Source organism: Acinetobacter parvus DSM 16617 = CIP 108168 (genome assembly GCF_000368025.1).
In the GTDB taxonomy this organism is placed as follows: domain Bacteria; phylum Pseudomonadota; class Gammaproteobacteria; order Pseudomonadales; family Moraxellaceae; genus Acinetobacter; species Acinetobacter parvus.
This window is the reverse complement of sequence record NZ_KB849212.1, coordinates 429,819-485,721: the sequence shown is the minus strand read 5'-3', so window position 1 is coordinate 485,721 and position 55,903 is coordinate 429,819. Positions and strand designations below refer to the sequence as shown.

The 55,903-nt window shown below is 40.0% G+C and carries 64 protein-coding genes; 45 read left to right on the top strand and 19 right to left on the bottom strand.

Annotated features, from left to right (window positions below):
* Positions 1–245: 245 nt before the first annotated feature.
* From F988_RS08880 to F988_RS08820, 13 genes are all read right to left on the bottom strand, one after another.
* A complete protein-coding gene (locus F988_RS08880) occupies positions 246–1,526 on the bottom strand; it encodes an aspartate kinase (RefSeq protein WP_004682601.1) in 1,281 nt (426 codons plus the stop codon).
* Positions 1,527–1,735: 209 nt separating this feature from the next.
* Entirely contained in the window at positions 1,736–1,951 is a 216-nt protein-coding gene (locus F988_RS08875) for a hypothetical protein (protein ID WP_004682600.1), read from the bottom strand.
* A gap of 69 nt (positions 1,952–2,020) precedes the next feature.
* Complete coding sequence (locus F988_RS08870) at positions 2,021–2,257, bottom strand: hypothetical protein (protein WP_004682599.1); 237 nt, start codon at positions 2,255–2,257, stop codon at positions 2,021–2,023.
* Positions 2,258–2,396: 139 nt separating this feature from the next.
* The gene (locus tag F988_RS08865; RefSeq protein WP_004682597.1) at positions 2,397–3,383 is read right to left on the bottom strand and encodes a hypothetical protein; all 987 of its coding nucleotides are present in this window, start codon (positions 3,381–3,383) and stop codon (positions 2,397–2,399) included.
* A 4-nt stretch (positions 3,384–3,387) separates the two neighbouring features.
* Complete coding sequence (locus F988_RS08860; protein ID WP_004682596.1) at positions 3,388–4,062, bottom strand: putative quorum-sensing-regulated virulence factor; 675 nt, start codon at positions 4,060–4,062, stop codon at positions 3,388–3,390.
* Positions 4,059–5,177 (bottom strand): ATP-binding protein, encoded by a 1,119-nt coding sequence (locus tag F988_RS08855; RefSeq protein WP_004682595.1) that lies wholly within the window; start codon positions 5,175–5,177, stop codon positions 4,059–4,061. The genes F988_RS08860 and F988_RS08855 overlap by 4 nt, the downstream gene beginning before the upstream one ends.
* Before the next feature lie 2 nt (positions 5,178–5,179).
* Positions 5,180–5,509, bottom strand: a complete 330-nt coding sequence (locus F988_RS08850) for a hypothetical protein (RefSeq protein WP_004682594.1) — start codon at positions 5,507–5,509, stop codon at positions 5,180–5,182.
* Between the two features lie 10 nt (positions 5,510–5,519).
* Positions 5,520–5,702 (bottom strand): DUF7706 family protein, encoded by a 183-nt coding sequence (locus F988_RS08845; protein WP_004682593.1) that lies wholly within the window; start codon positions 5,700–5,702, stop codon positions 5,520–5,522.
* 4 nt (positions 5,703–5,706) lie between these two features.
* Positions 5,707–6,162 (bottom strand): hypothetical protein, encoded by a 456-nt coding sequence (locus F988_RS08840; RefSeq protein WP_004682592.1) that lies wholly within the window; start codon positions 6,160–6,162, stop codon positions 5,707–5,709.
* Between the two features lie 194 nt (positions 6,163–6,356).
* The gene (locus F988_RS08835; protein WP_004682591.1) at positions 6,357–6,755 is read right to left on the bottom strand and encodes a hypothetical protein; all 399 of its coding nucleotides are present in this window, start codon (positions 6,753–6,755) and stop codon (positions 6,357–6,359) included.
* 11 nt (positions 6,756–6,766) lie between these two features.
* Positions 6,767–7,354, bottom strand: coding sequence for a Panacea domain-containing protein (locus F988_RS08830; protein ID WP_004682590.1), 588 nt, complete (start codon positions 7,352–7,354; stop codon positions 6,767–6,769).
* Between the two features lie 128 nt (positions 7,355–7,482).
* Positions 7,483–7,782 (bottom strand): hypothetical protein, encoded by a 300-nt coding sequence (locus tag F988_RS08825; RefSeq protein ID WP_004682589.1) that lies wholly within the window; start codon positions 7,780–7,782, stop codon positions 7,483–7,485.
* A gap of 43 nt (positions 7,783–7,825) precedes the next feature.
* Complete coding sequence (locus F988_RS08820; RefSeq protein WP_051061484.1) at positions 7,826–8,575, bottom strand: LexA family transcriptional regulator; 750 nt, start codon at positions 8,573–8,575, stop codon at positions 7,826–7,828.
* A gap of 111 nt (positions 8,576–8,686) precedes the next feature.
* Between F988_RS08820 and F988_RS08815 the strand changes: the two genes are divergently transcribed.
* From F988_RS08815 to F988_RS08620, 40 genes are all read left to right on the top strand, one after another.
* Positions 8,687–8,938, top strand: coding sequence for a Cro/CI family transcriptional regulator (locus F988_RS08815; RefSeq protein ID WP_004682587.1), 252 nt, complete (start codon positions 8,687–8,689; stop codon positions 8,936–8,938).
* A gap of 8 nt (positions 8,939–8,946) precedes the next feature.
* A complete protein-coding gene (locus F988_RS08810) occupies positions 8,947–9,327 on the top strand; it encodes a hypothetical protein (RefSeq protein WP_004682586.1) in 381 nt (126 codons plus the stop codon).
* A 44-nt stretch (positions 9,328–9,371) separates the two neighbouring features.
* On the top strand, positions 9,372–9,713 hold the full coding sequence (locus tag F988_RS08805; RefSeq protein WP_004682585.1) for a hypothetical protein: 342 nt from the start codon (positions 9,372–9,374) through the stop codon (positions 9,711–9,713).
* Entirely contained in the window at positions 9,710–10,006 is a 297-nt protein-coding gene (locus F988_RS08800; RefSeq protein ID WP_004682584.1) for a hypothetical protein, read from the top strand. Before F988_RS08805 ends, F988_RS08800 begins: the two co-directional genes overlap by 4 nt.
* Positions 10,003–11,298: a DNA cytosine methyltransferase gene (locus tag F988_RS08795; protein WP_004682583.1), complete on the top strand. Its 1,296-nt coding sequence runs from the start codon at positions 10,003–10,005 to the stop codon at positions 11,296–11,298. The genes F988_RS08800 and F988_RS08795 overlap by 4 nt, the downstream gene beginning before the upstream one ends.
* Positions 11,295–12,125, top strand: a complete 831-nt coding sequence (locus F988_RS08790; RefSeq protein WP_004682582.1) for a DNA adenine methylase — start codon at positions 11,295–11,297, stop codon at positions 12,123–12,125. Before F988_RS08795 ends, F988_RS08790 begins: the two co-directional genes overlap by 4 nt.
* Positions 12,122–13,078: a DUF1376 domain-containing protein gene (locus F988_RS08785; protein WP_004682581.1), complete on the top strand. Its 957-nt coding sequence runs from the start codon at positions 12,122–12,124 to the stop codon at positions 13,076–13,078. The genes F988_RS08790 and F988_RS08785 overlap by 4 nt, the downstream gene beginning before the upstream one ends.
* On the top strand, positions 13,075–13,821 hold the full coding sequence (locus tag F988_RS08780; protein ID WP_004682580.1) for an ATP-binding protein: 747 nt from the start codon (positions 13,075–13,077) through the stop codon (positions 13,819–13,821). The genes F988_RS08785 and F988_RS08780 overlap by 4 nt, the downstream gene beginning before the upstream one ends.
* 154 nt (positions 13,822–13,975) lie before the next feature.
* Entirely contained in the window at positions 13,976–14,185 is a 210-nt protein-coding gene (locus tag F988_RS08775) for a hypothetical protein (RefSeq protein WP_004682578.1), read from the top strand.
* Positions 14,182–14,595 carry a DUF1064 domain-containing protein gene (locus F988_RS08770; RefSeq protein WP_004682577.1) on the top strand — a complete coding sequence of 138 codons (414 nt, stop codon included), beginning with the start codon at positions 14,182–14,184 and terminating at the stop codon, positions 14,593–14,595. Before F988_RS08775 ends, F988_RS08770 begins: the two co-directional genes overlap by 4 nt.
* Positions 14,596–15,267, top strand: a complete 672-nt coding sequence (locus F988_RS08765; protein WP_004682576.1) for a hypothetical protein — start codon at positions 14,596–14,598, stop codon at positions 15,265–15,267. It begins immediately after the preceding gene.
* Between the two features lie 323 nt (positions 15,268–15,590).
* Positions 15,591–16,817, top strand: a complete 1,227-nt coding sequence (locus F988_RS08760) for an ATP-binding protein (RefSeq protein WP_004682575.1) — start codon at positions 15,591–15,593, stop codon at positions 16,815–16,817.
* Between the two features lie 51 nt (positions 16,818–16,868).
* Positions 16,869–17,513, top strand: coding sequence for a putative metallopeptidase (locus tag F988_RS08755; protein ID WP_010589254.1), 645 nt, complete (start codon positions 16,869–16,871; stop codon positions 17,511–17,513).
* A 46-nt stretch (positions 17,514–17,559) separates the two neighbouring features.
* Positions 17,560–18,042, top strand: coding sequence for a DUF2280 domain-containing protein (locus tag F988_RS08750; protein WP_004682573.1), 483 nt, complete (start codon positions 17,560–17,562; stop codon positions 18,040–18,042).
* Positions 18,020–19,546 (top strand): phage terminase large subunit, encoded by a 1,527-nt coding sequence (gene terL / locus F988_RS08745; protein WP_004682572.1) that lies wholly within the window; start codon positions 18,020–18,022, stop codon positions 19,544–19,546. Before F988_RS08750 ends, terL begins: the two co-directional genes overlap by 23 nt.
* Positions 19,547–19,554: 8 nt before the next feature.
* The gene (locus tag F988_RS08740) at positions 19,555–20,889 is read left to right on the top strand and encodes a DUF1073 domain-containing protein (RefSeq protein WP_004682571.1); all 1,335 of its coding nucleotides are present in this window, start codon (positions 19,555–19,557) and stop codon (positions 20,887–20,889) included.
* Entirely contained in the window at positions 20,834–21,646 is an 813-nt protein-coding gene (locus F988_RS08735) for a phage head morphogenesis protein (RefSeq protein ID WP_026040031.1), read from the top strand. The genes F988_RS08740 and F988_RS08735 overlap by 56 nt, the downstream gene beginning before the upstream one ends.
* 48 nt (positions 21,647–21,694) lie before the next feature.
* On the top strand, positions 21,695–21,886 hold the full coding sequence (locus F988_RS08730) for a hypothetical protein (RefSeq protein ID WP_004682569.1): 192 nt from the start codon (positions 21,695–21,697) through the stop codon (positions 21,884–21,886).
* A 51-nt stretch (positions 21,887–21,937) separates the two neighbouring features.
* On the top strand, positions 21,938–23,137 hold the full coding sequence (locus F988_RS08725) for a DUF2213 domain-containing protein (RefSeq protein ID WP_004682568.1): 1,200 nt from the start codon (positions 21,938–21,940) through the stop codon (positions 23,135–23,137).
* Positions 23,138–23,149: 12 nt separating this feature from the next.
* Entirely contained in the window at positions 23,150–23,620 is a 471-nt protein-coding gene (locus F988_RS08720; protein WP_004682567.1) for a structural cement protein Gp24, read from the top strand.
* Between the two features lie 6 nt (positions 23,621–23,626).
* The gene (locus F988_RS08715) at positions 23,627–24,601 is read left to right on the top strand and encodes a DUF2184 domain-containing protein (RefSeq protein ID WP_004682565.1); all 975 of its coding nucleotides are present in this window, start codon (positions 23,627–23,629) and stop codon (positions 24,599–24,601) included.
* Between the two features lie 13 nt (positions 24,602–24,614).
* On the top strand, positions 24,615–25,004 hold the full coding sequence (locus F988_RS08710; RefSeq protein ID WP_004682562.1) for a hypothetical protein: 390 nt from the start codon (positions 24,615–24,617) through the stop codon (positions 25,002–25,004).
* A 9-nt stretch (positions 25,005–25,013) separates the two neighbouring features.
* Complete coding sequence (locus F988_RS08705) at positions 25,014–25,397, top strand: DUF4054 domain-containing protein (protein WP_004682560.1); 384 nt, start codon at positions 25,014–25,016, stop codon at positions 25,395–25,397.
* 9 nt (positions 25,398–25,406) lie between these two features.
* The gene (locus tag F988_RS08700) at positions 25,407–25,592 is read left to right on the top strand and encodes a hypothetical protein (RefSeq protein ID WP_004682558.1); all 186 of its coding nucleotides are present in this window, start codon (positions 25,407–25,409) and stop codon (positions 25,590–25,592) included.
* 7 nt (positions 25,593–25,599) lie between these two features.
* On the top strand, positions 25,600–26,076 hold the full coding sequence (locus F988_RS08695) for a hypothetical protein (RefSeq protein ID WP_004682557.1): 477 nt from the start codon (positions 25,600–25,602) through the stop codon (positions 26,074–26,076).
* The gene (locus F988_RS08690; protein ID WP_004682555.1) at positions 26,069–26,509 is read left to right on the top strand and encodes a hypothetical protein; all 441 of its coding nucleotides are present in this window, start codon (positions 26,069–26,071) and stop codon (positions 26,507–26,509) included. Before F988_RS08695 ends, F988_RS08690 begins: the two co-directional genes overlap by 8 nt.
* A gap of 64 nt (positions 26,510–26,573) precedes the next feature.
* Positions 26,574–27,341, top strand: coding sequence for a hypothetical protein (locus F988_RS08685; RefSeq protein ID WP_004682554.1), 768 nt, complete (start codon positions 26,574–26,576; stop codon positions 27,339–27,341).
* A gap of 6 nt (positions 27,342–27,347) precedes the next feature.
* Positions 27,348–27,659 (top strand): hypothetical protein, encoded by a 312-nt coding sequence (locus F988_RS08680; protein WP_004682553.1) that lies wholly within the window; start codon positions 27,348–27,350, stop codon positions 27,657–27,659.
* Positions 27,660–27,688: 29 nt separating this feature from the next.
* Positions 27,689–27,913, top strand: a complete 225-nt coding sequence (locus F988_RS08675; protein WP_004682551.1) for a hypothetical protein — start codon at positions 27,689–27,691, stop codon at positions 27,911–27,913.
* A gap of 75 nt (positions 27,914–27,988) precedes the next feature.
* On the top strand, positions 27,989–28,657 hold the full coding sequence (locus F988_RS08670; protein ID WP_004682550.1) for a hypothetical protein: 669 nt from the start codon (positions 27,989–27,991) through the stop codon (positions 28,655–28,657).
* Entirely contained in the window at positions 28,647–29,213 is a 567-nt protein-coding gene (locus F988_RS08665) for a hypothetical protein (protein ID WP_004682549.1), read from the top strand. Before F988_RS08670 ends, F988_RS08665 begins: the two co-directional genes overlap by 11 nt.
* 64 nt (positions 29,214–29,277) lie before the next feature.
* Positions 29,278–33,246 (top strand): hypothetical protein, encoded by a 3,969-nt coding sequence (locus tag F988_RS08660; protein ID WP_004682546.1) that lies wholly within the window; start codon positions 29,278–29,280, stop codon positions 33,244–33,246.
* A gap of 9 nt (positions 33,247–33,255) precedes the next feature.
* A complete protein-coding gene (locus F988_RS08655; protein ID WP_004682545.1) occupies positions 33,256–33,909 on the top strand; it encodes a DUF2460 domain-containing protein in 654 nt (217 codons plus the stop codon).
* Positions 33,906–34,763, top strand: coding sequence for a DUF2163 domain-containing protein (locus F988_RS08650; RefSeq protein WP_004682544.1), 858 nt, complete (start codon positions 33,906–33,908; stop codon positions 34,761–34,763). The genes F988_RS08655 and F988_RS08650 overlap by 4 nt, the downstream gene beginning before the upstream one ends.
* Positions 34,764–34,822: 59 nt before the next feature.
* The gene (locus F988_RS08645; RefSeq protein ID WP_004682542.1) at positions 34,823–38,299 is read left to right on the top strand and encodes a hypothetical protein; all 3,477 of its coding nucleotides are present in this window, start codon (positions 34,823–34,825) and stop codon (positions 38,297–38,299) included.
* A gap of 45 nt (positions 38,300–38,344) precedes the next feature.
* Positions 38,345–38,764, top strand: a complete 420-nt coding sequence (locus F988_RS08640; protein WP_004682541.1) for an NlpC/P60 family protein — start codon at positions 38,345–38,347, stop codon at positions 38,762–38,764.
* Between the two features lies 1 nt (position 38,765).
* A complete protein-coding gene (locus F988_RS08635) occupies positions 38,766–41,255 on the top strand; it encodes a phage tail protein (RefSeq protein ID WP_004682538.1) in 2,490 nt (829 codons plus the stop codon).
* A 68-nt stretch (positions 41,256–41,323) separates the two neighbouring features.
* The gene (locus F988_RS08630) at positions 41,324–41,605 is read left to right on the top strand and encodes a phage holin family protein (protein ID WP_004682537.1); all 282 of its coding nucleotides are present in this window, start codon (positions 41,324–41,326) and stop codon (positions 41,603–41,605) included.
* Complete coding sequence (locus tag F988_RS08625; protein WP_004682536.1) at positions 41,595–41,807, top strand: hypothetical protein; 213 nt, start codon at positions 41,595–41,597, stop codon at positions 41,805–41,807. Before F988_RS08630 ends, F988_RS08625 begins: the two co-directional genes overlap by 11 nt.
* Before the next feature lie 59 nt (positions 41,808–41,866).
* Entirely contained in the window at positions 41,867–42,409 is a 543-nt protein-coding gene (locus F988_RS08620) for a glycoside hydrolase family 108 protein (RefSeq protein ID WP_004682532.1), read from the top strand.
* A 222-nt stretch (positions 42,410–42,631) separates the two neighbouring features.
* Here F988_RS08620 and F988_RS08615 read toward each other — a convergent pair whose 3' ends face one another.
* The 6 genes from F988_RS08615 to alaS form a co-directional block, all read right to left on the bottom strand.
* Positions 42,632–42,850: a hypothetical protein gene (locus F988_RS08615; protein ID WP_004682531.1), complete on the bottom strand. Its 219-nt coding sequence runs from the start codon at positions 42,848–42,850 to the stop codon at positions 42,632–42,634.
* 5 nt (positions 42,851–42,855) lie between these two features.
* Positions 42,856–44,151, bottom strand: coding sequence for a Y-family DNA polymerase (locus F988_RS08610; protein ID WP_004682529.1), 1,296 nt, complete (start codon positions 44,149–44,151; stop codon positions 42,856–42,858).
* A gap of 14 nt (positions 44,152–44,165) precedes the next feature.
* Positions 44,166–44,792, bottom strand: a complete 627-nt coding sequence (locus F988_RS08605; RefSeq protein ID WP_004682527.1) for a LexA family protein — start codon at positions 44,790–44,792, stop codon at positions 44,166–44,168.
* A gap of 128 nt (positions 44,793–44,920) precedes the next feature.
* Positions 44,921–45,565, bottom strand: coding sequence for an SOS response-associated peptidase (locus F988_RS08600; protein ID WP_004682525.1), 645 nt, complete (start codon positions 45,563–45,565; stop codon positions 44,921–44,923).
* A 98-nt stretch (positions 45,566–45,663) separates the two neighbouring features.
* Positions 45,664–46,866: a tyrosine-type recombinase/integrase gene (locus tag F988_RS08595; RefSeq protein WP_004682522.1), complete on the bottom strand. Its 1,203-nt coding sequence runs from the start codon at positions 46,864–46,866 to the stop codon at positions 45,664–45,666.
* Between the two features lie 287 nt (positions 46,867–47,153).
* Positions 47,154–49,844, bottom strand: coding sequence for an alanine--tRNA ligase (gene alaS, locus F988_RS08590; protein ID WP_171055692.1), 2,691 nt, complete (start codon positions 49,842–49,844; stop codon positions 47,154–47,156).
* 182 nt (positions 49,845–50,026) lie between these two features.
* Between alaS and F988_RS08585 the strand changes: the two genes are divergently transcribed.
* The 5 genes from F988_RS08585 (at position 50,027) to F988_RS08565 (ending at position 55,465) form a co-directional block, all read left to right on the top strand.
* The gene (locus F988_RS08585) at positions 50,027–51,064 is read left to right on the top strand and encodes a type I glyceraldehyde-3-phosphate dehydrogenase (protein ID WP_004682520.1); all 1,038 of its coding nucleotides are present in this window, start codon (positions 50,027–50,029) and stop codon (positions 51,062–51,064) included.
* 24 nt (positions 51,065–51,088) lie between these two features.
* Entirely contained in the window at positions 51,089–51,403 is a 315-nt protein-coding gene (locus F988_RS08580; RefSeq protein WP_004676969.1) for a hypothetical protein, read from the top strand.
* Between the two features lie 270 nt (positions 51,404–51,673).
* A complete protein-coding gene (locus F988_RS08575; protein ID WP_004682518.1) occupies positions 51,674–52,720 on the top strand; it encodes a carboxypeptidase-like regulatory domain-containing protein in 1,047 nt (348 codons plus the stop codon).
* A 197-nt stretch (positions 52,721–52,917) separates the two neighbouring features.
* Complete coding sequence (locus F988_RS08570; protein ID WP_004682516.1) at positions 52,918–54,084, top strand: ATP phosphoribosyltransferase regulatory subunit; 1,167 nt, start codon at positions 52,918–52,920, stop codon at positions 54,082–54,084.
* 61 nt (positions 54,085–54,145) lie between these two features.
* Entirely contained in the window at positions 54,146–55,465 is a 1,320-nt protein-coding gene (locus tag F988_RS08565; protein WP_004682514.1) for an adenylosuccinate synthase, read from the top strand.
* Positions 55,466–55,903: the final 438 nt, after the last annotated feature.

Genomic DNA, 55,903 nt, shown 5'->3' with positions numbered 1-55,903 from the left:
GTTGCTGTAGAAGCATGTTTAGTTCGTCTGATCACAGATACTTTATAAACTATTTTAATACTTTTTTGAATCCGTCAATGCGTAAGTCCTAGAAATAAGTAAAAACAATATTTTTTCGTAAGTTCTGTTGAGATGCTCTGAAAAACCTCATGGGTTAATATAACAGAGCCACTGTAGTAAAAACTATAGTGGCTCTTATTTTTTTACTATTTACTTGAAAGTAAATATGTTTAAGCAGCTATTAATTAAGCACGTGCACTGCTTTCGCCATGTTCACGGTCTAAACCAAAAACAGTATGTAAACAACGTACCGCAAGCTCTAAATAGTTTTCTTCAATAATCACTGAAATCTTGATTTCAGAAGTGGATATCATCAGGATATTGATGCCTTCTTCAGCCAGTGCAGTAAACATTTTGCTTGCCACACCTGCATGCGAGCGCATGCCTACACCCACAATGGACACTTTTACGATATCGTCGCGTGTTGCAACTTCACGTGCGCCAATGGCTGTAGCAGTTTCTTCCAGAATCTTTTTCGCTTTCGCAAGCTCGCCACGGTTCACTGTGAAAGTAAAATCAGTGGTGCCATCTTCTTCCACATTCTGGATAATCATATCCACTTCAATGTTTGCCGCACCGATTGGTGATAAAATTTTAGATGCAACACCTGGAACGTCAGGAACACCCAAAATTGTTAATTTTGCTTCGTCACGGTTAAATGCGATACCTGAGATAATTGGTTGTTCCATGTCGTCTTCTGCCTCAGTAGTAATAAGTGTGCCTACGTTTTGTTTAAATTCTTCATCAAATGCGCCATCATCATCATTATCAAAACTTGATAATACGCGTAATGGAACCTGATATTTACCTGCGAATTCAACAGAGCGAATTTGTAAGACCTTTGAACCCAAAGATGCCATTTCCAGCATTTCTTCAAATGAAATACGATCCACTTTTTTAGCTTTGGGTGCAACACGTGGGTCGGTGGTATATACACCATCTACATCAGTGTAGATCTGGCATTCATCTGCCTTTAATGCCGCAGCAAGTGCAACGCCAGAGGTATCAGAACCACCACGACCTAAGGTTGTGATATTGCCATCGGCATCAAAACCCTGAAAGCCTGCAACAACCAGAACACGGCCCGCATCAAGGTTAGCAGACATAACCTCAGTATCAATGGATTCAATACGGGCTTTGGTGAATGCGCTGTCAGTCTTGATACCGACCTGACGACCTGTATAGGATTTAGCTTCCACACCAATCGAGTTCAGCGCCATCGCTAACATGGAAATCGTAACCTGTTCACCCGTTGATACCATTTGATCAAGTTCACGTGGATCAGGTGTGCTGGTAATGGCTTTTGCAAGCGCAAGCAGGCGGTTGGTTTCACCACTCATTGCAGACACAACCACGACCACCTTGTGACCGTGATCATGCCAGCGCTTGACACGACGAGCAACATTTAAAATGCGCTCAGGAGTACCCATAGAGGTGCCGCCATATTTTTGAACGATTAATGCCATATTACCTAAACCCTTGAAATAATACAGGTAAAGTTTGTTCTTGCTTCCTGTTTTTTTCTTTATGTACACTCTTATGTACACAACTGAAAAGACTGAGTTTTTTGCAAGGTGCGATTGAGCGGACAAGTATATAGTAAGGTATATATGCTAACAATCATTGATTCTGCTTAAAAACCATTGAGTTTCGTGATTTTCAACATTCATACTATTTATATAGCTTTTTGCTCAACTTCCAAATTACTGCACTCTTGTTCCCATTTCATTACATCTTCAGTTAAGTAACGTTTCATTGTGCCGCCATCTGATTTTAAAGCTGGGGCAGGGAATGGAATACCCCAAGGGCTTTTTACTTCCCACCTATTTAAAGTGCGTTTAGTGATTTTAAAAATATCACATACACAATTAGAGGTTATATATTTATCCATTCACCCCTCCACATAATAAATATAGAACTGCTATAAATAGTAGAAATGAAAAACCATATAATCTTTCTTTCATGGCATCACCCCAACTGCTTTAACCATTTCGCGATACTGGTCTTTAAGTTGCTCAACTCGGTTTTCTAACCAACGTTTTTTCAATCGTGTGAACTCTTGTTCTGTACAATCACGATGCATGTTTTTAAATAATTTTGAATTTTCTTCAAATTGTTCATTAGCTCGTTTAGTAGCGGCTTCATAACTTAATTCAACTGGCATCAAAACAAACTTAACTTGATCTTGATTTGACATCACTTTCTCCAAGTCGCTTCTTTAAACTTCGCATTAACAATGAGATCATCAATCTCACCAATCCCAACATTTTCAAAAATGTGAGTCATCTTGCCCCCGAACACTTGAAGTGTTCGGGTAATGGTTGAATATTTAAATTTCATGGCAGGGCCTCATCATTGGCAGCGCTTTCTAGTTGTTCAAGTTCAAAGCGGCGTTTTTTTACATACCCCATCAAACGTGGCTGTATATCAGGATGACGTGTTGGGACATCAATCTCTAAAGCGTCAAGCGTTGTGAGATCAGATGCGTTTTGAATCTGAACCATTAATGATGGCGGTTCTTGTTGAACAGTAGCGACCTGGCTTTGCAATTCTTCAAGGCGTTTGTGCATAGCTCTCAGAAGAGGCGCACGCTGTTCTTCAGTCCACGTTCTTGTGTAACGATCGAGCGCATTAACTTCTGCTGGTGTTTTGCCATTGGTTGCCCGATTGAGCAGATCATCCCGAAGTTTTACAAATTCAAGTTGTTCATCCAAAGTGTCGCAGTAATCAGATGATTGAGTTTTTATATGCTCATCAACTTGTGGCAAAGATTGTTCACTGACTGGCCCAATAATGTCATCAATAGAGATGTCATCATTGACTGAATCTAATTGTGTAACCGCATCTGATGCAGATGGTTTTTGCTTACGAGAGCGTTTTTTCTGATTCTGCTCAATAATTTCAATGTTAGCTTCAAGCGGATTAAAACCTACAGCTTTGCAAAATGCTTCATATTGAAGCTTGGCATTTTCAGCATCTCGTTGAACAAAGCCACCCATTACACTTTCAATCATTCCGTCAACTTCACGGCTAAACTTTTGGTGGTAAACAACCCCGTGAGGCTGCATTACAAAGATATCTTGACCATCCTGAATCTCATCCATGGTCAATGGCTTGGTAAACCTGATTCCAGCCAACTCGATCATTTCGATCTGAATGCAAAACTCATAATTGGGCCAGACAAATACCATTGCAGGCATTTGATCAAGCGTGCTGAAATCTTTTTCAGCAGGCAAAGCACCATTGCCAGCAAATCGGCAAAGAACATTTTTACCTTGTTGGATTGCTGCAAAAGCTTCTTGTGCATTTAAAATATTGTTCATCTTCTTATCCTTTTAATGCTTTGCGTAAATAAGGATCTAAGTCATCCTGTTTAAGCAGCCAAACAACGTAATCAGCAGGGATGTCTTTGATTAAAGTGTGCTTATGTTTGCCGTATGGCATGCGGGTGGGGATACGTGCTTGCTCGGAAAATAGGTAAAGTGATTGCAAGTCTTTAACACCAAGAACTTTACATATTTGTTTTAAAAGCACAGCAGTAAGCAGCACATCCTGCTTTGCATTGTGGGCATTGCGAATTGATTCGCGTGCTTTAATTGAGCCGTTAGTGAATTTGTAAATCAGAGCAGAGAGATTATGTGCATCTTCTGGCCAGACCATTCGAGACAGAGCCAAGGTGCAAATCGCTTTTACATTTACTGATTTATCAGCCAACTTTATAGCTTGGATGTCATAATCAACATTGTGGCCAATGATGTATTGGATGCCCTCAGGCAACCGAAAAGTTTCGTAACTTGGTTTGCCAGCGATGTCAGATTCAAGTATGTGATGCACAGCCATAGCGCCGTAGCTGATAGGCTGAGGACAAGAAAAGTACTCATCAAAACAAGCATCTTTATTGACGACCAACTCACCGTTTTCGAAGAATACAGGAACATGGGCTATCTCGATTGGATAGCCATTCATGTCATGAGTTTCGGTATCTAAAATAATTGCGCTCATGCCTGAATTCCTTGTTTTGCCAAATTATCAATTTCTTGTTGAACCGCATTAAGCTGTGCGACTTCAACTTGCATAAGTGAGTCAATGCCGAAATGTTCACAGATGGTTTTTACATCAAGCCCGCGCTCATCAATGAAAGCCTGTAATTGGTCGCGCTGACCAACATCAATAAAATTAGGGGAGTTTTCTGGCTCAAACCAACGTTTAGTATCTGTGTTAAAAGCTAACCCGTGATTTAAGGCAACCTCTTTCATGTATTCCCACATTGATTTGTGGTATGGGTGTTCTCTATTAAGGCTTTCAAACAAAGTATTGAACTCACTTGCAAATTGAGACTCATCACAAGACTTAATCCATTGATCCCAGTCTTGTTGTAGTTGCATTGCTTGCTTTTGTTCTGGGGTAAGCGTGTTTAAATGATTTTTAGTCTGCTGAATTAATGATGCTAGAAAATTATTATTTTCTGTTTTAGTTAAATCAGGAACAATTACATTTCCAAGGTTGCCAGAATCCTTGGTATGGAATCCCTCACCAGCTCTAAATTTTAGAACTTTATTAGAATTACCGCGTGAGTCCGTCTCTTCAGCTAAATACGCCATTGCATCAGCAAGGCGATATATTTCTTGACGATTTTTACCTCCAAGATCTGGGCGAACCAAGGTTAAAGTGTCGTTCTTATCTTCCGTAGCATGAGCGATAAAAACTACATCTTTGCCATAGCCAATTAACTTATTAACAAACAAGCTAAACATGTTATTAGCTACACCTTGGACGTTTAATTTTAATGAGCCATCACTTTTGGTATTTTTGCTGTTATTTGCTAAATGCGTTTTGATTAGATCCAACACGCGACCAATAGTGTCAAAAACAACTGTGTTATATGGTGCTAGATCCTCTTCAGTGATATTTGAAATATCCAACCAAGTTTTAGCCACAACAACATCACCGCGACGATTTCCACCAGTTCGATATGCACCCTGGTCTGCATCAATAATTAGTGGCTTATCAGCAGTCATACCTAATGTTGTTTTGTACATGCCTGGATCGCCGTAGTAGTAAACTTTGATTGCATTTACTGGGATAACTTGAGTAGGTGTAATAATATTTAAAGCCATGATTACAACCCCTTATTAAATTTAGCGTTGTTGTAAGCCATACGCTGGTTCTTGCTATATGGTGTGCGCTGAAAGCAGTCTTTCGCATACATTGCTTCACGCTCTTTTTTACGTTGATCACCAACTTCTTGCTGTAGATTATGAAGAATCCATGGTTTAGCTTTCAAATAATCAGGCTCAACAGGTGTACCGCCGTTCTCGGTTTCGATACGAATATCAGTAAAGGTGTAGTTGGTTGAAAAGGTTTGAGGGCCTAAGCGAACGTGGTAGCGTCCAGCGTCATCACGGGTAATGAACTCGCGGAATGGGGTGGTGAAGCGTTTCTTTTCCATGATCAACCCCTTAACGTGGCGCATAGCCCTGGCGAGCCAGTGCGTCTTGAAGTTTTGAAATTGCATCACGCATGAGATATGCTTCATCATCGTTTACAGCATTTACACGGATTTCGTTCCAGCCAACACGCTTAACGAATTGAGCCAAAGCCATAGCTTGTGCTTCTGAAAGGTTTTCTAGTTCCAGTTTCATCAGATCACCCCCTTACCATATTGTTGCGTTCGATGTGAGCAGTGATTACAGAAATCATATTTCTGATGTCATCAGAGTTCGTGAAATCGTTATAGTTGCCACCGCTTGGGGTGAGTACACGGTCTACAGCCAGATTTGTAATGAATACGGCCTTTGTGTCGCTACCTAACGCGCCGTTGTAATCAGGAACCAACTCAAAATCGAAGCTGGTAAAAACGTGGTAACCATCAAGATTAACGATCGCTTCACCAGTAGTGTCAGATGTGATTTTTACTGACATCACGCCATACATTGAATGTGTATTGCCAAACGAGTAAACAGGTGCAGATTGGATAGGCTTTGTTACAAGCGCATAAGCACCAGTTAAGCCAACCAAGGTCGCTACTGAAAATACGCTACCGACAAGAAAAGACTTGCCTAGCGTATAACTGCGGTTGTGATTTAAAACGTTTTGTTCCATAATGAACCTCATGTAGTGGGAAGCCCTGTTTGATGTGAGAGTCGGCAGGGCTTTTTGCTGTTGGTGATTAAATATTAGGTAAACCTAATTAATTAGTCAATAGGTATTCCTAATTTATTTTAGGTTTACCTAATTTTATGTTTTAATAGGCAAAAGAAAACCCACACAGGGTGGGTTGAATAGAGTAAAATTCTTTATTTAAATAATTTTTTATATTTTCTAGGTGTAAATGAGGAATCTTGGATTCCTAAAATAATTCGATTAAGTAGGTCAACAGATACTTTCTCAGCAGGGCGATATACACCTGTATTTACACATTGGCAGACATGTTGATGATCCATGATTTGGATTCTTTCATAAAGAACATAACTTTGATGTTGGATAAATGAATGCTCTCCAGCTTCAATAATGCAAGCAGAATCAATTTTCTTTTCGGTAGTTACAGATGTAAAATTTACAGAAACAATGCAAAGTCTCTTGCCGTAGCCTTCTTTGGGGTAAGTATTAGGATCGAACAATACAACAAATAAGTGTTCCGTTGGCCCTGCCTGACAAAAAAATGCATCACCAGCTTCAGCTTTCCACTCTGACATTCAAAATCTTCCTAATGATTATTGATCATTTGAACTGACTGATTTATATATGCTTGTGATTCAAGCTGATCTATAATCTCCTTGGATAATTCTTGAGAAAATCCTAAGGCATTGAATAAATCATTATATTCAATAGGGTACATAGAAGAACCTGGATTACGCCATTCAGGGCAGTTATCATGAGTATAGTCGACTAGATCCCATTGATTTTTTCCACCAAACTCAAACCATATTTGTTTTAAAACAGTGATGTCATTATCACTTAACTCTAGAAGATCATCATCAGATTGAATTTCAATATTGGTTTTTAATGCAATATCATGGTTTGTACGATCGGAAATAAATTGATCCCAGTATGTTTTTTTCTGACTACCATGATTGATCCTATCCAATGTTAAAGATAGGACAGGGCCATTTTTCATAGATACGAGACTATCCCCAACGATTGGCGTGTGGAACATCTCAAAGGATTTTCGTTCCGATAAATACAGCAACTTCATCAACTTTAAGATGTTGATATTTTTATGCTGTGTCTGCAATAAAAAGAAAATTGCTGCTTCTGTCAATTTTTTTTCATTGAATAAAAAAATATTATCCATAGCAAAACAATCTCAAATTTTGAAAAATTTTTTTCATTTTAAGAAAATCCAAATTTAAAGTCTATTAATTTTCAGTAACGAAACACTTTTGGCGTTGGGTTCATAGTTTTAATTTCCCCCAAAATCATTTAAACACTGTATTTTTCTAAAAACTCATCAACCCAGCCTTGTGCTTGATCTAAATTGCTTATGTCTGCAAGTTTTAGATTTGTACTCTCAGCTTCATTAAAACCCTCAATAATGGCTTCAAAGATATTGGCCTCACTAATGACCTCACGCGCTATTTCTGCGGCATCATAGCTTTGCTTGGCCTTTTTAAGTGATGCTATTTGTTTATCAATACCATCACCAATCTTGCCCAGTGCTGCCTTAAATTCTTGTTTGTTAATAGATAAGGAAGTTTTTGTTTTATTCAGTGTAGCGATCATGATTTTATTCCTGTGAATGTCTATATAGGGTTTACGGTTTTTACTATGGTTTAACCAATGCAGACTCTAACCGACCAACAAAACTCAACTCATTAAGCTGCTCTTTTGTAATTACCTCATCTGGATACTTTTTCTTATCTGGATTGTCGCTTTGTAGGCGTACAGTTTTTTCATCACCATAACTGATGAAAACCCGTTTCATACGCAATAGATTATTATGTAGAAATACATAAACATCACCGCTAATCATTGCTTCAGTATCAATTGGGGAAATATCAACGAATAAAGGGCTATCGGGAGCCACAGTAGGCCACATACTATATTCAGCAGAGTAAATAACTCTTAAATTTTTAGGATTTGCCTTAATCCCAAGTAATTTCAATATGTTTGGATCAATATCCAGATAATCTGTAATATCTTCTAAAAAATTTGCAACACCATCCCCACAGGATGCTTTCACATTTTTATGCACTGGAATACGAACAGTGTTTTTCTTTTCATCTGATGGCGCAAATCTAATAGGGGAGATATAGACCTCATCTTTTTGGGGAGATGATATTTTTTCTTCAATAACAGGAGAGCCCGTCCCATTCGCCAGCCAAAGAGGATTTACATTTAGGTGTTTGGCAGCCCGCAATAAATTTTCACCCTCCATAGTCTTAGATTTTCCTGATAACCAATCACTGACCGATGGCGGCTTCACACCAACAGCACGCGCAAGATCAACCCCCTTAATTTTTTTCGATGGTAAAACTTCCATAGCATATCTAAGGCGTTCAGCAAGCGTATTCATAAAAACCATCCCCATACTGTTAGGTAATCCTAACATGAAATAAATTAGGTGTTCCTATTGATTTAAAATAAGGAATGCCTAATAATGATGTTAATAAATTAGGAGCACGTTATGAATGACGTACAACTTATAGAGGCTCTAGGTGGTGTAAGTGCAGTGGCAAGATTGCTTGATATTACTCCTGCATCAGTTAGCGGTTGGAACGCCATACCACCAGACCGAAAAATCAGACTTGCTGTAATTGCTGAAGATTTGGGTATTGCCACACGAAAAGAGCTATTCCCAGACAATTATCAAGATATCTGGCCCGAGCTTCGACCATATCGCAAACCCAAGAAGCAAACAAAAGCATTAACCGCTTAGGAGCAATGATGAGCAAAGTATCAACAGAATTAACTGCAAGCGCTAGAAATAGCATTTCACGCGTCATGCGCGTCCTTGCAACCATTAACAATGCACAGATTGCAGAGTCAATTGGACTTGATCCAACCACATTCTCAAGAATGAAAAATGACAAGAAAAGCAATGGTTTGAGTGACTTTGAAAATACTTGCGCCGCATTGGATGCAATGGGATTAAAAATTGTACCTAAGAAATACAAGTTAATTCATAAGGAGAAACTTGCTGCCTTATTGGCAATGGCCAAAGGATATATGGGGCGGCTTAATTCTGTAGATGACCTTTTTCAAGATGATATTGATGATTTTGGAATCGATATTGAGCTTGGATATAACGAAAAAGAAAAAGCCTGATGGACTAGATCAGGCTTAGGCATTCATAACTATAGGAAATGAACATGACAAATATATCAAAACCAGTGGCAGCGAACAACAGTGATTTTATTGTAGGTGACACGGTTGTTTTTATTGATGAATCTAAACCTGATCATTTGATGACTGTAACTCAAGTGCAGAAAAATGGCTTGTTACTCAATGGAAATAACAGTTTTTCACTTAATCATCTGATTCGTCATGCCACGGTTGCTGAGTTTATAAATCAACGCCGTTTGCCAGCATTAACCACTTTTGGTGATGATCAGCACATTGAAAACAACATTTCTCCAAAATGCAGAACGATTTCCAATGATGTGCAGATCCATTTGAGTAATGCATTAAAAGCTCAAAAGGAGGTTTCATGAACTCCAACTTTCAAAAACAACCAGAGTTTAAACAAACTCAACAAGTTCAATCATTTTATGAGTCTGCTTTACGTTTGCTTGGTCATTTGTTTGAGCAGAAAAAGCAAAACCTGCGCAGTAAGGGTTATGACGAAAACAATGCAGCGGTTACCAAAGCTGAGTTTACTGAAGCTATGGCTCGTCAATTTCGAATTACACAATGGTTGGCTCAACAGATTGTGACAAGTCTTATTAATGCTGATCGCGTCAACTCATTTGGTGGCTACGTCAAGCCAAAGGATGGTGAAGTATGAGATACGGTTCGGTTTGTTCTGGTATCGAAGCTGCCACTGTTGCTTGGCATGAACTCGGCTTTACACCTGCATGGTTTGCGGAAATTGAAGATGCGCCAAGTTTAATTTTAAACCATCACTATCCAGATGTGGTGAATCTTGGTGATATGACCTTAATTCGTGACAGGGTAAAAACTGGTGAAGTTGAAGCACCAGATATTTTGGTCGCAGGAACACCTTGTCAGGCTTATTCAGTCGCTGGTTTACGTCAATCACTTGATGATGAGCGTGGACAATTAACTTTGGAGTTTTTAAAACTAGCCGATGAAATCGATTCAGCAAGACTTATTCGCGGGCAAGAGCCCTGCATCGTTGTCTGGGAGAACGTGCCAGGTGTCCTCAATGTCAAAGACAACGCTTTCGGCTGCTTTCTGGGGGGATTGTCAGGTGCGGGGTGTGAACTCAAGCCGTCAGGGAAGCGATGGACAAACGCTGGTTGTGTGTTTGGACCATCTCGACAGGTCTATTGGAGAGTCCTTGATGCTCAACATTTCGGACTCGCCCAACGCCGTAAGCGCGTGTTTGTTGTCGCAAGTGCTAGAACAGAAAGTATCGGAGAAATACTTTTTGAGCGAAAAAGCCTGCACGGGGATTCTACGCAGAGCGGCCGCAAAGGGCAAAGTGTTACCACCAATTGTTCAATTCACCCTACAAGAGCAAGCCAGACTATTAGCGGCAAAACCTACACTCCACCCATTCTAGCATCCCACGGCGAAAAGAAATGGCTGGGTAATCAAGAGGCTTTTTGCGGTGATTACTACATTAAGCAAGCCATTGGTGTTGGTGGCATGACGGTAAACGCAGCCATTTCAAATGAATTGTATCCAACGCTCATGGCAAACAATGATCGAGGATATGTTGTTAAGACTTATGGTATTGGCTTTAAGGAAGAACAGGCACCAACGCTTACAACAATGGATCGGCATGGTGTCGTTTTATGTGGCACCAAAAATGATGCCTTGCGTGATCTGTCTGTAAATATAGCACCCACTTTGCGTTGTGGTGGTAAAGGTGGTGGACCTATCCAGCAAGCAATTTTTCAACACATACCGCCGTATATTTTCTATTTGGCACGTTACTTAACAGAAGTTGAGTGTGAACGTTTACAAGGTTTTCCAGATAATTACACCAATGTGCCTAAGGTTCCAGCAGGAAAACGCTACAAAACCATTGGCAATAGTATGGCTGTGAATGTTATGCGCTGGATTGGTGTCCGCCTCAAATTATATTTACAGGGGGCGACATTAATATGACAAGTTTTACACATCCCCTCATGCGGTATCACGGTGGAAAATTCCGAATTGCAGACTGGATTATTAGCCATTTCCCTCCTCATGAGACATATGTTGAACCATTTGGTGGTGGAGCATCTGTTCTTTTGTCAAAACAGCCAAGCCGTATGGAAGTTTATAACGATCTTGATAGTGATGTCGTAAATTTCTTTGAAGTTATACGTGATCCAAATCTTTCAATTGAATTAGCGAAACAAATTGAGCTCACGCCATATTCACGCACTGAGTTTTTAAATGCTCGAGCTGATACCACATGTAAGGTTGAGCAAGCTAGACGTTTGGCGATACGTGCACAAATGGGCTTTGGTAGTGCTGGTGCAACAAAAGGCAATACAGGCTTTCGACTTGATACTGCAAGAACTGGCAGCGACATTGTGACTATTTGGCAGCGCCAACCAGAATTAATACTTCAAGCTGCTGAAAGACTTAAAAAGGTTCTGATTGAGAATCGTGATGCAGTCAAGGTAATTCAGGATCATGACCGTAAAGATACTTTGTTTTTTGTGGACCCTCCATACGTTCTTGATACCCGAAACATAGGCGGAAAGGCATATCGCCACGAGATGACCAATGTAGATCATGAGCAGCTTGTATCAGTCCTAAAAGCTTGCAAGGGAAAAATCATTTTATGTGGATATGAACATCCAATTTATGAAGCACTAGATTGGAAAAAAGTTAAAAAGTCTGTTGCAGCATCAGGGCAATCTGGTTCTGTTTTGCGTGAAGAAGTGCTTTGGATAAATCCACAAGCTGAAAATCAACATGATTTATTCAGTGAGGTGTTATGAGTAATTTAAAGACTCCACTCACGCCAAAGGAATGTGACGTATCAAGTTTTCCATTTATGCCACTTGATATTGACCGTCTTTTGAATTCTGAAACATGGATTCTTGGCGAAGATTCAGAAAAAGTTGCAAGCATGACACTTTGGTTGAAATCGTGGTCACAAATTCCTGCGGCAAGTATTCCAAATAATGACAAGATGCTTGCTCACTTATCTGGCATGGGTAGCAAGTGGAAAAAGGTAAAAGAACACGCATTACGCGGCTGGGTAGATGGTGGTGATGGGCGTTTATATCATCCTGTAGTGGCCGAGAAAGCACTGGAAGCATGGCTTGAAAAGCTTGCCAGCGCTATCTCTGGCGCACAGGGCAATGCCAAGCGCTGGGAAATTCAGATAGATACTTCTGAGTTGCAGGCTCAACTATGCGATGCAGTTTATAGATTAAAAAGTATCGCCCCCCAATCCAAAGCCTTAACAAAGAAGATTGCCAAAATTGTCGAGTCCCGATCGGGGGGCGATGGCAACCCTAATCCTGTCGGGATCGCAACAGATAAGACACAGAATAGAATAGATAATATTAATACACACACACTAAGCGAAAACGAAAATTTTGCTCAGAGCGATTCTTGGAAACCTGAATTTGAAATCCTGTTGAACGTAATTCGACAAAGCATGGGTGTTCAAGCTGAGCAAGTTATCTCAATGGCAGATTACGAATTTCACTTGGGTAACTTCAACGCCCACTGGGAAAACAAAACAGATCTCACCGAAAACCAACGAACGAGAAAGTTTGCTCAGTGGTTGATTCTTGAGTTCAAAAAAATCAAACCATCTGGACAACAGAAACCATCAAGCAAAACAAATACCACGGTGAACAGAAATGTGAATGACGCGTGGGGCGAGCCACAGGATTACGCGCCTGCTGTCGATGATATTGATTTGGAGGGTATGCTGTGAACGCACTAGCAAAAGAACTCACTAAAAAAATCACAGAAACCGATCGGTTTTGTGAAAAACACAAAGAGCGGATGATCAATGTTGGTGGTCGAGATTTCTGCAAAACATGTGCTTTGAAATCAGTTGAGCAGGCGCAAATTGATCATCATCAAGCTGTGAATCGGATGGTTCGTGAAAAACACTTTGCGGGCGCAATGCTTCCAGATCGCCATCTTGAGAGTGGTTTTAAAAATTACATTGTTCAAAACCAAGGTCAGAAAATTGCTAAATCACAGTGTCAGTCTTTTGCTAAAGACTTCAACGGTGGTGTCAAACGAAATCTAATCATGGTTGGAAGAACTGGCACAGGTAAAACACATCTTGCATGTGCAGTTGCTAGAAACGTTTTAGATCAGCGTAGCTATGTTCGGTATGTCACCAGTGAAGATATGGCAAACGAGATTGCAAACGCTTGGACAAAAGCGGATGACAGCGAAGCAAGCGCTGTGTGGCGGTTTACTGATTACGATCTTTTAATCATTGATGAATATGGTTTGCATGACCAACATGAAAGTCGCTTACAGCTTGTCCACAAGGTTTTGTATTCACGCTATGACGCTAAAAAGCCAACAGTTTTAATTTCAAACTGGACTAAGGAGCAACTCAAGGACAATTTGGGCGATCGACTTTGGTCTCGCTTTCAGCACGATGGACTTACGATTGTTGAATGCAATTGGGCTGATGCGCGTGCAGGAGAAGGGTGATGAATCTAAAGATTGGCCATAAATACAAGTGGAAGCATGAACCACAAATATTGATCTATGTCGGTAAAAAGAATGGGTGGCACCAGTTCACATTAAATGGGTCGGTTTGGTGTGAGGTTTTGGATTCTGATCTTCATATGATGGAGCAAAGCCAATGAGTTTTTGTGTTGGAGACCTTGTTCGACCTGATGGGGATGCCTTTAAACAAGCAGGTTGGAATCCTCAAGGCGAGTTACGAATTTCTTTCATCAAGAAAGGTAAAAGAACTGGGATGTTAGTTGTTCAAGCTAAAGATGAGCGTGGATACAAGTACACAGGATTTGAAGATTGCTTCGTGAAAGTTACGGAGAACAAATCTAAATGACATCAATGAGCGTCGAACAGTACCGCCGTGAAATCTTAAAGCAGTTGGACAAGCCTAAGGCTGCTAAACGCAACAAATTCAATGCCAGCAAAGTTGAATGTGACGGCATGACCTTTGACAGCAAGAAAGAACACAAACGGTACATCGAGCTTAAAGCAATGCAACAACGGGGTGAGATATTCGGTTTAGAGCATCACACTAAATTTGAACTAGCACCAAAAACAAAACTTGAGGGAGAGAAAAGGGCAAAGCCAGCATTACGTTATTTTGCTGATTTCACTTATTACATCATCACTGGCGAGTATGTCGTGGAAGATGTGAAGTCAGAAGCCACCAGAAAAAAAGACAGCTATAGAAACAAAAAGCACTTAATGAAAACGGTTTTTAATATTGATGTGAGAGAGGTTTAAGTGAGCGAATATACAGATTCAATGGTTGTGCACAATTTACGCCGTTTTTTATTTGAACCAACACCACAGAAAGTTGATTTTACATTGTTGGATTTGGCTCAACGGTGCATGGATGGATCAAAAGATGAAGTGGTAGGTGCACCAATTTTGGGCAGCAAAACCAATAGCGCTGCATTAATGATGCAGAGCATGTCACCAGAACCTTATGCAATGCTTTGGGCGTTGGTGCGGTCAATTAGACCAGGTGATCGGCATTTTGCTTTATTACATAACTTACTTACCAGCGAAGTGCGTCTTAAATTTTTAGAAGATGGATTCAAAACCAAGCAAATCACATCCAAAGATGCAGCAAAAGGTGTGGCACGTTCTGCAATTATCCAGTTTTTATTTAAACGTGGTATTTGCACTAAATGTAATGGCAAAGGTTTTGTGTATTCACAAGATGATCGTAAGCATATTGATTGCAGTAAATGCGAGGGTAAACGAGAGAATGCCTACAATCAATCTGAGCGGCATCGGATTTCAGGTCTAACTATTGCACGTAAAAATTATTTAAAAATTTATGATCAATATGAAAAATACGCATTGGGGGTTTTGGGGGATTGGCGATTGGATTTAGATGCTCATTTGCGCGGTCATTTCTATAAAGTTGCTGAAGAATATAATTTGTAATTGCATAGGTGCAAAAAACAGGGTATATTTTTCTATACTGGTCGAACTGTAAGTAATTGACCAAATGATAAGCCTGCATTTATATGCGGGCTTTTTTGTTGCTTAAAATTTATTAAAGTTGCTTGTGACATGCACAAGTGATTAAACGGGAGAATGAAGATGAAAACAGTAATTTAAAATGATTTGGATGGCTTAGAAGATTTTTTTAATAAATTTTTATATAAAAATATTAAAAAAATGTTAGGAAAGGTTTAATACCATTTTATTAGCTTCAATAAAATGGTATAAATTTAGTCCTAAGTATAAATTTATTAGGCTCTACTATGAATCTTTCAAATCCCTTTAGACCAGGTGCGGGGCATATGCCTCCATATCTTGCAGGTCGTGAAGCTGAAAAAGATGAATTTTTGAAGTTGTTAAGCCAAACTACAATAATGCAAAATCTAGTTTTGACTGGATTGCGTGGAGTTGGAAAAACAGTTTTATCTGAGACCTTTAAACCATTAGCTCAAGGAGGTGGATGGTTATGGGTTGGTACAGATTTGTCTGAAACAGCCAGCATCAGCGAAGAAAATATAGCTATTAGATTATTAACAGACCTTTCACTTATCACATCATCTATACCTATAGGTGTTGAAACATCACATTCAATTGGTTTCATAAAAGAACAAAAAGCACAAGAATTTAAAACTTTAAATTTTGAAGTATTAGTAGGAATATACAAAAGCACACCAGGCTTACCTACTGATAAACTTAAAGCTGCTTTAGAGACAGCATGGAAAGTAATGCAAGGTTCTGGAATAACCAAAAAAGGAATCATATTTGCTTATGATGAAGCTCAAAATTTGTCAGATCATGCTAGTAAGGAGCAATACCCGTTATCTCTGCTGTTAGATACTTTTCAGTCTATTCAGCGCAAAGGTATACCATTTATGTTGGCCTTAACTGGATTACCTACATTATTCCCAACATTGGTTGAAGCTAGAACTTATGCTGAACGAATGTTTAGAGTTATTTTCTTAGATAAATTGAATACTACGGATGTGAAGGCGGCTATTACAAAGCCGCTTGAAGGTCATCCATTGAAGCTTACAACTGAATCAATAGAAATTATTTGTAATATATCTGGTGGTTACCCTTATTTTGTTCAATTTATTTGTCGTGAAGTTTATGATTTATTTATAAATCAGTTTGAAAATTCCATGCCAACAGGTGTACCTCAACAAGAAATAATAATGAAACTTGATACTGATTTTTTTGCTGGGAGATGGGCAAGAGCTACTGATCGACAGAGGGACTTATTATATGTTGTTGCACTTTTAGAAAATTGTGATACAGAATTTTCTGTGCAAGAAATTCTAGAAAAATCAAAAGAGTTGGATGATTCAAAACCATTTAGCTCTAGCCATATTAACCAAATGTTATCAACACTGATTAATTCTGGATTAATTTATAAAAATAGATATGGAAAATATTCATTTGCTGTCCCATTGCTAGGACAATTTATATTAAGACAAAAGACGCAATTGGGTGTTATCTATCCTAAGTAAGTTTTAAAAAATGCAAACCCTCTTCGGAGGGTTTTTTAATGGGTGAGATTTATGAAAGAAGTCGGTTTTGTAATTCAGCAACGTCCATATCCACCAGAATGGATTTTCGCCTTAGACACACCAAACTTTGCACCAGCACCTGAATTATGGCGATGGATAAAGTCTATTTTCCTCAATCCTGAACATAAGCTATTCAACCCTGATCATACACATCTGGGAGCATTCTACTATCCGCATATCGCCGTGATGTGGGCAAAAGGTGGATTTAAAAAACAAGGTCGCTTTGTCGTTGGCCAAGCTGAAAAGATCATGATCAATGCTGGGGGCTGGAAGAAAGAACGGCAGGAAGAACAGTATTATCAATGGTTCAATGATTTGCCTGAGTACTTAATCACGATTGATGCAACCTATGCACAGCAAGCTAATGATGTTGATTTCTGTGCTTTGATCGAACATGAGCTTTATCACATAGCTCATAAGAAAGATGAATGGGGCATCCCATCCTATAACCGTGAAACTGGTAAGCCTAAGTTGACGATACAAGGTCATGATGTTGAAGAGTTTACTGGCGTTGTTCGCCGTTATGGAGCAAATCAGGAAGTTCAAGAAATGGCTAATGCTGCAAATCAACGTCCTACGGTAGCAAAAGCTGATGTTTATCATGCTTGCGGAACTTGCTTTCTAAGAGTGGTTTAAATTTTTTTGCCATTCTTCTTGGATGTACTTGGATGGAATGGTGGAAATGGCACGTATTACCAAAAAGGTGAAACTGTTCATCGTTAGGATGCTTGCTGAGTTTGAAACACCAACCCAAACATCCAAAACAGTTAGAGATATTTTTAATGTTGATGTCACCCCACAGCAATGTGAAGCCTACGACCCAACTAAAAGAACTGGACAAGATCTAAGTCAGGATTTGAGAGATAAATTCTTTGAGTATCGCCGTATAGCAAACCAAGAACTTGAAGCTATTCCTATTGCCAACATGCGCTATCGACTACAGCTTCTACAGGGTTTAGTTGATAAATACCCAGACAATCCAGTTTTGATTCCGAAATGGGCAGAGCAAGCGGCAAAGGAAATGGGCGGGCAATATACAAATACAAGCAAAACGCAATTAACAGGTGCAGATGGTCAACCTTTAAACCCTGAGCATGTTACTCATGTTGTAGCTACGCCTGAACAAATAAGGCAGGCAATGGATGAACTCGAAAGTAAATACTAGTCTGCTGGAAATGCAGTTAGAACGAGAACGATGTGAGAAAGAGCATTTATTCTTTACACGGCGTTTTTTCTTACCTCGAATGGGCTTTAAGTTTTCGGTCAATTGGCATCATGAATATATTGCAGACAAGATTGATCAGGTCATATCAGGAAAAGTTAAAAACCTAGTCATTAACGTTCCACCTGGTTCGGGTAAAACTGAATTACTGACAAATCTAATCGCTCGTGGCTTAGCGAGAAATGCACGATCACGGTTTTTGTATTTGTCGTTTTCTCAGTCACTGGTTGAGGACGTATCAGCCACGGCGCGAAACATTGTCAAATCAGTAGATTTTCAAAGTCTGTGGCCAGTCAAAATATCAACCAGTACAGATGCTAAATCTAGTTGGAAAACTACCGTTGATGGTTACGATGCTGGGCATGTTTATTCTGCTTCAATGGGTGGGCAGGTCACAGGTCGCCGTGCAGGTACATTAGCAAATGAGGGATTTACAGGGGCAATCATTCTGGATGACCCATTAAAGCCCGAGGATGCATTTAGCAAGTCAGCTCGTAAGAAAGCCAATCGTAAGATATTGAACACGGTCAACTCACGTAAAGCTAAATCAGACACACCAATTATTTTGATCATGCAACGTTTGCACGTTGAAGATCCGACTAATTTTGTGATGACTGGCAACGTACCGGGTGAGTGGGAACAGATCAGCATTCCCGCTTTGATTGATGATGACTACATCAACCGATTACCAGAGCATATTCAAGCCAAGATACCGAGAGATGTAGAGCGGGATCAACATGGCCGCCAAAGCTATTGGCCATTAAAAGAATCACTTCAATCGTTATTACAGCTCGAAAAGGGCGGTGAGGATAAAGACGGTGCGACGGTCTCACGTTATACGTTTGCCAGTCAGTACATGCAGAACCCTAAGAAGCTCGGTGGCGATTTAGTTAAGTCTGAATGGTTCCCACGTTATGTAGAGTTACCAGTCCTTAAATGGCGTGGGATATGGGCAGATACGGCACAGAAAGTTAAAAAGCATAACGACTTTTCCGTGTTCCTATGCGCTGGTCTTGGCTATGACAATAATCTCTACATCATTGACTTAAAGCGCGGTAAATGGGAAGCACCAGAACTATTAAAAGAGGCTAAGTCCTTTATTAATAAACACAAGGAAAGCAACACAAAGATCGGCAAGCTTAGGTATATGGCGGTAGAGGATAAATCCAGTGGTACTGGATTGATTCAGACTGTTGTTAAAGAAACCACATTACCTATAAGGGCGATTCAGCGTGATGAAGATAAGCTCTCACGGACTATGGACGTAATTCTTTATGTTGAAGATCGCCGTGTTTGGTTACCTGCAAGCGCACCTTGGCTTTTGAATTACATAGAAGAGATTGAAGGGTTGACCGCTGATTGGACACATGACCATGACGACCAATGGGACCCGACCGTTGATGCGATTAATGATTCATTAGCAAGCAAGCCAACTGTATTTGATTAGGAAAATTTATGTCTGAGACTAAAAAGCCCGATGCTATTGGCGATGCTGGGGCATATACAAATTTTGTTTCCAATATTGGCACAGGGCGTGACAAAGCATCACATGGGCATTTCGTAAAGAAAGTTATTCCAGATGATCAACTTGAAGCGGTCTATCAGCATTGGCTGGCCAAGCGTATTGTGAATCGACCTGCCAGTGACATGTTGAGAGCGGGTTGGTTTTATGAAGGGATTCAGGATAAAGACTTGGCAAAGCTTGAGGAGGCCTGCAAACGGTTTAATCTTGATAATGTCTTATTGTCTAGTTTGATTTTATCTCGCTTGTACGGCGTTGCATACGTTCTGCTAGGTACTGTCGATGGTGGTGATCTTGATCAACCTTTTGATTTAAACAAATTGGGCATAGGCCGTTTAGAGTTCTTTACGGTGCTTAAGAAGAAGTACATTGAGGCAGATACCACAAAGTATTTGCCCCCGAGTAAAAGTGGTGGGCTCATTAAGCAACCTGAGTATTACAAACTCAAGCTAGATGGGCAATCGACACAACGGATCCACCACACTCGCCTTATTAAGTTTTGCCATGCCGATGTGGTGAATGAAGAACCACAGAGCGTATTGCAAGAAGTATATGAGGAACTGCTAGACCATGCTGCAGTTAAAAAGGGTTCGGCCAGTTTGGTCCATGAATCAAAAATCGATGTGATTAGTACACCAGGGTTGGTGGACAAAATCAAAGAGGATATGAAGGCAGTAGCGGAACGATTCTTGAGTGTAGGCCTGTTAAAGAGCATTAACGGTATGATCGTTTTAGACAAGGAAGAGGAATACGACTCTAAGACCTATAACTTTGCAGGTCTGCCAGACATGATGCGCGAGTTCTCTATTCAAACGTCTGGTGCAGCTGATATCCCTTATACCATTCTATTTGGCCAATCACCTGCAGGCATGAATGCCACGGGTGAACATGACACCCGCAACTATTATGACAGCATAGCCACAAAGCAAACATGGACGCTAAAGCCTTTCATGATGCAACTTTTAGCTGTGATCTGTCAGACCACTTTTGGTCGATTAATACCAGGGCTTGGGGTGGTCTTTAACCCATTATGGCAACTAGACGCTAAAGTCCGATCCGAAGTTGAAAAGGCCAATGCTGAGCGCGATGCTAAATATCTCGATATGGGAGTTATTACTGAGCCACAGATTGCACGTCAACTCGTTATTGACGAGGTTTACTCTGTGATTGATGAGGTCCACATCAAGCAACTTGAATTAATGGTGACGCCAGATGAAGACAATAATCCAGATTCTGAAACCCCACCTGCAGGAAACGAAGAAACGTAAAAAGGGGCGTAGGGCAACAAAGCCAAGGCCAGTAAAAGTAAATCGCCGTATAGAGTTTTACTATATGCGGCAATTATTGGCCATTTCTAAATATTGTCAGGATCAGACAAAGGAATTAATCATACCAACAGTTGGCCAGAATATCGGTGATGCTTGGTTTTCTGACATGATTGCGGCGTTTAAAGGAAAGCTTACTAAGTATGTAATAGAGATTGCTAGGCCAATTGCTCAGAAAGTTGTCGGTGACACAACTAAAGACGTGGACAAGCAAATTGCTGAACATACCAAGTCAATTATCGGGGTGGACCTAACGCCGTTTTATCGTGCTGCTGATATCCAGGATGTGGTTGATACCAATATTGAGGCGAACGTTGCTTTAATCAAATCAATACCACAGCAATACTCTGACAAAGTTGAGGCACTTGTATTAAATGCATTGCAGACAGGCCAGACAAACGAAGAGTTAGCAAAGGAAATTGCAAAGCTTGGCCAAACTACCGATTACCGTGCACGTTTAATTGCAGCAGATCAGATGGGTAAGATTAATGGCCAGATCAACAAGGCACGTCAGTTATCCATGGGGGTTGAAACTTACACCTGGCAAACGGCCAAAGATGAACGAGTGCGTTTAGACCATCAGCATAAGCAGGGTAAGACATTTCGTTGGGATACACCACCAACGGGTGGGCATCCTGGTGAGCCTATTCGTTGCCGATGTACGGCGTTGCCAAATTATGAGGATATTTTGATTGATTAAATTATTTAACTTTCATAAAGTTAGGAATTATCACATTGGAATTTTATTATGCAAGTTGAAATCGTTGGCCATGATCTTCTAGCAATTGATGCAAATTTAGAAGTGTTACCACGGATTGGTGAGTCATTTCTTGGTGTAACTAGGCACGGTGAAGAGGTTTCAGGAACTGTGCGAGATGTAGAACATAGTTACAACGCTGCCAGAGGTGAACATTCCATTAGAGTCTATTTAAAGCCTTAAATTATCTTAATCATTTACCCACTTCGGTGGGTTTTTTTATGGGCGCAATTTATGAAAATAATTTATCAACTCAAAGTTGGTGACTTTGCGCCAAGCGAATCCTCACGTTCATTTACCAAAGAAGGGTATCTGAAATGCGTCAACGTTCGCTTGGCCAAAGCACCTCAGGTACGCCAGTACCAGGCATATGAGTTTTCAAACTTAGAAGGCTTTACACCTGATCAGACGATTAATGTTTATACGCCTGCAGACGAGCTTTTTAAACCTGAAGCCGTCCAAAGCTTCAATGGCGTAGATGTTACTGACTATCACCCACCTAAGAACGAGATTAACGCCTCTAACTGGAAGGATTACCACATTGGCTACTGTGAGAATGTGCGCCAAGAAGGTGATTACCTAGTCGGGGATTTGCTCATTAAGGACAAGATCAGTATCGATCTTATTCAAAGTAATGAGCGTATCGAGATGTCCCTTGGTTACGCAGCAATTTTAGTTCTTGAGCAAGGTATAGCACCAGATGGCACGCCTTATCAAGCTAAGTTTATCAATTTTAACGGCGATCACATGGCGCTGGTGAAATACGGCCGTTGCGGTGGTGATTGCCGCATCGGTGACCAAAATCACAATCATCCAAACGAGGATAAAACAATGGAAGTATCAGTAAACGGTATGCGTTTTGACATTGGCGATAACAAAGCCCTGGCAGATGCATTAAAGATTCAAGAAGAGCAGCTGAAGAATCTAAAGGCTGCAAAATTGAAAGTAGGTGACCAGCAATTTTCGATTGGGGACGAATTAACGGCCGTTCAAGCGGTTGTAGATAAACTCCATACAGATAAAGCCACACTAGAGCAAAAAGTTGGGGATTTGGAACGAAACCAGATTACACCTGAAAAGTTGGAACAGGCCGCAACTGAACGTGCCGCCGTAGTTGCCGATGCCAAAGCGTTAGTACCAACGATTAAAACGGATGGTTGTAGTTGTGAGCAGATCAAGCGTGATGTGATTGCAGCTAAAGCCGGTGATGCTTTGGTGGGCGCATTATTAGGATCTGTTTCGGTAGGTGATGCCAAGACTGAGCAGATTGATACCGCTTTCCGTGCGCTGTCTGCAGTTAAAGGTACGGTACCAACAAATCCAGTGAATGATGCTCTTAATTTCCAACAACAACAAAAAGTTGGAGATCAAGATCCAAACTTGGGTAAACAAGAGCAGGGCTATAGCAAAGCGACTGCATATAAAACAATTTAAGGAAGGAACATCATGGTTCAACAATATGATGCTGCACCTGGTATGAAAGCTCGTTTAAATGGTCCAGAAGATATTTTATCTTTACCGTTTTCGGGTGCTGGTGTGGCCAATGATGGTGATGTGGTCATTATTAATACTGATGGTAAATCAGTTTCCAATGTGACAGATGCAACCAATAAAAAATATGGGGTAATTATTCGCCATGGTGTTGGTAAGTCTGGGAAGAATTCAGCTGGTAAGGAAGCATACCAAGCCACTGACATGGTACCAACCATGACAATTGGATCACTTTGGGTAAAAGCTACAACACCTGTAACAGACATTACAGCAAATGTATATGTCAAAACTGCCAATGGCACAACTGATGCGCCGTTAGGTTCCTTATCACCATCTGCTACAGATGGTACTCAATTGCCTAATGCATCATGGGAGACGATTTCCAATGCACAGGGTTTAGCTGTTGTACGTTTACGTGGGGCATAACAAATTATGAGTAAACTCGCTCAGATGAAGCTACGATTGACTCCCGTAGCTCAAATTGTTCAAGCTGCTATTGGTGATGCATTCAACTTTGATGCATTGGCACAGCTTTTTGTCAAAATTGAAGAACAAAACGAAATCACACCGCAACTTGAGCAGGTCATGGACTATGCCAAGTACATTCCTGTGATGCCTGTAAACGGTGTCTTTGGTGGTGGTGAGGTGCTTTCACGTAAATGGGGCGTTGGTATCGGTAAAGACTATGCGGGTACTGGCAATGATATCCCATTGGCTGAAGTTGAATATGACACGGTTGCATTGCCAATTAAGGTTGGTACGATTGGTTATCAATATTCAATTATGGAGCTTGAAGCTGCTCAAAAACTTGGTATGACCTTAGAAGCCGATAAAGTTCAGTCAGCACGTTTAGCGGCAGAAAAGCATTTAAGTCAAGTTGCATGGTACGGCAATAGCAAAACTGGTGTTAAAGGCTTCTTGGATCAGACAGGTGTAACGGTTGTTACTGGTCAGCATAATTGGGCAACAGCCACAATTGAACAGATTCTTGGTGATTTTAATGCCAGCCTTTCTGATTCCGAAAACCTATTTGATGGTGATGTATCGGTACAGCCTGACACATATCTCATGGCATCAAACCAATATATGCATTTATCAACACGTGTGGTACCTGATTCAGGTGGTAAGACATTCCTTAAATATATCGAAGAAAATAATATTTTTACCACACAAGGTAAGACATTAACGATTCGTGGTTTAGGGCGTTCAAATGGTAAAGGTACCGCTGGCGCAGATCGATCAGTGATTTACCGCCGTGATCCATCGTGCATCCAAATGAAATGTGATGATGTTTCATTCTTGGCTGCTCAACCTGCAGGTTTGGATATCAAAGTACCTGGTCATTATAAATATCAGGGTGTTTGGTTGAAGCGTGTTGATTCGCTTCGCTATTTGGATCATGCATAAGGTTTAAATCACTATGAAATATTCATATTTATATAGCGGCTTACAAGCCGCTTTTGTTTTTTCTGGACTTGCTGTTTTACCTACTGGTGTGCCGACTTCTGTTGATGAAGATGTACATAAAGCTTTATCTAAAAATAAGTTTGCTAAACATCTTATCGATTCTGGTGATTTAACAGTTACTGAAATTGCTGACGATGGTGTAACAAAATCAGCAAGTAAAGGTTCAACTGGTGGTCGCGGTAAAAGTGGAAAGCAAGATGGTGCCGCAACCGATGCAGCGAAAGCAGCTGAAGATTCGGCATTAGCCACAGTTCAGGCTGAATTAACTGAACTTGGGATTACTTTCGCTGATGACGAAACGCTTGAGCAACTTCAGGCGAAATTAACCCAAGCCAAAGAATAAGGGTGAGCTATGGATCCGCAGACGTTTCGGGAAAAATTTAAATCAGATTCCCAACTTTATAATTCTAATGACACTGAGATAACGGAAGTTTTGGAAGAAGCTGAAATTGTTGTTTCTGTCATTGAGTTTGGAAAATTGAAAGAACGTGCTGTAGGTCTATATGCAGCACACATTCTAAAAGTTCAAAAAGCCAATCCAAATGGTACAGCTATTTCAAATGCTTCAAGTATGTCTATTGCTGGTCAGAGTGTGAGTTATGCCCGATCATCAAAAGAAACATTCTATGATCAAAGTATTTATGGCCAACGTTATTTGGCATTAAAAAATTCAATCCCGATTGATGATAAAGGCACTAACCCTAATAGTTTGGGTGTTGGTGCATTTGTCATTTAGGAGAAATGTATGTCATTTAAATATCAAGCACCTGACTTATATAAATCCACATGCATTGTGGTTGCTGGTCAGTCATATGAAGTTAAAAATGGTTTAGTCGAAGCTAAAGAAGATATTTACTTTGCACTACAACCAATAGGTTTTACCCGTTATGTGGATGAACCCAAAAAAGCTGTAGCGGGTACTGCAAAATAGGTGACTTATGGTTGATTCTGTAGATGTTCACATTCAACTCAACGAAGAAAATAATCGTGTAAAGGTTGAAATACGTCGAACAATCACAGCATTAACCTTAAAACTTCAAAGGATGGTGCAAGAAGACATGCTAAGCGGTCAGAGGCTGAATGTTCAATCTGGGCGGTTACGTGGTTCACTTGCCTCAAAAGTTGAAGAGTCAGGCGGTGTGATTGAAGGGATTGTTTCAGCTGGTGGCGCGCATGTTAAATACGCATTTATCCATGAGTTTGGATTATCTGCTGCACTAAGTATCAAAGAGCATTTAAGACATATCAAGCAAGCCTTTGGCAGACCTATCACGCCACGCGATGTTCTTGTCAAAGCACATAGTCGTAATGTAAATGTTAAAGAGAAGCGGTTTATGCGTGATTCACTGGATGAAATTGCCAAGATTGTGCCCAAAAATATCGACAAGGCGATTGAGCGAGGTTTGAATGGATAGTGAAATTATTTACCAAGCCTTATTTGATCGTCTTTCAGATATTCAAGGTGTGGTTTCAGTCAGTCGGCGTCTAAAACATTTTAATATAGTTCATAACGATCAACGTCCAGCATTGTTTGTTACGCAAGGAAACCAAGCTGAAAATCCTGTAAAGGGATTGAATGCCAAAATAATCCTAAGTGCTGATTTATATTTATATGTTTATGAAGCGGATCCAGTTAAAGCAATTTCGACGCAGATTAATACCTTTGTTGATGCAATCCGTGAAGCTATCAAACCTGACTTTCCAGAAATATGTGAGTATCAAACCTTAAATGGCTTGGTTGAGCATTGTTGGATTGATGGAACGATTGAAGTTTATGAGGGTGTGGATGGAATGCTGGATGGACAAGGGATTGCAATCATCCCAGTTCAAATTTTAACAACCAACTAAACAATTAACCTAATTGATGACCGCCTTAGATGGCGGTTTTGTCATTTTTGAGAGGTCAAAATAAATGGCTCAATATTTATTTGGTGCTGGCAAAATTTTTGCTACACCTATTTTAGATGTTTATGGACAACCTATAAGCAATCCGACACCTGTTGAGGTCGGAGTGATGCAAAACACTTCAGTAGATATTTCATATGATATGAAAGAGTTGTACGGTCGTGGACAGTTTGCTGTAGATGCGGCACGTGGAAAAGGTTCAATCAAGTGTAAGGCCACGATTGGACGGATCAGTGGCGCATTACTTAATTCAATTTTCTTTGGTGGTGTGATTGCAGACGGCGGACTTGAAGTTGTCACTCAAACCATTAACGGCGAAAAAATTGCAACAGGCGGAACAGTTACACCTGTGGTGCCAAATGCAGGTACTTATGTTAAAAACCTCGGTGTGACCGATGCCAAAGCTATTCCATTAACACGTGTTACTACAGCACCAGTGGCAGGGCAATACAGTGTAGATGAAGCAACAGGTGCGTATACTTTTGCTACAGCAGATGTAGGCAAAGTTGTTTTTATCAGCTTTAAATATTCGGCAACTGTGGCGGGTGCTAAATCAGGCTTAGTGAATAACTTAGATATGGGTTATACCCCTGAATTCGCAGTGAACCTGCAGCGTGAATATAAAGGCAAGTTTATGGGGATGGAATTTTTCCGTTGTACCAGTAACAAACTTGGGTTTAGCTCTAAACAGGATGATTATGATCTTCCTGAATTCGAGTTTCAGCCGATGGCTGATGACCTTAACCGCGTATTTTCTTGGAACACTTCGGAGTAACCATCAATGCAGTTTAAAGAAATTGAAAATCCACGCGGTACCACGATTCAAATTGACGGTCAGCCATTCGTTTTTGCGCCGTTGTCGCTTGGTGCAGTTGAAAAGCTTTTACCAGCATTACAAGGCTTTCAGCCAAATGATGTTGGTACAGTGATTGATGTTGCACATAAATCTTTGAAGCGTAATTATCCTGACATCACACGCGAAGATGTAGCAGATATGCTTTACATGGATCAGCTTGAAGAAGTTATGGCTGCGGTAATGTCGGTGTCAGGTCTGAAAAATAAAGAAGCACAAGAAGGTGAATCGGGGGAATAGACTGGGAGGAGCTTTATACTCATTTAGTGATGACTACAGGTAAGGAATACGATTACATCCGTGATCATTATGATTTACCCAGAATCAAAGCATTGAATGAGTATCACACAAAGTTTCCTCCCGCTGATGTTGGAATTCAGCGTCTTTGTCGAATTTTAGAAGCATTTATGGGGATTGAAGATAATTCAAATCCACAAGATGACGACGATGACGAAGATTTAGAAGAAATGTTGAATGCATTCCCACAAGGGTAACTACGGTTGCCCTGATTGATTTTTAAGTCTTGGTTGGGTAGAGTTTTGAGGAATTTACAATAGCCTTGGTGTGGAATGAAAAATATTATTAGACTATTCTTGATAATTTTTATATTAAGCTCATTTAATGTTTACGCGGAAAAATTTAGTGAGCGTTTTCCTAATTTAATTAAAGATGGGGTGTTGATTAAGGAAAGTGATTATTTAGCCCAAGGACTAAAGCCATATTATAAAGATAGCGAAATATACTTTTTTGAAGATACAAATGTGTTTTTTGAAATGAAGCTTTTGCCTTTAGATACAATAATGATAAGAGACATGGATAATGATGTTGCTAACTTTGGCTATGGTCTGCTTCATAATTATCCAGATCAGTCATGGCAGGTTAAGTGTACGAAGGATAAAATAACTGACCAAGTTACATGTGCAATTTTCAATAACACTGTAAATATAATGCACACGCGTAACCGCAGGATGGTTTCATCAACTAAAAATATGAGCAATCTTAATTTTAAAAAGGAACAGTTACTACGAATTGATAAAAATAAGGCTATTTCCGTTAATGGTATTTTTGAAAACGAAAAATATAACCAAATTGTAAGTCAGATGAAAAATGGGATTGATGTAAAAAGCCGTTTTTATGATTTAAGTGGGAATGAATATAACAATGAAGCTAATTTACAAGGCTTTAAAGAAGCTTATTTATATATGACTAAACTTGAAACGAAATTGAATGCACATTGATATGCAACTATTCAATATAGATCTAACAGATTGGTGGTTACAGACGTTTTTTAATTCGGAACGAGAACTGATTGTTAAGGAATTTACACCTAACGCCATGGGTTTTATTGGACAACATGATAAAGAACCAATTTTCACAGTAGACTCGTTTGAAATAAAAGATGAAGCAATCATTCCATTTTTGGAAAACCTATCCATATGGTTAAAAAAGTACGATAAAATTTCAAAAAAGATATATGCGAAATTTTTAGAGGTGTCTCAACTTGATCCAATATGTAATGTTGATTTACTTATAAATGACAAAGAGTATCGTAATTGGATCATTGCTAGGCATTTAACTTTATACAACATTCATTGCCAGCAGAGGTTGGATGTTGAAAGTATTACTTTTAATTATGGTAATTACGAGCCAGCACCTGATATTTGCAAGGAATTGAGTGGTAAATCATTCAGTTTTATAAATGACAGAGATGTTATCTTTTCACACTGGGAAATTTACAAGCCGACTTGTAGATGTGTGTTACTTCCAGACTACGAAGATATCTTGATAGATTAATAATTACACCATTTAAAAAAACTAAGCCACCTTCGGGTGGTTTTTTTACGCCTAAGGAAAAGTAATGGCTAACGAAGTTGAAGTAAAAATAACAGCCTCTACGGATGCACTTTCCGAAGGCATGAATCAAGCAACAAATAAAGTTCAATCTGCAGCAGCGGATATCAATCGTATTGCAGATACGATTAAGAATGCTTTTGACGGTGTACGTGAATCACTTAAAAATATCGATGTTAGTTTAAACATTGATATGAGTAATGTTCAGCAAAAATTGAGCAATGCTGCGAATACGATCAAATCTCGTATTAATAGTATTGTTGATGATGCTTCAATCAAATTAAAAATTGATACCACATCGCTTGATTCACAAATCGGTCATGCTGAAAATTTGATTCGATCTCGTTTATCATCATTACCTATTCAGAATGTACGTTTAGATGTTGATGTGCATGAGATACAGCGACGCTTAAATCAAATCAATAATCAGCAAATTAAAGTGAAGTTAGGCGTTGATTTAACTCAATTGAGAACTGAACTTCAGCAAGCCAAGCAAACAGTAACAACCACACTACAGTCAGTGTTTTCAAGCGCGATTCGTATCACTGTAAATTTACCTTTATTGGCAGCACAGCTTAACCAAGCGCGTACAATGATTCAGAGTGCAATCAGTCGCTTACAGCATACAAATATCAATTTGAATACAGTTATTAATGTTGATGCAACAAGCACAATGTTAAGGGCTTCACTAGATCGCCTAAAAACCAGTATTGATCATTTACGCACTCGCTTAAACACTGGTGGTGGATCGGGTGGCGGTGGTAGTGGTGGGGGCGGATCTGGTGGAGGAGGCGGTAGTCCTAGCGGTGGCTTAGGCACGAGTATTCTTGGTAACTTCCTTGCAAACATGGCAAGTGAACTGGTAATGCAAATTAGCGCATTAACAGGTGAAGTGATTCGAAATGCGCGTGAAATTGAAAATATGTCACGCCTTGCCAACGCAACAACTAAAGAATTCCAAGAGTGGACGTTTGCTTCAAAATCAGTAGGTATTAGCCAAGAAAAACTTGGCGATATCATGAAGGACGTAAACGATAAGTTTGGTGATTTCATGCAAACTGGTGGCGGGGAAATGAAAGATTTCTTCGAAAAAATTGCACCAAAAGTTGGAGTTACCGCTAAAGAGTTTCAGGGTTTATCTGGACCACAAATTTTAGGTAAATATTATGAAACTTTGAAGAAAGCGAACGTGTCACAGGCTGAGATGACTTTTTATATGGAGTCTATCGCTAATGACGCCATGCTTCTTTCGCCATTATTGGAAAATAATGCTGCAAAACTTAAAGAATACAGTAAGCAAGCGCATGATTTGGGCGTGATTCTTGATGATGAAGCAATCCAAGCTACTAAAGATTTCGATTCATCATTAGGTTTGATTGGCGCAACGATCAAAGGTTTGCTTGGTCGCTTGGTAGCGGAATTAGCACCAGGTCTTAAAGACATGGCGAATAATTTCTTATCATCCGCAACCAAATCAAAAGAGGCGATTGATGGAGCAATAACAGCGATCGTCACTATCCTTGAAAGTTTGATGGATATTTGTGGTGAAGTTTTTGGGATTATTAGTGATGTTTGGAGCGATTTGACTAAAGATATTGGCGATGGTTCGGTTCAACAGATCACATTTATGGATATGGTGTCTGGAGCTTTAAAAGGATTTGCTACAGTTGCAGTAGGGCTGAAAGTTGGAATTCAAATTGCCTTTTCTGCAATTCGCGCCGTAATTGTAACTGTTTGCCAAGCAATTTCCATTGCTATATCAACGGTACTTAATGTATTTGGTGGCTTTAGAGATACCATTCAATTTGGCTTAGATATGCTTAGTACAAAGTTTAAAACTTTTGGGAATATTGTTTCAAATGTCCTTAGTTTTAACTTTTCTGGTGCAAAGGCTGCATTTGAGCAAGGTTTGGGTGAGCTGGATACAATTACTGAACGCTACACCAATAAAATGGGTCAACGTACCGAGTGGCTGAAACAAGACTGGAATACTGGTGTGTCCAAGTCAGCAGATGCTTGGGGGACAGCATGGGATAAGATAGGAAGTGTTTCACAAGAAGGTCAAACGCAATTGACCAATCTTTTTCTTAAAAATCCAACAGATGTTAAACAGCAAACAAGTGTAAATCAGCTTAAAACTTTTGATCCTAACCGTGGCGTGGGAACAGGTCAAAAAGATGATAAAAAATCTGGTAGCAAGGATTCAAAATATGAGGCTACTACATATTCTGACCTTCGAATTAAAAGTGCTGAAGCGTACGCAGGTGGTAAAGCTCACCAAGGAGTGTTGGACTTAGCGGGCTTAATTCAAGATAAATTTCAGATTACACGCTTTACGGCATTCAATGATAATTATCATAAAGGTACGTCAAGTAAACATGCACAAGGTTTAGCCCTTGATTTTGGATTGCAAGATTCAAGTAAAAGTGGGCAAGTTACTTCTGATTTGCGTTCTATGCTCGGAAAGAATGGTGTAAATGCTCAAGTTCTTGATGAATATAAAAATCCATCTAAACGGGCTACTGGTGGCCATATTCATGTCAGTTTTAATTCTCAAGCGGATGCTGATAAGTATCTAGCTTTGGTTAAAAATGACAAGGTTAAAGGAAGTAAAAAATCTAGTTCTGATTCGCAATATGAACGTTATCTTGAAGAGCAGACACGAAATGCTGAAAAGGCTGAAAAAGAGCGTCTGGATCTGAAATACAAATATGCTTCAGAGCAGGAAAAGGTTCAGTCAGATTTAACTAAAGATATTGATCGTATCAACAAATCGACCGCTACTGATGATGAAAAACGAGCTTATACAATTCAGGCAGAAAAGGAGGCTAAAGAAAAGCTTGTACAACTGGAATTAGAAGCTTTTGAAAAGAAAAAAATAATCACAGAACAGGAAATTCAATCAAGGATTGATTCAGCTCAGCGTAACTTTGAGTTTTACAAAGCTATGATTGAAGCTGAACTTGATGCCGGGAGAATTTCTAATGTTGAGAAAGTGCAACTCGAAAAACAGTTACAAGATAAACTTTATCAAGTTAAACGTGCTGGAGCATTAGAGCGTTTCAATTTAGAGCTGGAAAAATCCAAACTGACAGGTAAAGAGGATGGAGTCAATTCAGCAAAAAACAATATTGCTGAATTGGATACCCAAAAGGATATTAGCGATATATCTGTACCAGGTTTAATGACCGATGCTCAAATGAAAGACTTTGAAAAGAAGTTTGGTGGGTTGACTTCAAGGATGTCAAATCTCTGGGATAAAGGCATGCAAGCCATGATGAATGGTACCTTGACTTGGAAAAATGCCTTAAGTGCAATTTATTCCGAGTTAGCTGCTGAATTTATTCAAAAGATGATCACAGCACCGTTGAAAGAATATGTCAAAAGCATAGCACCACGTTTGGCAGCTAAATTAGGTTTAATTAAAGCTGAAACAGCAATGGAAGTGACTGGTCAGGCAGCTCAAACTGGCGCAGTCGTTGCTGGTGAGACCGCTAAAACCGCAGCCACCAATATAGGTATTTTTGCTCGTATAGGTGGAAAGATTATGGAGACTACCAAATCTATTATGATGTCTGCTTATGAGGCGATGGCAAAGGCTTTTGCAAGTATTCCGCCTCCTTTTAACATTGCAGTAGCTGGCGCGACATTCGGTTTGGTTGCAGGATTGACTGCTAAGGTTGCATCTGCTCGAGGAGGTTACGACATTCCTTCAGGTGTGAATCCAGTGACTCAATTGCACGAAGAGGAAATGGTCTTGCCTAAACAGCATGCCAATACGATCCGTGCATTGGGTAAATCAGTCATGGGGGATGGTTCTATGGTTCAGCAACCCACTTATGCAGGTGATATGGGGGCGATGCCACAGGTCAATATTCAAGCATGGGATTCTAAAGACATTAAGCGGTTTATGCGCAAACATGGTCGTGAATTGGCAGGTGGGTTGAAAGGGTATAACCGTAATTTCGGTAAATAAGGAGTTTACATGTCAGATGAATTATTTCCTGAATTACCAGGACTAGAATGGGAGCTTACAAAGACTCCCATTTTTAATACCAAAATTATGACTTCGGTTAATGGTCGTGAGCTTCGAGCAAGCTATCAAGCCGTTCCGAAGTATGAAATCTCAATGTCATTTGCTTTTTTGCGGGAATCGAAAGGCAAAAATGAGCTACAGCAACTTGAAAGCTTCTTCTTTGAACGCCGTGGTGCATTCGATTCTTTTCTTTTCAAAATGCCTGAAGATTGCGATTACACGTGTTCTTACACTGGTGATGGAAGTACGACAAGTTTCCAACTGTATAAGCAGATGCATACATCCATGATTCCTTTAGCACATACAAAGGCTGAAACGACATTTCAAGTGGATCCAACGTTCTGGAATGAAAACGATAATCAGCAATTTTGGAGCGATAACGATGACGATCTGTTTTGGGATGACACAACTGCTCAAGTCACCAAGTCAGGCATGGTTACGCTTTCAAAGCCTTTGAAACAAGGTCATAAGTTTGAGGTGAAAGGGGCGTATTACTATCGTTGTCGATTTGCCGATGATGAACAGCAATACACCAATTTTATGAGCAAATTATGGAAAGCCAACAAGGTTGATATGATCGGATCATTGGGAAATAAAGTATGAGAGCAGCTTCTCCAAGATTAATAGCATTGCTAGATGCTGATCAGTTTGTGATGGCAGATCTCTATACCATTACAACGGTGCAGGGCGATGTTTTTCGATACACGAATTATGACTTTGACCTGGTGGTTGCGGGTCAGGTTTATAACTCAGATGGCCCAATTATCAGCCGTGATGGAATTAGCCTCTCACTCGGTATTGAAGTCGATAATTTATCGATCAATATTGATTGTATTGACGATAACAAATGGAATGGCATTAATGTTGTTCAAGCCTTTCATAATGGCCAACTGGATGGTGCTCGATTTAAATTGGAGCGCATATTTATGGATATGAATACGCCAACGGACACCAGTGCCGGGGCCATCAAGCTTTTTGAAGGTCGAATCATTGAGCCTGACTTAGATCGAAATTCAATCCAAGCCAGTGTTGCATCGGATCTGGATGAATTAAACGTACAAATGCCACGAAACCTGTATCAGCCAAGCTGCACCAACACATTATTTGACAGTGCATGCGGTCTATTACGTCAAAACTTTATGGTGCAGACAACCATTGAAACGGGCAGTACTGCAGCACGAATTTTATGCCAAGTGAATCAGCCTCAGGGTTGGTTTACTCAAGGCGTAATTGAGTTCTTGGACGGTGGCAATGCAGGTCTGAAACGGACGATTCGTCTGCATGAATCGGGGGCTTTGTTATTGACTTTGCCATTGTTGGAAACACCGCAGCCAGGGCAAAGAATCAAGGTTTATCCTGGATGTGATAAGCGCTTAGAAACTTGCCAAAACCGTTTTAATAACTTCAGCCGTTTCCGTGGTGCGCCATTTATACCGGTGCCTGAAACAGCCGTTTAATCAAATTTGTATTAATCCATACCCAGCTATTGAGCTGGGTTTTTTTATGGGGTGAGAAAATGCCTTTACCTACTGCAGCAGAAATGCGTGATCGTACAAAAAAACATTCTGAAGTACGAGAGATGTTGGCTCAATCTATTGAACACATTAGTAATAATGTTGCTAATAAACATGAAACAATTCCATTTAAATCGGGAATAAATATTTTTGATAAGACAAAAATTGAAATTGGGAAGTATTATAGCTATGTTAATGGCTCAAAGGGGGAGACAGAAAGCTCTTTTGCTGCCGCAGGCCCAATCAAAGTTGAGCCAAACACCCTTTATCGAGTTCCAGAGTCTCATAGTCAGCAATATGCTCTTTTCGATTCAAATATGCGATTTATCAAAGGATCAGTGAGCACAAAACCCAATAGTGAAATTATTACGCCTGCTAATGCAAGATTTTTAGGAATCACATTAGAGGTTTCAGAACTTGATAATTTCATGATTTCTAAAGCTGAAGAGTACCCTGATTTTTATGAACCTTTTACCGTGATCGCAGAAAATCTGCGCATTCAACCGGAACAAAATGAAGCGCTTTCTGATTATATTAAAGACACTTTAGGCGTATATTCTAATAATATTATTGATAAAACTAAAATCGTTGAAAACTGTTACGTTGATTGTGAAACGGGTAAAATCCGCGCTGCAAATGGCTATTTAGCTGCTGGTCCTTATCCTGTGCTACCGAATGTAAAATACAGATTTTCACAAGGTTATGGACAACAATTCGCATTCTACGATGAAAATAATGAATATATTTCTGGTTATGCAAAGCCTCAGACTGATCAAACAGTCGTGACGCCTGCGGATGCTCGCTTTATTAAGCTCACCATAGATTCATATTTAATTGATTCACTTGTGGTTGCTGAAAATTCTAAATTCTTAAATGAAAATGAGTCAAACGCTTTAAAGTTTAAAAACTTGAAAGTAGATATTGAGCAAGTTTCAAACTTAGATCGCGGTCTGCAAACCACTCTCGGGTTTGAACATGTGAATATTGCTAAATCTGGCACAATTGTTGAGAATTATTATATTAATTATTTAACAGGTGAAATTGAATTTGTAAAAAACTTCTTTGCATTAACTTACTGTAATGTGAAACCGAATACAGATTATGTTGTCAACAAAGAATATGATCAACAGTTCGCATTTTATGATCAAGATAAAAATTACATCTCTGGTCAGCCGAATACTGGAACATCAAGTACGTTTAAAACACCTGCTAATTGTCACTATGTCGGTTTTGCAGTAGCTGCAGATCAAATTAATACTCTGTTAGTTATTGAAAACGATTTGATAGAGTCATTAAATCAGCGTAATGATGCTGTGTTTGCAGATAAACTGCTGGTTAAATCTTCTCAAGTATTAGGTATAGATGAGTTCGTAGACAATAAGCTAGGTGCTGAATCCATAAATATTGTTGATCCATCTAAAAAAACGGATGGTTTTTATGTTGATTTTAATTCTGGAGTCTTTTTAAAAGCGGATGATTTTTGTGTTGCTGGACTTTATGAAGTTTCTGCATCTACAACATATAAGATCAATCGTGATTATTATCAGCAGTTTGCGTTTTATGACGAAAACAAGACATATATTTCTGGTCAAAGCGGTCCGAGCGCAGGAAATACCTTCACTACGCCTGCAAATGCGAAATATGTTGCTCTCACTGTATTAAAAACAGAATTCCCACGTTTACTTGTTGCGAAAGAAAATTTGTTCCCAGCGGATTACATTCCCAATGATATTAAATTAGTTAAGAATCTAGTTCTTGAAACGAATATTCGTACATCAGAAATCTGGGTTTCTGCTGATTTGAACGATTCAGACTCTAAAGTTAAATTTAAGGGGCCAAATGCGATTCAACTTGCCTTAAATAGCATTGAACGTGCAACAGCAACTAATCGCTATGTTGTTCGCGTAAAGCAAGGTGTTTATCGAATCAATAAAGCGAAAGACTTTATTGGGTATCCTGGCTATCCATCGATGATTGAAATGAAAGATCACGTCGATATTGTGGGGCAAGGTCAAGATAACACAATTATCTGGGCTGAACTTCCGTATGACGATGAAGATATCGGGCCGTCTGCTAATGGGGCGATTTATCCGCGAGTAATGTATCAAGCGCTTTATCATTATGCGAAAGATGCACATATTAAAGATATGACTTTTATTGCTCAAAATTTAAGATACGCATTGCATCAGGATGATCCTAGAGGGGCTTTTACAAAGCATAAGTATCAAAATGTAGGTTTTATTTTTAAAGGAGATAAAGGGGCAGTAAATCCGCTGGGTATCGGCACTGCAGACGGTGAGGAAACCTATATGCATGGAGGGTTTGCGCATTCTGATGTTGGTCATGCTTTTGCTTGTCACAACAATATTCAGTTTACAACGCCATCGTCATGGAGTTTTGAAAACTTCAATTTCACTAGTATTTCCAATAAATACGGTATTTTGATGCAATCAGACGGTTCATTGTTACAAGACAAGTTAAAGCTGGTCGGCTGTAGCTTTGGCGGGGCCGCTTATACACTGGCTTATGTAGATATTTGGTTGACTGGCGATACATCACTAAATCGAGATTCGTTCAATCATGCAGAGTGGCTGGTATACGGTCATGGTAATGAGCCTTTTCTTTTCGAAAATTTGGTTAGCACTGGACTATGTTTACGCTTTAAGTCAAATGCAACAGGGCTTGGAAAAAAGATTCGATTCGATACAAGCTCAAGTGCTTTTCCAATTTTGATCAAAAATAATCACGCTAATAGTGAAGCTGCTATTTATACAAATAGTAGAGAGTATTTGGATGGTTATATTGTACAAGACGGTTCACTTGGTCTCCCTGCATTTGCTTACGGCTGTAAAGATTTAACGTCTGGAGCTTTCACTTATGATAATGGGGTTAATTTCACTAGCTTGTCGACACGCTTAGGTGACTGTCGTAATCAGAATAAAGAATTAAAATTAACTGTCGATGGTGTAATAAACACAGTTATTTTTAATCAAAACTATTCTGGTATGTCGAATCAAGATATTGTTAATAGCATTAACAGTCAGTTAACAAATGTCGTTGCTGATTTGCATGTTTACGGGCGCGATTACTACGCAAATATCACTGATGTTTGTGAAGTTGTTTATAACTGGAAATCAGAGCCAAATGCAGTGCAAGAATACATAGCAAAAGGCAGTTTAGTGACTAAACGCAACGGTACTGTACGTAAAGCTGAGGCGAATGACAAAATTTATGGCGTTGCACTTGATGACATCCCAGTCATGCATATTACTTCTGAGGGTGTGAAAAAAGGACAGGGGCGAGTTATGAAGAAAGGTTATATCTTTACTGACCGATCTAAAGCGCACTATGTTTTATCTGATAACCAAACGCCATCAGTTGGCACACGTTTTAAAGTTAGTAATGGTCAATTGCTAACGGATGCTAATGGAAAAATTAGTGTTGATATGGATGATGGTGTCGTATCTATCAACTGTTAATGACAAGAACCCAGCTCAAAAAGCTGGGTTTTTTAATGAGGTTATATGACTAAAAATCTTGCAGCAGTCGAAGAAGCTCTAACTTGGCTCGGCACACCGTATCATCATCAGGGTCGCGTTAAAGGTGTCGGTGTCGATTGCGCAACTCTACTCTGTGAAGTCTATGAAATGGTGGGCTTGATTGATCATTATGATCCAGGCCCATATCCACCTGATTGGCATATGCATCAGATGGGTCAGCGCTATCTTGAGCACATTCAAAACTTTTGTGATCAGGTAAACGAACCTCAGCCTGGTGACATTGTTCTTTATCATTTTGGCAAGTGCATCAGTCATGCTGCAATTGTCGTTGAGTGGCCAACGATCATCCACTCATATATCCATCAGGGGGTCATCCTTCAAGATGGGACAAAAGGAAGTTTAGCCCGGCGAATTTCCGGGTTTTATCGTTTAAGAGGGCTATAAAATGGGTGGTGTTTTTGGTGGTGGTACCGTCAGTACATCTGACAAACGTATCAATTCAATGCGTATTCAACAATCCGCTTATGGCCTTTGCCAGCCCCTAGTCTATGGCAAAAATCGTGTTGCGGCAAATATGTTCTGGTATGGGGATTTTACAGCCACGGCCCACACAACAACGAAAAAGCAAGGGGGGAAGGGTGGTGGTGTAAAAACCAAAAACACGACTTATACCTACAGCGCGTCCTTCATGCTGGGGCTTTGCGAAAATAAAATCAAAGACATTGGGATTATCTGGCGTGACAAAGAACAGATTGTTCCTAAAACGGAAGGTGGTATTCAGCTTAAACCCATTGATCAGCTAGGGTTTGAATTATTTGATGGTGATCATAATCCTGTTTGGGGCTATCTCCCATCAAAGCATCCTGACCAGGCATTGCACTATCCATTTCTCGGTTATGTCGCATGTGCCAACTACGATCTGGGGGGGAGTGCCAGCTTATCGAATCACAATTTTGAAGTGATCAGTGATATTACATTCTCAGAAACGATTCAAGATGCTAATCCTGCAGATGTAATTGAAGACTTCATTACCAATCCACGATATGGCGCATCACCCAGTCTGCAAATGGCAGATTTGTCTGAATTTCGGACCTACTGTACAGCAACCAATTTGTTGATCAGTCCTGCTTTAACAGAACAGCGTGAAGCATTCGAAATCATCAATGAAATTGTTGAAGCGGTGAATTGTGCCGTGGTACCTAGTCCAGACGGTTTGAAGATCCGATCTTATGGTGACAGTGTCGTCAGTGGAAATGGGGTAACGTTCGTACCTGATCTAGAGCCTGTTTATCACCTTACTGATGACGATTTTCTAGGTGAAGATCAGCCAGTTCGGGTACGCCGAAGTCGTGATACTGATGCCTATAATCATTGCCAGATTGAATATGTAAACCGCTTCAATCAATACAACACTGAAACCGTTGAAGCTAAAGACCAGGCAAATATTGAAATGTTTGGTCTACGTACGCAAGATCCGGTCAAGCATGATTTTTTCTGTGAACCTAAAATTGCCCGTCATGCAGTGCAATTGCTACTACAGCGAAAATTGTATGTTCGTAATGAATATGAATTCGAACTAGGCTGGAAGTACTGCCGTTTAGAGCCGATGGACATTGTGACGATCACGGATGAGTCTTTAGGCTTGAATCGTTTCCCGGTACGTATCACTCGTGTCGAAGAAGATGAAGATGGAATGTTGTCTATTACAGCTGAAGAACTGGCTGTTGGATCTCGCTCTGCGGTTGAATATGATATTCAATCATCTAATGGGTACCAAGGTGGAAATGAAGAGCCAGGAAACGTGAATGCACCGAATATTTTTGAGCCACCATTAGATTTGACAGGGGGTAAGAATCAGATTTGGGTAGCTGTATCCGGTGGAATTAATTGGGGCGGCTGTAATGTCTGGGTCAGCTTGGATAATACAACTTATGAAATGGTTGGTACGATCTATGGGTCTGCCCGATATGGTGCCCTGGTTTCAGCGATTGATGCAGATGATACCGAGATGCAGATTCAGTTGAATACATCCAGCCAGATGTTCAGTGGTACGGTTGAAGATGCTGAAGTTGATGCAACTCTATGTAGAGTCGGTGACGAATATATTAACTATATTGAGGCCACATTGAATGGATCTGGGCTGTATACATTGAGCGATGTGATCCGTGGACGTTTCGATGATGCAGGGCCACATAATGCAGGTGAATCATTTGTTCGTATTGATCGTGCCATTTTTAGCCATGATTACAATGAAAATATGGTTGGAAAGCAGATTTATCTGAAGTTCACCAGCTTCAATGGATTGCAGCAAAAAGAACAGACTCTGGATGAGGTAGCCGCTTATAGTCACACCATTACTGGCAGCCGTCCATCTGGCGTAAAAGGTCTATCCCTTCAGTCAGCCTTTGAAGGTACAAGCTTTAAGGTTCAATGGCAAAGTGCAGCTGGTGCTACAGGGTATATCGTTCAAATCATGTCAGGTGGTGTATTGCTACGTGAAGTTGAAACGACAAATACTGATTATAGTTACAGGATGGATGAAGCGAAAATCGACGGTATTCAACGTGCGTATACTGTACGGGTCGCAAGTAAAAACGGTTCGATTGTCAGTACCTTTGCGGAGCTGAATATCAGTAATCCGGTGCCACCACAATTGTTGAACGTGTACACATCTGCAACGGCCAATTCGATCACTGTTAGCTGGACACCAAGTGATGTACCAGATCTTAAAGATTATGCAGTTTGGTTAAGTGCGACTGCAGACTTTGATCCAACAACGACAGCACCGTCTTGGACGGGTACAGCATTAACCACCACCATAGGAGGGTTACAAGCAACAACGCCATATTATATCCGTGTCGCAGCGAGAGACGTATGGAAAGAAACAACCTGGAACTATTCAAATCAGATTACTCAAAGTACATCTGAAGCATAAAACATAGATTTTAATCTAAATAATTAGCATCCTATTTGCGGAGGCTTTCTTATTTCTGGAGACAGAAAATGCAAGAACAGGCAGCAAGCGCGGTTGAAGCTGCTACAAACACAATCGCAGCAGCAGCACCAAAAGTATCTTATATGTCGGCGGGGGCATCTGTGGCAGCGTATGCAGCAAGTGTAGATTGGGCTGTTTGGTTTTCGGTCTTTATTGGTGTGATCTCATTTTTTACCACGCTGTATTTTAAACGGCGTGATGACAAGCGTGCTGAAGAGATCCACGAATTGAGAAAGAAACAATATGAGCAAACTAAAGAACGTTTAAAAGGTGATTTTGATGACAAGTGAACAAACTCGGGCTTATCTGGCCTTTGCCTTAGTTGCATTAATGTTTGTCCTGGTAATCGCATTATTCTTTATTGATATGCCACGGGAAAACAGCAACTTAATAAACACGGCTTTGGGTTTTATTGCAGGGGCAATGACAACTGCTTGCGGTTTCTACTTCGGTAGTTCAGAGCAAGAAAAGAATAAAGATAAAGAAAGTTAAATTCTGCAATCAATAAACAGCCGCCTTAGGGCGGTTTTTTACGTCTAAAGGAAAATGAAATGAATATTGAAGAATATTTAAATGAGTTGATTAAGCGTGAAGGTGGGTATGTAAACAATCCCGCAGATCGAGGAGGTGCAACTAAGTACGGTATTACTGAAGCTGTAGCACGTGCAAGTGGCTTCAAAGGTCACATGCGAGATCTGCCATTAAGTGTGGCCAAAGACATATATCGAAAACAATACTGGATCTCACCACGTTTTGACCAAGTAAATGCGATTAGTGCAGCCGTTGCTGAAGAGTTACTCGATACAGGCGTCAACTGTGGAACTGGTTTTGCTAAACCATTGCTACAACGTACTTTGAATCTTTTGAACAATGAAGGTAAAGGCGGGTGGTCAGATCTAGTAATTGATGGTGTGTATGGACCAGCCACTTTGAATGCCCTGAAAACCTTTATAGCCAAACGTGGGAAAGAAGGTGAAAAGGTCTTAATTCGAGTGCTCAACATCATGCAAGGGCAGCGCTATATCGAGATCTGCGAACGCAATCCAACTCAGGAACAATTCTTCTATGGATGGATCAATAACCGAGTCTCGTAAAATCAAAGTACATCATTGCAAACGCTCACTATCAATGAAGATAATGAGCGTTTTTGTTTTGTGTGTGATACCATGTTGCAAAGCCCATGCGATCAAGAACAAGGTTAATGTTTGAATTAGCATTAAAGCACTTTTATAAGTGCTTTATTATTTTGAGAATATTTATGCGCAAGAATTAGTTTTTATCTACATTTAGCGCATATATTTTCACAATACTCTATTTTAATTTACCGTCCCCAGCACAGGTATCATACGCGGACCTGCTTGTCTCGCTTTTCCAATAATTTCAATAAGCTCATCATAAGTTAATTCAAACTTATCAGAGCTATCAAATACATATTCAACATTCTTTTCCTCTAACTCTTTAGGTTTGATTGGAACAAAACGTTTTGGAATAAGCAATTGTGCTAATTGTTCATTAGATAATTTAAATAAATGCATAAGAATCATCCTATTCTAAAAAGTTCATTCCAGTTTGTAAGATATGCAGGTGAGCGACGGTTTTGATTCATTTGCCAATTTGCATGTTTATCATTACAGAGCCCTAGTGAAACCAAGTCTTTACCAAACCGATCTGTTATTGCTTCCAGAGTGTTGGATAGTTTTTCACGTTCATGACGTTGTGAATAATCTGTAAAAAGGTCAGGTACAAATTTTGCTTTTGGCATAAGTTCAAGCAATACGATTCCAGCCTTTTTGTACTTAAATCCTTTTTTGAAAATTTGATCTATTCCGCGCATCACACCACGAGTGATTTCAAGTAAATCATCTGTGTGTTCTTGCATCTGGACGATAATATACGGTGAATAGCGTTCCCCTTTATTAAAACGGCCTGTTTGTATATAGACTCCAACCATTTTACAGAGTGATGAATCTTCCCGCATACGTTCAACAGCTCTGGTCACGAATAGTCGCACCGATGACTTGATTTCCTCAATTTCATAAACTGGGTGTCCGTATGAACGACTACTAATGATTTGTTGTTTAGCAAGAGAATCTGTTTCAAGGTCAATACATGAAATCCCCTGTAATTCAAGGACAGTTTTTTCCATCACGATTGAGAACTGCTTTTTAATATCTTTTGGATTCGCTTCAACTAAATCTAAAACTGAATTGATGTTCATGTCATTTAATCTTTTGCAGTTCTGCCGACCTACACCCCAAACTTCACCTACATCAATTTGAGCAAGTAAGTATTCTGTAGAGCATGGGTCCAGTGATACCAGATTACACACGCCGTTAAAGAATTTATTCTTCTTGGCAATATGGTTTGCGATTTTTGCCTCAGTCTTACTGCGACCAATTCCAATGCAACAGGGCAATCCAAGCCATTGCAATACTTTGGATCTCATCTCTTGGGCGTAAGCTGTTAAGTCATAGTTTTTCTCGAACGCAGTTAGTTCAAGAAAGCATTCATCAATGCTATAAACCTCTTGTTCACCAGGTGCGACATACTGGCTAAGTAGATTCATAAATCGGCGTGACATTTCGCCGTATAGTGCGTAATTGCTTGATAGAACTTGAACATTATACTGCTTCACAATGTCCTCAATCTGGAACAAAGGCACCCCCATCCGAATGCCCAAATCCTTAGCTTCCTGACTTCGAGCTACTGCACAGCCATCATTGTTTGAGAGGACAATTGTTGGGATGCCATTTAGGGATGGATTAAAAACACGTTCACATGAGACGTAGCAATTATTCACATCCACAAGTGCGAATATGCGATTTTCATTTTTCATTTTGATTCTTCTTGTTATGAACGCTGATAGATACGCTTAAGATTAAATGTCACCACACCCCAAACAACTATTGTTTGACTGTCAGAGGGAATGATGTGTTCATAAGCTGGATTTTCCGCTTTTAACCAAAGTATGGGTAAATGCTGATTTTCATCCCCAAAAATTTCTTTTATCTCAGACTTGGACATTTTGCTCGTAATCATCAGTCTTTTAATTGTTGAGTCTTTATTATCTATGAGTGCCACGACGATATCGTTGTGCTTCGCTTCAATGCTTCGGTCAATAATGATTGGGTCATTTACTTCCAATCCAGCACCAAGCATTGATTCGCTATCCACATATGCGATAAATGTTGAGATAGGGTTGTGAATTAAGAACTCATTAAGATCGAGTGATTTTTCTTGTTCATCTTTGGTTGCGAATGCTGGACCAGCTGGTATTCGCTCAAGTGCAACAGGGATTGCTGCCTTTGATTTCGGGAGAAATTGAGTAAGGCCAAGCTTGTCAATTAGATCAGTTTGAATGGCAATCTGTTCAAGTACAGCATTAAGTGTGGGGCTGGGCTTTCCCTCTGGTCCCATGAGAGTCTGGAGACTCGACCATGCGCCATCAGAGAAGTAAATTGGTAACTTCTTAGACATTTTGATACTCCTACGCTACTGGGGCGTGTTTGAAGTGAATCGGTCTTATTAGGATAAAATTATTGCCGTTTGAATTTCAAATTTATTTATCTGTGGATAAACAAGGACAAGTCGTAACTTGTCGCGGCTCAATGTGTGTTTGGTCGGAATTTATGCATCTCGGATTTGGGTGCAGCGGTGAACTCATCAACAGGCATTTCAAAGAAAAAATCTCTCGCTTGTTCATGGTTACAGTTAAGCCAATCATTACGACGATCTCGTGGTATTACAATGATTGATCGCTTCTCGTCATCTGGTGCATGAAATTGATTCATAAACGGGTGTACATCTGAATTGATCGTCAACATAGACATTGATCTATATTCAACGCCATCAATAACCGCATATTCATAGATGCCTGCGACGGTAAACGGTAATTCATCTCTACGATAAATTCCGTACCAATGTGCTTTCCCGTCTATATATTTTGGCTCAAAAATTGTCTCAACTGGAATTAAGCAAAATTGGTTTTTCTTCCATGCATTTCGAAAACTAGGTTTTTTATCGACGGTCTCAGTTCTAGCGTTATAAGTATTCTTAGCTTTTTTAATGTCATCCAACCAATGCGCAACTAAACCGAAACGAGCCAAACGCCACTCTAAATTACCGCGCTTCGAAAAGAGGATAGGGGCTTCATAGTTCGGATATATGTCAGTTTTATAGTCAAATGTCGGTTCGAATAGGTTGAGTAATTGAGCACGGCTTTTTGAGATTGGTTCGTAGTTTGCACACATATGAAACTCCAATTTATTCTTAATAGACTATGAGCAATTTAAGTGTTCTATTGAGAAGCAATATTGTTGTTAATATTTTTTTCATTACTTGTTCTCAATTAATCGCTTAGTGATTTTAATTTTTGTATCCACTTTGCATAAGCTTCAGTTTGTTGAGGCAAATACTCAAAATAATCATAAGTGCCTTGTTCACCAGACATTACATGACCGATCATGAGTTGTGCAATATCACGTGAAGTAAAAGCACTGAAATTTGTACGTGCTGTTCTTCTGAGATCGTGAAGAGACCAATGCTTCATATAGTATTCATGGTGTCTTCTGAGGCGTTCCATAATATAACTGGGTAAAGAATTTGAAGATCCATGACTCATGGATTTATCTTCATTGTCATTCGTTAAGAAATAGACTGAATTGTTATAGTCGAAAGCCTCAACTATTAATGCTTCCATTTCAGGCAAAATTGGGCGAATGATTTCACGACCAGTTTTCTTACCAGTCTTATTATTCACTACTGGAACAATCCAGACTTTTCTTTTTAAATCAAAATCTGTCTTTTTAGCTTTTCTTAGTTCACCGTTTCTACAACCAAACATTAAACACAATTTTAGGAAAATTTTATTTTTAGGCAAAATATTTGATTGCTCGATCGCCAACCAAACCATTTTAATTTCTTCATCTGATAGAAAACGGGTGCCACGATTTCGCTCAATGCCTAGATCTTCTTTAGCATAAATGTCGGATAAAACATTCACATCAAGCAATTGTCTCTTTTTAGCCCACTTAAGAACCTGTTTTGCATTTGTTAGAACACGATCTGCAATCGATGGTACATCATCTGCTAGTTCCTCAAGTAAGGCTAACCACTGCTGCAGGGTGATACGTTCGATTGGTAAATCACCGATTTCTGGAATGACGTGCTGTTCAAAAGTATTTTTAATTTGTTGAGCAGACGTTTTCTTCTTTAAACAATAACTTTCATACCAATCATTAAACACTTCTTCAAATGTGCTTGCTTCGATATATTTTTGCTGTTGCACTCGTTGTTCAAGTTTCGGGTTTAAGCCCTTATCTAAAAGAGAGCGCATTTCACCAGCTTTTAAACGAGCATCTTTTAATGAAAGGTGAGGGTATGTGCCAAGATCTAAACGATCGGCTTTTCCTGCAAACCTATAGCGAAGCTGAAAAACAATTTTGCCCTTAGGTGAGATCCGAACACTCATTGAATCACGGTCTGCTACTTCTTCAACTTTCTCGCGAGCCTTGCCATTATTAGCTTTTAGCCACATTTCAGTTAAAGACATAGATCACCTGTGTACATAATTATAAGAAAGGATGAAATCTGCTAAATATGTACACGTATGTGTACATAATTGACAGGTCTAATTCTGTCTCAATGTGTCCTAGTGTGTCTATATTAAAATGAGGGGAAATACTGAGAAATAAAGCTTTAATTGTAATTATTGTCTTGGTCTGTCTTAGAATGGCTTAATGGCATTAATTCTTTTGAACGATTAATGCCATAGTTGTTCCATATAAGCCATGACCCTGAGAGGCATCAGGGTCAGTTACACAAAAAGTGAAGTGTTTATTATTGTTCAAGCCAAGCAGGCAGGGCTGCAATCACTTGATCAAACTTCTCGTTGAGTGGCGCGCCACCTTGTGCCAAGTCAGGTTTACCACCACCTTTGCCACCCAGCTCCTGAGCCAGGTGTTTGATGATGTCACCCGCTTTTAGATGTGCAGTATATTGTTTAGCAACGGAGGCGATTAAACTCACTTTATCGCCCTCAACGCCAGCTAAAATAATGACTGCATCATCTAATTTTGATTTTACGCTGTCATGCAGGTTGCGTAATGATTTTGCATCTAAACCTTGTACAGTGGTAATCAGGGTTTGACGACCTGCAATTTCTTTCACCTGATCAAGCAGGTCAGCCGCCTGGAAGCTCGCCAATTTCTGGTTTAACTGTTCAATCTGCTTTTGTAGGCTTGAAGCTGTTTCAACAATCGCTTCAACTTTTTCTACAGTTTGATCTTTTTGCGCTTTCAATAAAGCATTGATCGTCTGAATATCAGCTTCAGCTTTTTGAACAACTTCAAGTGCTTTTGTACCTGTTACGGCTTCAATACGGCGAACACCAGCTGCTACACCACCTTCAGAAGTGATTTTGAATAAACCAATATCACCTGTCCGCTTAACATGAATACCACCACAAAGCTCGATAGAGAAGTTTTTCTCTTCAATAATAGAACCCATAGAAAGTACGCGAACTTCTTCACCATACTTTTCACCAAAAAGCATCATTGCGCCTTTGGCTTTCGCTGATTCAATATCAAGTAATTCAGTGCTTACTGCCGTATTGGCAATCACTTCAGCATTAACTAAACGCTCAATCTGTTGCAATTGTTCAAATGAAACAGGTTGGTCATTGGCAAAGTCAAAACGTAAAATATCACTCGCAACCAAAGAACCTTTCTGCTGAACATGCTCACCCAGAATTTGACGCAAAGCGGCATGTAAAAGGTGGGTTGCAGAGTGGTTACGTGCGGTTGCGGCACGAATGTCTGCTTTAACTGTTGCTTCAACGTTTTGAGTCGCTTTTAGGCTACCCATAGTGACGATACCTTGGTGTACAAAAGCACCACCAGATTTTTTAGTATCTTGAACTTCAAAAATACCCGTATCGTTCTTGAAGATACCTGTGTCACCAATTTGACCACCGCTTTCAGCATAGAAAGGGGTCTGGTTTAATACGATCAGTGCTTCATCACCTTCGTTGATTTCATCAACCTGCACGCCATCTTTATAGATCGCAACAATTTGACCTTGGCCTTGAGTTGCGTCATAGCCATCAAACTGGGTTTCGCCCTCAACTTTGACAATGCTGTTGTAGTCAACTGCAAACTTGCCTGCATCACGCGCACGTTGACGTTGTGCTGCCATTTCCACTTCGAAACCAGCTTCATCAATGGTCAGGTCACGTTCACGCGCAATATCAGCGGTTAAGTCGGTCGGGAAGCCGTAAGTATCATAAAGTTTAAATACAGTTTCACCTGGGATGACATTGCCTTTTAGTTGAGCCAATTCACCTTCAAGTAATTTCAGGCCTTGTTCAAGTGTTTTCGCAAATTGCTCTTCTTCTTTCAGCAGTTGCGCTTCAATTCGTGCTTGCTGTGCAGCAAGTTCTGGATAAGCATCGCCCATCACTTCAATCAGAGGTTGCAACATCTTGTAAAAGAATGAACCAGTCGCACCGAGCTTGTTACCATGACGTACGGCACGACGAATGATACGACGCAACACATAACCACGACCTTCATTTGAAGGATTAACACCGTCAGCAATCAAGAATGAGCATGAACGTGCATGATCTGCAATGACTTTTAAAGAAGCTGGGTATTCAACTGGTTTATTTTGAGCTTTCGCTTCAGCTTCAATTGCGGTGGTATCCAAACCAATGATGTCAGCTGCTGCTTTTAATAAGTGCTGGAACAGGTCAATTTCGTAGTTTGAATTGACATGTTGCAGAACCGCAGAAATACGCTCCAAACCCATACCTGTATCAACAGAAGGCGCTGGAAGAGGGTGCATCACACCATCCGCAGTACGGTTGAACTGCATGAAAACGTTGTTCCAGATTTCAATGAAACGGTCGCCATCTTCTTCAGGTGTTCCTGGTAAGCCACCCCAGATGTGGTCGCCATGATCATAGAAGATTTCAGAACATGGACCACAAGGACCTGTATCGCCCATTGCCCAGAAGTTATCAGAGGCGTATTTGCCACCTTTGTTATCGCCAATACGGATGATACGTTCAGCATCGATTCCGATTTCTTTGTTCCAGATATCAAATGCTTCATCATCGGTATGATAAACCGTGACATATAAACGATCTTTCGGTAAGCCTAACCATTGTTCGCTGGTTAAAAATTCCCAAGCAAATTTCAGTGCATTTTCTTTAAAATAATCACCGAAAGAAAAGTTACCTAACATTTCAAAGAAAGTATGATGACGTGCGGTATAACCTACATTGTCGAGGTCATTGTGTTTGCCGCCTGCACGTACACATTTTTGAGATGAAACAGCACGAACATAATCACGCTTTTCTAAACCTAAGAAACAATCTTTAAACTGGTTCATACCAGCATTGGTAAACAGTAAAGTTGGGTCGTTGGCAGGAACGAGAGAACTCGAAGCAACACGTGTATGCCCTTGCGATTCGAAGTAACGCAAAAATGCTTCACGGATTTCAGCGGATGTCATAAAACGAGTACTCACAACCAAGCGTCCATAATTTTGAAAGTGCTAAATTATAGCGGAAAATGTGTGCCCGACCAACGATTTTACAAGTAATCTTAGATAAAACTGTGTTTAGGCTAAAAATCTATATTCAATGCTGGCTTGCATGTTTTACCATATAACATAGAAAAGATGATGTTTTGATGAATTAAGGGCACCACATGCAACGTATCGCGATTAATGGATTTGGCCGAATTGGCCGCAATGTGCTACGGGCATGGTTTGAAAATCCCAAACAATTTCAGTTTGAAATTGTCGCAATTAACGATATTGCTGATGTTCGGACATTGGCTCATTTATTTAAGTATGACACCACACACGGGCGTTTTGCAGGTCAGGTTGAAATCCAGATAGAAGATGAACAGATTTTCTTGAATATTCAGTCCAATCAGCGTCAATTAAAACTACAGGTTTTTAAACAGGTACAACCTGAGTTATTACCTTGGGCGGCTTTAAAAATAGATGTGGTACTGGAATGTACAGGATTGTTTCGTTCCAGAGCCGATGCAACCCGTCATATACAGGCAGGAGCAAAGCGGGTGATTATTGGGGCAGCGCCTTTTGACTCTGTTGATGCCGCAATTGTCTATGGTGTCAATCATGCCGAAGTCAAAGCCACGGACCAGATTATTTCCAGTGTGTCCTGTACCACACAGGCTTTGGTGCCATTGGTGAAAATTATTGATGATGCCTTTGGAATTGAAACAGCGCTGATGACTGAAATCCATGCGGTGACTGCGGATCAGTCGGTGCTGGATCACGCCCATCGTGATTTGCGCCGTGCCCGTGCATCGGGACAGAACATTATTCCTACCACATCCAGTGCTTTGGGTGCATTAAAACAGGTGATGCCGAAAATGGAAAACCGTATTGATGGTTATTCCATTCGTGTCCCTACAATTAATGTTGCAGCGATTGACCTGACTTTTATTTCCCAGTCACCTATTACCGTGCATAAAGTCAATGAAGTCCTGACTAAGGCTGCGAAATTTCACTATGCCCAGATTATGCAGGTCACAGATGAAGATCTTGTTTCAAGCGACTTTAACCACTCACCATATTCCTTAATTGTAGATTTAACCCAGACCATGGTCGTCGGACATCAGGCCAAGGTCTTTGCATGGTATGATAATGAATGGGGATATGCCAATCGCTTACTTGATTTATGTGAATCATTTGATTCGAAAAATATTAAATAAATAACAACGGATTTGGAGAACGGAATGATATTAATATTGATTTGGGGTTTTATTGGTCTGTTATTGATTGCAGTTACTTTCTTGTTTTGGTTTCAGTTTAAAAATAAACAGCAACCTGCTGTTGATCCGCAAGTATTGTATCTGGAAGAAAAAGTTCTACATCTGGAATCCCACCTTAAAAAGAGTCTGGAAATTATGCAGGACCTAGCAAAGAAAATGCATGTCCAGCAAGAAGTGCTGGATCGGACTGTTGCAAACATTGCGGCGTTGGAAAAGCAAAATGTTGAGTTGGTCAATGTTTTGGAAGTGGTTGTTAAAAATGGGAAAAATATGCCCTAAATTTGTCCCCCTTGAATAAGGGGTTGATAAATTAGTATGTATAACTATTTGTTTTTATTAAATATTTTGATGCAAATTTAAGAAAAATAAGCAATATATTCCAATACATAAAACCTATAAAAAACAATTATTAATTTTTGTTGGGTGGTTAAATATTTTTTAACCATCCGTTTTGATTGCAATTCCACTTGATGTGTATCTAGAACGCTCATTATGATGAATTTGTGCTTCATAAAGTATTGATCGAAAAACACATAGGGGTGTCTGATAATGAATAAAACAACTTTAAAACGTACGGCAATATGCTCAGCTTTATTGAGTGCCGTTGTCATGGTTGCGGGATGTAATGATGATGACAACTCATCCAGTAATAATTCTGGACAGCAACAAACGACAACCGAAAAGCTTACAGGTACCGTTGCAACTGGAGCTGCTCTGGCTGGTGCGAATGTTGAAGTGGTCAATAAAAATGGCACAACTAAATCAGTTGTTGCGGGGGCAGATGGTAAATTCAGTATCGATGTTGAAAAGGGAGCACCTTATTTATTAAAGGCAACTAAAGGTACTGGTGAATCCCAAGTTACCCTATATTCTTATGCTTCGGCTGCTGGTAATGTCAATGTAACCCAATTAACCACACAGGCAATTTTGGCTGCCAACAAAGCGGATGAAAAACGTGATTACAACTCATTGGCAGAAATTTATACCAATTGGGCAAAACTGACTAAAGACAGTACTAGTGATGAAATAAATGCTGCTATTGATAAAGCCGCAAAAGAAGTTGTTGCGAACTTAAAGACCGTATTTGATGCAAATATAGATACGAGTAAAGGTTATCCAAACATTTTTAAAACTGCGTTTAATGCAGATTCTACTGGTCTGGACAAGGTTCTGGATCAAGTTAAGATTAATGGTTTGAATAGTAAATGTACGGGTATTGGTAGCACATATAGTTGTAATGTGCAGTACGTCGTCAATGGGCAAAACTTTGCATGGAATTATAGTGTTGATACAACAGGTCTAAATGTCGTTGTTGATCTAGGAAATAATCCAAATATCCCTTCAGGAAATTATAATTTGAATGTTACAACTTCTGTGATGGGGCAAGGTGCAACAGTAACAGTGAAGAATGTTCCAAAACCAGCTAATCAAAATGAATTCTGTGGTTCTAATGATGTCACAGCACAATTACCAAATGGTCAGTTTAAGATTAATAGCTGTAGCTTTAATGGTACGGTAGGTAATATCAATGCGACAGTAAATGCAAACGGTTTCAGTGTTACCTATGATGTGAAGTATGAGTATAGCCCAGCATAATCAAATTTAAAAAACTTGGAATTGATTTTAGGCAATCATTTTGGTTGCCTATTTTTATGCGGGATTTACTAAAATTCTCAGGTGCATCATAGAAATCTTCATGTTACACTACGCTGAATCGGGCATTCACCCGATTTTTTTATGTGGTTGCTTTTTATGTGGATGCCTCCACGTTGAACAGATTTTAGGTTTGAAACATGACCATTTCAGAGACATGGTTGCTCCCTGACGGGGTAGCAGATGTATTACCCGAACAAGCGCAAATGGTTGAAACCCTGCGACGGGAAGCTTTAGATTTCCTCGCTGTTCGAGGATATCAACTGGTATACACTCCATTTATTGAATACATCGAATCGTTGTCTTCACTTTCAGAATCCAATCAAGATTTAGACTTGGTCACCTTTAAGGTGATTGACCAGCTTTCAGGTCGCCTGCTTGGTGTGCGTGCGGATATGACACCGCAAGTTGCACGTATTGATGCGCATGTTCGTCCAATTGAAGGCGTTGCCCGTTACTGCTATGCAGGTACAGTTCTTCATACCAAACCACAGAATTTTAATGCAACACGCGCTCCACTCCAGTTGGGTGCGGAGCTATATGGTCATGACAGCATCGAAGCTGATGTGGAGATGATTGATGTCATGCTGGGCCTGTTGGAGAAAACTGACAGTTTGCAAGGTGTTCATCTGGATTTAGGTCATGTCGGTTTATTTCGTAGTTTGGTGAAACGTGCTGGTTTAAATAAAAACACTGAAAGCCAGCTGTCTGATTTATATCAGCGTAAGGCTTTACCAGAATTAGAAGAATTTACTCAAAGCTTGCCAATGGGTAATGATTTTTATGCTCTAGGTCGCTATGCAAGTGACCTTAATGCATTACAGGCACATTTAAGCCATGACATTTTAAGTGATGCTGATTTTAAAAATGCGTTTGATGCATTGAAAACAACATTCACTCAAATTCAGTCACGTTGGTCGAATCTGAATATTGGAATCGATGTGGTTGAGTTGCGTAGTTATCACTACCATACGGGCCTGATGTATGCCATTTATGCACCGAATCGTGCTGCGCCGCTTGCGCAGGGTGGACGTTATGATGGTATTGGTGAGCACTTTGGCCGTGCACGCCCAGCCACAGGCTTTAGTTGTGACTTATATGCCTTGGGTGCTACACAGTTTGCTGAAATTGAAACTGTCGTTGCGCCAAAAGGAAATGATCAGGATTTATTAACCGCGATTGCAGATGCACGGGCGAATGGTTCGCGTGTGGTGCAGTTGCTGGGTAATGATGAGTTAAGTTCAGTGCCTTATGCAACCCACCAAATGGTGTTGCAAAATGGGCAATGGATCATTGAAAAAATTTAATTGCCGAGTTGTAAAAACAACTTGGTTTCCAATTCTAACAGCATGATGTAATGAGGCTATTATGGGCAAAAATGTTGTGGTACTGGGTACCCAATGGGGCGACGAGGGTAAAGGTAAGATCGTCGACCTGCTCACAGATCAGGCGGCTGCGGTCGTACGCTACCAGGGCGGGCACAATGCAGGACATACGCTTGTGGTCGGTGGTAAGAAGACTGTATTACACCTCATTCCATCAGGTATCTTACGTGACAACGTATTGTGCTTAATTGGTAATGGTGTTGTTCTTTCTCCTGAAGCACTGATCAAGGAAATGGCGATTTTGGAAGAGGAAGGCGTACCTGTAAAAGAGCGTCTGCGTATTTCTCCAAACTGTCCGTTGATTTTGCCAAACCATATTGCACTTGATCAGGCCCGTGAGAAAAAACGTGGTAATGCCAAGATTGGTACAACAGGTCGTGGTATTGGCCCAGCATACGAAGATAAAGTTGCCCGTCGTGCGGTACGCGTTGCAGACTTGGTTCGTGGTGGCGCTAATTTGGAAGAAAAACTCAAGGAAATGCTTGAGCTTCATAACTTCCAGCTTTCTCAATTCTATGGCGTTGAAGAAGTTAAGTTTGAAGATGTGTTGGCACTTTGCAACGAATGGCGTGAAGTTCTTGCCCCGTTGGTAATTGACGTAACCAAAGTGTTGCATGATTACCGTAAAGAGGGTAAAGCAATCATGTTTGAAGGTGCACAAGGTTCACTGCTTGACATCGATCATGGTACTTATCCATTTGTAACAAGTTCTAATACAACTGCGGGTGGCGTAAGCTCTGGTTCTGGTATGGGTCCTTTACATTTAGACTATGTGTTGGGTATTACCAAAGCCTACACAACACGTGTAGGTGCTGGTCCATTCCCAACTGAGTTGCATTATGATGCTGCGACAGATACAGGTGATGCGATTGGTCGTCATTTGGGTACAGTAGGTCATGAATTTGGTGCGTCTACTGGTCGTCAACGCCGTTGTGGTTGGTTTGATGCGGAAATTCTACGCCGTTCAGTTGAAGTGAATTCGTTGTCTGGTATCTGCCTAACCAAGCTTGATGTATTGGATGGTTTAGAAGAAATCAAAATCTGTGTAGGTTATGAAGATGTTGATTCAGGCTGTGCAGGTTCTTCTGATGCAGTTTCATTTGAAAGCTTAAAACCAATCTATGAAACAATGCCAGGTTGGAGTGAGTCTACAGTAGGCTTAACCCAAATTGATCAACTTCCTGCGAATGCCTTGGCTTATGTAAAACGTCTTGAGCAGCTCATTGAATGCCCAATTGATATCGTTTCTACAGGTCCAGACCGTGCGGAAACCATTATTTTACGTCATCCATTTTCAGCTTAAATTGAATAGATAACGTCAAAAGCCTCTTTTTAAAAGGGGCTTTTTTATTTTTATGAATTTATATATCAAAAATATCTAGCAAAAAATCAGCTTTTTATTCCAGTCATTGTTATTTCACAGCGTGGAAAATCCCCGTTATATTAACTCTACATTCAAACAAAGAGGGGTTTAACCATGACGAAAAAAACAATTCGCTATAATGGATATGAACTGGCATGCCAATGTTAGATTATATCAAGGCGATTAAAAGGGTACAAACCAGTTCTGATCAGGTGGGGAAAGGAATTGGTTTGAACATTTTGATACAATAAGAATAATCCTGAATATTAAATAAAATTTTAATCTCTGTACACGACAAATTTCACAGAACCCTTATCCTATCAGGATTCTGCTTTCTTAAAATTGCCAAAATTTCCTTAAACTCTTCTTTTTTCCCAA

Excerpts from the sequence above, each read along its gene's own strand:
- terL (WP_004682572.1), top strand. The coding sequence starts at position 18,020 with ATGAACTCGAAAGTAAATACTAGTCTGCTGGAAATGCAGTTAGAACGA.
- F988_RS08660 (WP_004682546.1), top strand. The coding sequence starts at position 29,278 with ATGGCTAACGAAGTTGAAGTAAAAATAACAGCCTCTACGGATGCACTT.
- F988_RS08670 (WP_004682550.1), top strand. The coding sequence starts at position 27,989 with ATGAAAAATATTATTAGACTATTCTTGATAATTTTTATATTAAGCTCA.
- F988_RS08730 (WP_004682569.1), top strand. The coding sequence starts at position 21,695 with ATGCAAGTTGAAATCGTTGGCCATGATCTTCTAGCAATTGATGCAAAT.
- F988_RS08775 (WP_004682578.1), top strand. The coding sequence starts at position 13,976 with ATGAGTTTTTGTGTTGGAGACCTTGTTCGACCTGATGGGGATGCCTTT.
- F988_RS08825 (WP_004682589.1), bottom strand. The coding sequence starts at position 7,782 with ATGATCGCTACACTGAATAAAACAAAAACTTCCTTATCTATTAACAAA.
- F988_RS08810 (WP_004682586.1), top strand. The coding sequence starts at position 8,947 with ATGAGCAAAGTATCAACAGAATTAACTGCAAGCGCTAGAAATAGCATT.
- F988_RS08795 (WP_004682583.1), top strand. The coding sequence starts at position 10,003 with ATGAGATACGGTTCGGTTTGTTCTGGTATCGAAGCTGCCACTGTTGCT.
- F988_RS08705 (WP_004682560.1), top strand. The coding sequence starts at position 25,014 with ATGGATCCGCAGACGTTTCGGGAAAAATTTAAATCAGATTCCCAACTT.
- F988_RS08625 (WP_004682536.1), top strand. The coding sequence starts at position 41,595 with ATGACAAGTGAACAAACTCGGGCTTATCTGGCCTTTGCCTTAGTTGCA.
- F988_RS08845 (WP_004682593.1), bottom strand. The coding sequence starts at position 5,702 with ATGAAACTGGAACTAGAAAACCTTTCAGAAGCACAAGCTATGGCTTTG.
- F988_RS08610 (WP_004682529.1), bottom strand. The coding sequence starts at position 44,151 with ATGAAAAATGAAAATCGCATATTCGCACTTGTGGATGTGAATAATTGC.
- F988_RS08740 (WP_004682571.1), top strand. The coding sequence starts at position 19,555 with ATGTCTGAGACTAAAAAGCCCGATGCTATTGGCGATGCTGGGGCATAT.
- F988_RS08655 (WP_004682545.1), top strand. The coding sequence starts at position 33,256 with ATGTCAGATGAATTATTTCCTGAATTACCAGGACTAGAATGGGAGCTT.
- F988_RS08695 (WP_004682557.1), top strand. The coding sequence starts at position 25,600 with ATGGTTGATTCTGTAGATGTTCACATTCAACTCAACGAAGAAAATAAT.
- F988_RS08820 (WP_051061484.1), bottom strand. The coding sequence starts at position 8,575 with ATGAATACGCTTGCTGAACGCCTTAGATATGCTATGGAAGTTTTACCA.
- F988_RS08720 (WP_004682567.1), top strand. The coding sequence starts at position 23,150 with ATGGTTCAACAATATGATGCTGCACCTGGTATGAAAGCTCGTTTAAAT.
- F988_RS08850 (WP_004682594.1), bottom strand. The coding sequence starts at position 5,509 with ATGGAAAAGAAACGCTTCACCACCCCATTCCGCGAGTTCATTACCCGT.
- F988_RS08815 (WP_004682587.1), top strand. The coding sequence starts at position 8,687 with ATGAATGACGTACAACTTATAGAGGCTCTAGGTGGTGTAAGTGCAGTG.
- F988_RS08565 (WP_004682514.1), top strand. The coding sequence starts at position 54,146 with ATGGGCAAAAATGTTGTGGTACTGGGTACCCAATGGGGCGACGAGGGT.
- F988_RS08620 (WP_004682532.1), top strand. The coding sequence starts at position 41,867 with ATGAATATTGAAGAATATTTAAATGAGTTGATTAAGCGTGAAGGTGGG.
- F988_RS08605 (WP_004682527.1), bottom strand. The coding sequence starts at position 44,792 with ATGTCTAAGAAGTTACCAATTTACTTCTCTGATGGCGCATGGTCGAGT.
- F988_RS08685 (WP_004682554.1), top strand. The coding sequence starts at position 26,574 with ATGGCTCAATATTTATTTGGTGCTGGCAAAATTTTTGCTACACCTATT.
- F988_RS08595 (WP_004682522.1), bottom strand. The coding sequence starts at position 46,866 with ATGTCTTTAACTGAAATGTGGCTAAAAGCTAATAATGGCAAGGCTCGC.
- F988_RS08855 (WP_004682595.1), bottom strand. The coding sequence starts at position 5,177 with ATGGCTTTAAATATTATTACACCTACTCAAGTTATCCCAGTAAATGCA.
- F988_RS08875 (WP_004682600.1), bottom strand. The coding sequence starts at position 1,951 with ATGGATAAATATATAACCTCTAATTGTGTATGTGATATTTTTAAAATC.
- F988_RS08805 (WP_004682585.1), top strand. The coding sequence starts at position 9,372 with ATGACAAATATATCAAAACCAGTGGCAGCGAACAACAGTGATTTTATT.
- F988_RS08615 (WP_004682531.1), bottom strand. The coding sequence starts at position 42,850 with ATGCATTTATTTAAATTATCTAATGAACAATTAGCACAATTGCTTATT.
- F988_RS08580 (WP_004676969.1), top strand. The coding sequence starts at position 51,089 with ATGATATTAATATTGATTTGGGGTTTTATTGGTCTGTTATTGATTGCA.
- F988_RS08570 (WP_004682516.1), top strand. The coding sequence starts at position 52,918 with ATGACCATTTCAGAGACATGGTTGCTCCCTGACGGGGTAGCAGATGTA.
- F988_RS08715 (WP_004682565.1), top strand. The coding sequence starts at position 23,627 with ATGAGTAAACTCGCTCAGATGAAGCTACGATTGACTCCCGTAGCTCAA.
- F988_RS08835 (WP_004682591.1), bottom strand. The coding sequence starts at position 6,755 with ATGTCAGAGTGGAAAGCTGAAGCTGGTGATGCATTTTTTTGTCAGGCA.
- F988_RS08665 (WP_004682549.1), top strand. The coding sequence starts at position 28,647 with ATGCACATTGATATGCAACTATTCAATATAGATCTAACAGATTGGTGG.
- F988_RS08785 (WP_004682581.1), top strand. The coding sequence starts at position 12,122 with ATGAGTAATTTAAAGACTCCACTCACGCCAAAGGAATGTGACGTATCA.
- F988_RS08860 (WP_004682596.1), bottom strand. The coding sequence starts at position 4,062 with ATGAGCGCAATTATTTTAGATACCGAAACTCATGACATGAATGGCTAT.
- F988_RS08635 (WP_004682538.1), top strand. The coding sequence starts at position 38,766 with ATGGGTGGTGTTTTTGGTGGTGGTACCGTCAGTACATCTGACAAACGT.
- F988_RS08800 (WP_004682584.1), top strand. The coding sequence starts at position 9,710 with ATGAACTCCAACTTTCAAAAACAACCAGAGTTTAAACAAACTCAACAA.
- F988_RS08690 (WP_004682555.1), top strand. The coding sequence starts at position 26,069 with ATGGATAGTGAAATTATTTACCAAGCCTTATTTGATCGTCTTTCAGAT.
- F988_RS08865 (WP_004682597.1), bottom strand. The coding sequence starts at position 3,383 with ATGAACAATATTTTAAATGCACAAGAAGCTTTTGCAGCAATCCAACAA.
- F988_RS08710 (WP_004682562.1), top strand. The coding sequence starts at position 24,615 with ATGAAATATTCATATTTATATAGCGGCTTACAAGCCGCTTTTGTTTTT.
- F988_RS08830 (WP_004682590.1), bottom strand. The coding sequence starts at position 7,354 with ATGGATAATATTTTTTTATTCAATGAAAAAAAATTGACAGAAGCAGCA.
- F988_RS08675 (WP_004682551.1), top strand. The coding sequence starts at position 27,689 with ATGACTACAGGTAAGGAATACGATTACATCCGTGATCATTATGATTTA.
- F988_RS08630 (WP_004682537.1), top strand. The coding sequence starts at position 41,324 with ATGCAAGAACAGGCAGCAAGCGCGGTTGAAGCTGCTACAAACACAATC.
- F988_RS08755 (WP_010589254.1), top strand. The coding sequence starts at position 16,869 with ATGAAAGAAGTCGGTTTTGTAATTCAGCAACGTCCATATCCACCAGAA.
- F988_RS08790 (WP_004682582.1), top strand. The coding sequence starts at position 11,295 with ATGACAAGTTTTACACATCCCCTCATGCGGTATCACGGTGGAAAATTC.
- F988_RS08585 (WP_004682520.1), top strand. The coding sequence starts at position 50,027 with ATGCAACGTATCGCGATTAATGGATTTGGCCGAATTGGCCGCAATGTG.
- F988_RS08760 (WP_004682575.1), top strand. The coding sequence starts at position 15,591 with ATGAATCTTTCAAATCCCTTTAGACCAGGTGCGGGGCATATGCCTCCA.
- F988_RS08770 (WP_004682577.1), top strand. The coding sequence starts at position 14,182 with ATGACATCAATGAGCGTCGAACAGTACCGCCGTGAAATCTTAAAGCAG.
- F988_RS08680 (WP_004682553.1), top strand. The coding sequence starts at position 27,348 with ATGCAGTTTAAAGAAATTGAAAATCCACGCGGTACCACGATTCAAATT.
- F988_RS08700 (WP_004682558.1), top strand. The coding sequence starts at position 25,407 with ATGTCATTTAAATATCAAGCACCTGACTTATATAAATCCACATGCATT.
- F988_RS08640 (WP_004682541.1), top strand. The coding sequence starts at position 38,345 with ATGACTAAAAATCTTGCAGCAGTCGAAGAAGCTCTAACTTGGCTCGGC.
- F988_RS08735 (WP_026040031.1), top strand. The coding sequence starts at position 20,834 with ATGAAGACAATAATCCAGATTCTGAAACCCCACCTGCAGGAAACGAAG.
- F988_RS08750 (WP_004682573.1), top strand. The coding sequence starts at position 17,560 with ATGGCACGTATTACCAAAAAGGTGAAACTGTTCATCGTTAGGATGCTT.
- F988_RS08840 (WP_004682592.1), bottom strand. The coding sequence starts at position 6,162 with ATGGAACAAAACGTTTTAAATCACAACCGCAGTTATACGCTAGGCAAG.
- F988_RS08575 (WP_004682518.1), top strand. The coding sequence starts at position 51,674 with ATGAATAAAACAACTTTAAAACGTACGGCAATATGCTCAGCTTTATTG.
- F988_RS08725 (WP_004682568.1), top strand. The coding sequence starts at position 21,938 with ATGAAAATAATTTATCAACTCAAAGTTGGTGACTTTGCGCCAAGCGAA.
- F988_RS08880 (WP_004682601.1), bottom strand. The coding sequence starts at position 1,526 with ATGGCATTAATCGTTCAAAAATATGGCGGCACCTCTATGGGTACTCCT.
- F988_RS08600 (WP_004682525.1), bottom strand. The coding sequence starts at position 45,565 with ATGTGTGCAAACTACGAACCAATCTCAAAAAGCCGTGCTCAATTACTC.
- F988_RS08650 (WP_004682544.1), top strand. The coding sequence starts at position 33,906 with ATGAGAGCAGCTTCTCCAAGATTAATAGCATTGCTAGATGCTGATCAG.
- F988_RS08645 (WP_004682542.1), top strand. The coding sequence starts at position 34,823 with ATGCCTTTACCTACTGCAGCAGAAATGCGTGATCGTACAAAAAAACAT.
- F988_RS08870 (WP_004682599.1), bottom strand. The coding sequence starts at position 2,257 with ATGTCAAATCAAGATCAAGTTAAGTTTGTTTTGATGCCAGTTGAATTA.